Here is a 55,529-nt window from a genome sequence, read left to right as displayed (position 1 = left end):
ACACAGCAATACGCAAAACACTATTTTCTTCTAAGCCCAAAAGTGTGGAGATACTACTATTAATCAGCACAAAATAATCAAATGTCGCAATCACAAGCAGGACAATGCTAAAGTTAAAAATACAATTTGCCACAGCTAAACGCTTACCATCAATATTTGTGCTAAGTGAGACAATAACAGCAGTCATCACACCCCCTACACTTGTGCCAAGTGTCGCTGCAAGGGCATTTTCATAGCTCATACTTCCAGCGGCAAAAGCGGAGATAATGATTGTAAGTGTGGCGTGAGAGCTTTGCACGATAGCTGTCATTAATGCACCTAATCCCACAAAGAGCAAAACCCCATATAGTCCCTCCATAGAGTATTGCGAAAAATCAACAACTTCTTTATACTCCTCAAAACCATCTTTGATATACCCAACACCCAAAAAGAAAAAACCAATACCGATGAGAATCTGCCCTATGCCCTTACTTGCTTTTGAGCTTTGAAAATTAAATAGTACTCCGCCAACAATAAGTGGCAAGGCAAGAGCGGAGATTTTCATACCGCTAACCCCTGCAATAAGCCACGATCCCGCACTATTACCAAGATTTGCTCCAAACATCACACCTATACCTTGAGTAAGACTTAAGAGTGCTGCGGAGACAAAAGAGATTGAAAGCACGGAGACTAAAGAAGAGCTTTGCATAACCGCAGTAGCGATAGTCCCAAAAGTGATACTTTTTACAGCAGTGCTTGTGGAACTTGTAAGGAGATTTTCCAAAAAGCCGCCATTAAAAACGCGAAAACCACTCCCAAGACTTAACATACCAAAGAGCAAAATCGCAAGTCCAGCACTGACATTTGTTAAAGCATCGCTTGTGGATACAAGATAGATAATCGCCACGATACATAAAGGAATAAGGTATTTTTGAAACATAATCGCCCCCCCAAATTTTGCCATTATTTTATTTGCTATCAAAGTTTCTATCACATTGTAGCCTTAAACGCTAAATGTTTAATGCTCCACTGAATGTAAAATGCCAAATTATGCGAAAAATAACCACAAAGGCACACTGATAAAGCTAAGCAAGATTCCAAAAGCAATAGCACTCACCGCAAGTTTGGCATTTAGCCCAGCTTTAATAACAATCGCCCCAGCACTCACAACAGGAGGCATTGCCACTTCAATAAGTGCCATACGCCATAAATCGTTAAACCCTCCAAACCCTACAACCACAAAGATAAAAAGCAAAAGCGGAGCGATACACATTTTGCCAAAAAGTAAAAGGGCAGTGAGCTTCCATTCTTGCTTAATCATTTGCAGACTCATCTGCACCCCAATGGCAAAAAGTGCCACGGGCGTAGCGGTTTGAGCAAGACTTTTAAGAGGTAAAAATAGCTCATCAGGAATCTGCAAGGGCAGGGCTTTGAGTGCTAGTCCAAAGAGCAGGGCAAGAAAAAGTGGGCTTTGAAAAAGTCGCAATGCCACAGCTTTTAATCCAAAACTCCCCTTGCCCCCAAGGCTCAAAATAAAAGGAGCAAAAAATGCAATAGGAATGCCTGTAACGATTTGGTCATAAATGATGACTTTGTTAGCATAAGATTCACCCAATGCTCCATTGACAATAGGCAATCCCAAAAAGAGCGTATTGCCAAATGCTCCCATAAAGCTCAGTGTAATGAGAGAATTTCTCTCTAATTTTAGGGCTTTGCCAATGCCAAAAAGTGCCAATCCACCACTGATAGAGCAGACAAAGCTCACAATACACACAAGAAAAAAGTCCATATCCAAAGTAGCGTGATATGTGCCATTAAAAATCTGTGCAGGAAGTGCGAAGTTGAGTAAGAATCCAAGCAAGATTCCACTCTGTTTGTTTCCAACAAGTCGCAAAAGCTTTGCTATGTAGCCGATAAAAATAAAGACACATACACTATAAATCGCAAGAAGCATTGTGGAAAAATCCTTGAGAATCCTTAAAGGTAAGTTGGGCTAGATTCTAGCGTAGATTCAATAATCTTTTGTCTGTTTTTTAAGAAAAATTGTTTAATGAGAAGTTAAATTTTACTTGTTATAATCCACCGCCTTGTCCCATTAAGGATTCCCCAAAAGTCCTTGATGATAAGGAATACAACTTAAAAGGATTGAATATGCTAACTCAAGAACAAATCACACAGAATCTAAAAAATGTGATTTATCCAAATTTTTCAAAAGACATTGTGAGTTTTGGGTTTCTTAAAGAAGTGAAGGTAAGTGATGAGGGTGTATATATCCGCATAGATATTCCCTCAAGCACACAAGAAGTCATTGATACACTGAAAATTGAGGTGCAAAAACAGCTAGATTCTCTACTGCAAGGACAGAATCTAAACTTAGAGATTAACCCCCCAAAACCCGCTCCAAAGCCAGAGCCAAAGACAAAGAATCTTGCCCCACATATCAAGCATTTTGTAATGGTAAGCTCAGGCAAAGGCGGTGTGGGTAAATCCACAAGCAGTGTGAATCTTGCCATTGCTCTAGCACAGCAGGGCAAAAGAGTAGGGCTACTTGATGCGGATATTTATGGTCCAAATATTCCGCGAATGCTAGGGCTTAATGCCACAAAGGCAGAAGTCAATGAAGCACAAAAAAAGCTTATCCCTCTCAAAGCCTTTGGTGTGGAGATGATGAGTATGGGCGTGCTGTATGATGAGGGGCAGAGCCTTATTTGGCGTGGTCCTATGATTATGCGAGCCATTGAGCAAATGCTAACAGATGTGCTGTGGAGTGAGCTTGATGTGCTTGTGATTGATATGCCACCGGGCACGGGCGATGCACAGCTTACACTCGCACAAAGTGTGCCGGTGAGTGCAGGGGTTATCGTAACAACTCCGCAAAAAGTCAGCCTTGATGATAGTGCAAGAAGCCTTGATATGTTTGATAAGCTAAAAGTGCCAATCGCGGGACTTATTGAGAATATGAGCGGATTTATCTGCCCTGATTGTGGGAAAGAATATGATATTTTTGGCAAAGGCACAAGTGAGGATTTAGCTAGTCAGTATGGCACAAGCACACTTGCCCAAGTCCCGATAGAGCCTAAAGTGCGTGAGGGTGGAGATAGTGGAAAGCCTATTGCGTTTTTTGAGCCAGATTCTAAAAGTGCTAAGGCGTATATGCAAGCCACAGTAAAACTTCTAAGCTTTTTAGAAAAAGTCTCATCGCAGAATCTTGCGGATAATAAGGACATTCAGCCTACGCAGCACAAGCATTAAGTCAAGTTTTAATGAGAATAAATCTAGCATAGATTCTATGCTAGATTTTGTATTTTTGCGTGAATCTTAGAATAAATTTGCCAAAATTTAAAATGCGTTTTTTTGTATTGTGTAGGCTTTAGATTCTCATTAAAAAGGGCAAAAATGAAAAATACAATGCAAAAAATAGCAGTTGGGCTTGTGGCAGTCCTATCGCTTATCTTGGCACTTGTGGGTTGTAATGATTACAAAAACCTGCAACAACAGGGTTATTAATCTAGGCTTTGTATTATAAGTGATAAGTAGATTCTAATTCGCACAGCAACATTGTCTTTTCTTGACATTCTTGCTGTCGCTTTGCTTTTGTCTCTTTTTAGCTCTTTATCGTATTCTGCCTTGTGGCGTAAGAGTATGCCACCTTGACAAGCTCCCTCTGCGGCAAGGTATGTGCGTAATATAGCATAATGCACAGATTCTAAGTTTTGACACGGATAGGCAAAGAGTGAATTAAGCTCATCTTTGTTTTCACAAAGTTTAGAAAAGATAGCCATTGTTTCTTGCTTTTGTTTAAGAAAGTTTGTATTGAGCTTTTCAAGGTCATACAAAGTCTCTAGGGTTATAAAATGCCCCTTGCTTTGTGTGGATTCACGCATTCTTTGACATACCTGCTTTGCTTGTTCTTCGCTCCATTTATCACTCTCTGCAAATGGGAGGATTTCATCCGTAGAATGAGCAAAAGTAGAATCTGCTAAGTTTTTATCATACTTTGCTAGAAACGCACCATATAATGAGCCTAATGGGTGATATGTCTGCATATAGGAGATGAGATTATCATACTTGAGACAGGAAGCAAGTAGGGCATTATCAATAGATGAGGGGCGAGTATATTCTTTTTTTGCGAAAATTGTAAGATTCCACTTCATAAATACTATGTGAAAGAGCAACGCAATGCTCTTTATGATTTTGCTCTGCTTGGGATAAATGTGAGCTATGGTAATGCACAAGGCTTTGTATAGATAAGAAAAGTTGGCGACTTGACTTGAGAAGCAGTTTTAAAGGGTGCTTGGCGGGATTTTTAGAATAATTTGTGCCAAAAATATCAGTGTTATCACAAAGGCTTATATATTGTGTGTAAAGCTCTCTTTCTCGTTTTCCCCACTGCTTTTGTTGAATCTTTAGTCTCTCTGTGTTTTTGCCCCAAATGTGATAAATGGGTGCATAATGCCAATTATCCTATCGCACACTTCTTGCACACCATTGTTGCAGAGATTTTGAGCAGTTATGCCATTTTGTGCTTGAAGATAAGAATCTTGAATGAATAAAATCTCATAAGGGCTAAAATTTTTTATAGCAAACTCCAATGCTTGAGTGTAACTACACAACACCACAATATATAAAAATGAGATTTTAAGTAGATGTCGCATACAAGCCCATTAATGCTAAGTCTAAAATCCTTTAGAATCTAAATATCTCTTGCATCAAGGGCGCGATTGAGCGTTTTATTAAGATCTCGCTCTAAGTCAGGGTTAAGCTCCCTTAGACGCTCTTCTGTGTGTATGATAAGCTCTGTTGAAGTGTTTCTATGAACGGTAATAGCAAAGAGAAAATTTTTCTTACGATAATCGCTCAAATCAAGCTCATCATAATGCTCAAAAAACATATCCACTGCTTTGGTAAGCTTTAGTATATTACTTTTTGGACTATCTAAAATCTTCATAATCTCTTCTATGCTGACTTTTTGTTCTTGCTCTTTGAGTTCTACTTTTTTGGGTGCAGGACCAAAAAGCCACAACGCCACAAGTAACACAAATAAAGCCACGCAAAATATACTCACAAGTATAAATACACTATCAGGGGACAATGACATAAAAATCCTTGAATCTAAAGAAGTTGAGCGTGATTTTAACATAATATTATGCTAATATAGCTAAAATTCTCCCCTTAGGATACTAAAACACAATGATTTGATTTTGTCAAAATGATGGAGCATAGATGAAAGATATAGACTACAACGCCCTTGCACAAACCTATCAAACACCACTTTATGTATATGATTTGCAAAAAATTTCTTCAGCTTTTTTGAGTTTAAAAGATGCGTTTAGAGCGAGAAAATCGCTTATTTGCTATGCGTTAAAGGCAAATTCCAATCTCTCTATTATCCATCATTTAGGCACTTTGGGTAGTGGGGCGGATTGCGTATCTATTGGAGAGGTGAGGAGGGCATTAAGGGCTGGGATACCAAAATATAAGATTATTTTTAGTGGTGTAGGAAAGCAAGATAGCGAGATTCAAGAGGCGTTGCAAAGTGATATTTTATTTTTAAATGTGGAGAGTGAGAAGGAGCTACAACGCATAGAATCTATTGCAAAAGCCCTTAATAAAGTGGCGAGAATCTCCATTCGTGTGAATCCCAATATTGATGCTAAAACGCACCCTTATATTTCTACGGGTTTGCACGAGAATAAATTTGGTGTAGATATACAACAAGCCAAAGCGATGTATATTTTTGCTAAAAACTCTTTATATATTGAGCCTGTTGGGATTCATTTTCATATCGGCTCACAGCTTACAGATATAGAGCCAATCCGCCAAGCTGCAAAAAAAATCGCACAACTTGCTCATAGTTTGATTGCTCTAAAGATTGATTTGAAGTTTTTTGATGTGGGCGGAGGGATTGGCATACGCTATGAGAATGAGAATCTCATTAGCCCTTATGATTACTCACAAGCGATTTTAGAGGCATTGTATGGGCTTGATTTGACTATTATTTGTGAGCCGGGAAGATTCTTAGTAGGGGAGAGTGGCGTGTTGCTCACTCGTGTTTTGTATGAAAAGTATAATGGTGATAAACGCTTTGTAGTTGTAGATGCGGCGATGAATGATCTTATGCGTCCTACGCTCTATCACGCCAAACATAAGGTTGAATGTTTTGACAAGCAGGATTTAGAATCTACACCTTGTGATGTGGTGGGTCCCATTTGTGAAAGTGGAGATTACCTAGCTAAAAATATTATGCTTCCTCCGCTTGCACACGGCGATTTATTAAAGATTGAAAATGTAGGTGCGTATGGGTATAGTATGGCAAGTAACTACAATACGCGTTTGCGTCCGGCTGAAGTGGCGGTGCAAAATGGCAATGCAAGACTGATTAAAAATCGTGAGCGTTTTGAGGATATTATCAGTGATGAGGAAAAGCTGCTTGAAAATGTAGGGCATATAGATTCACACAGCAAGGGAGAGCTATAAATGGCGAAGTCTTTACTTGAGCTAAGAGAACAGATTGATGCTATTGATGATGGTATTTTTGAGTTATTACAAAAGCGTATGGCACTTGTAGCAGAAGTGGGAGCATTAAAACACAAACAAGGTGGGGCAATCTACCGCCCAGAGCGTGAGAGAGAGATTATTGAGCGGTTAGGAAAGGCAAAAAGTAAATATCTTGATATTCGTGCGATTGAGGCGATTTATCAAGAGATTTTTGCGATTTCTCGTAACCTTGAGCTGCCTGAAAAAGTAGCTTTTTTGGGTCCCATTGGGAGCTATACACATCAAGCAGCAGAAGAGCGATTTGGTGCTATGAGTGAGTATATACCGCTTAATACCATTAGTGCAGTATTTGAAGCCCTTTCACACAAACGCGTTAAATACGGCGTGATACCGCTTGAGAACAATACAAATGGTATGGTTGGAGAGAGTATTGATCTACTCGCAAGGTATGATTTTAAGATTATAGCTGAAGTGATTTTGCCTATCCACCATAGTTTTTTGAGTAGTTGTGAGCATTTGGGCGAGATTAAAAAGATATTTTCAAAAGATATTGCATTTGGGCAGTGTCAAAAATTCCTTAACGCACATAATCTACACCATATTGAGCAAATCCCTACAGATTCCACAGCAAGGGCGGTGCAGCTAGCCGCAAGTAGTCCGCATAGTGCGGCTATTGGCTCAAAAATAGCGGGCAAACTCTATAATTTACCCTTGATGTTTGAGCATATTGAGGATACACAGCATAATAAAACGCGTTTTGTGATTGTGAGTGATTTTAGCAACGCACCAAGTGGGAATGATAAGACTTCATTGTTTGTGAATCTAAAACGCAAAGATGAGGTGGGAGATTTGTTTAGATTACTTGGGGATTTTGAAAAAGAAGGCATTAATCTTACAAAGATATATTCTCGCCCTGTGCGTGATAATGGGGATTTTAAAATGGGCTTTTTTATTGATTGTCAAGGGCATTATGAAGATGAAGCGTTGCAAAGGCTATTTGCTAAAAGGAGAGAAGAGATAAAGTGGCTTGGAAGTTATATTTTTGCTGATATACGATAAGGGGCAGATTTTATGGGATATACTATGGAATATACAAAGCTTGATTTAAGCCATAAATCGCTACTAGAGCCTTTCACAAAGCAAAGTGGGCGGTGGCTTTCAGATACAAATTTTACAAATATGTTTATGTGGCGGCATTCTAGGGAGATTTCATTTTGTGTGATTCAAAATCAGCTTATTATTCAAACACAATACCCACAGCAGACGCCATTTGTGTTTTATCCATTAGGGCGGGGCGAGAAAAAGCCCATAATCAATTTGCTTATAGATTATTATGCGACTTTGGGACTAGCCTTAGAGTTTCACTCTTTACAAAAAGATGAAGCAGAATCTTTGCAGAGAGATTTTCCTGAACGCTTTGAATTTACCCAAAGACGCGATAGGTTTGAGTATATTTATAATACACAAGAGCTGATTGAATTAAGTGGTAGAAAGTTTCATAAGAAAAAAAATCATCTCAATCGTTTCTATCTTCAATATCCTAATGCGTGTTTTGAATCTTTGGGAGCAGAAAATTTAGATGAGGTTTTATCTGTAAATAATCAGTGGTTTAATGCCGCTATGGAGGCAAATATGGAGGCAAAACAGGGTGAGCGTGATGAGGGATTGTATTATGAGAATCTAGGCATTAATGATGCGTTGGCAAACTTTGAGATTCTAGGTTTGAGCGGTGGATTACTGCGAAATGAGGGGGAGATTATCGCTTTTAGTTTTGGTGAAGAGCTAGATTCAAAAATGGCACTCATTCATATTGAAAAGGCAAATATTACTTTTAGCGGGGCGTATCAGGCTATCAATCAAGCCCTTTTAAAAAATAAGTTTGCCCATTGTTTGTATGCTAATCGCGAGGAGGATTTGGGCATTGAGGGGTTGAGAAAGGCAAAGCTCTCCTATCAGCCAAGCTTTTTGCTTGAAAAATATGATGCGAGATTGAGAGTATGAATCTTAAAGGCGTGTTTGCTAAGATTTTTCATATAGGCAAATATGCTACGCGTTTATTTGTGGTAATCGCTTTAGCTCTTGTATTTTTTGTCTTACAGCATAATGGGCTTGTGTGGTTTAATATGCCAAGTGATAAGAGCTATCCTATAAAAGGGGTTGATGTATCAGCTCATCAAGGGCATATCAAATGGGAGATTCTAAAAAGTCAAAACATTACATTTGCTTTTATCAAAGCTACAGAGGGTAGCACTTGGGTGGATAAACGCTTTGCATATAATTTTGAAGAGGCAAGAAAGCAGGGGCTATATGTAGGGGCATATCACTTTTTTAGCTTTGATAGCTCTGGGCTTACACAAGCACAAAATTTTATCGCTAATGTCCCAAATGTAGTAGATTCTAAGGCTTTACCACCGGTTGTAGATGTGGAGTTTTATGGCTCTAAGGCAAAAAATTCTCCATCTCCACAAAAAGTTTATAATGAGCTTGACACGCTCCTTTTAGCCTTAGAAAAGCATTATAAGATAAAGCCTATCATTTATACAACGCCAAGTTTTTATGATATGTATTTGCGTGGGCGGTATGTGGAGAATCCGCTGTGGATTCGCTCTGTGTTTTTTGCACCAGATTCAATGTGGGCAAGATTATTTAATGTGCATTTTGAATCTTGGAGTTTTTGGCAGTATGACCCACAAGGTGTGCTAAAGGGCTATTCTGGCGGGGAGAAGCACATTGATTTGAATGCGTTTAATGGTGATGAGAAAATGCTCAGATCGTGGCTAGAGCAACAGAGAAAACATTAAAGGAGAGTGTGATGCAAGTGTATAAAAATAAGAGTTTTATCTCAAATCAAGATGGGTTAGAGATTTTTTATGATGTGTATATGCCAGAAGTGCCAAATACTCTGCTTATTCAAATCGCACACGGAATGGTGGAGCATAAAGACCGCTATGAGTGGGTTGGCTCATATTTAGCCCAGCGTGGGTTTATTGTTGTGATAAATGATCATCGCGGACACGGAAAAAGTATTGATACATTGCACCCTTGGGGCGAGATGAATGGGCTAGATTCAAAAACTGCAACTACAGAATCTAGCGGATTTCTCAAAGCTATTATGGATATGCACCAGCTTACACTTTTAGCTAAGGAGCATTTTAAACCGCAAAAATATGTGCTTTTGGGGCATTCTATGGGCTCACTCCTTGCACGAGGCTATGTGAAGCAATATCACCACGAGCTTAATGCCCTTATCCTTTCTGGCTCTCCAGCGTATAATCCATTGGCATTATTGGGAGCAAGTCTAGCTAGAATCTTGCAGGTGTGTGGCTTAGAATCTGTGGGTAAAAAGTGGATAAACGCACTCTCTTTTGGCGGATTCAACAAACCATTTTTACACAATGAGGGAGAGGATAATACGAAAGGAGGCTTTGCGTGGCTATGCCGAGATAAGGCGGTTGTAGAGGCTTATAAGGCTGATAGTGCGTGTCAGTTTGTATTTAGCTTGGAGAGTTTTATTGGGTTGTTTAAGGGTATGGCGTGGGTGAATAAAGCTGACAGAGATGAAGCTAAAGTTAAGGCTCATATAGGGCAGAATCTACCTTTGCTTATTATCAGTGGGAATAAGGATAGTTGTGGGAATTTTGGCGTTGGGGTAGAAAAAATTGCACATCAATATAGGCTTTGGGGCTTTGATGTGAGATTAAAACTCTATGAGGGTGCAAGGCACGAGATTCTAAATGAGATTAACAAGCAAGAAGTGATAGAGGATATTGTGGAGTTTGTAATGGGTTTATTTGACAATGTTGCCGAATATATGGATAAAGCGGAGAGTGGCAACCGAGCTATTTGAAACTAAGCAACTTTAAAAATATTTAAGCCAAAATTAAATAAGATTCTCTCTTAGCTTTCCGTGAGAAAGAAAACAAGTCTTCAAAATCTTGTAGAGCCTAATTTAAAAGTTTTTGTATGCAAAAGTCTTGTGTGTTTATGGGTGAGATGCCGCTTGGTGCATTCTTTTTTATGCGTCTTGAAAATGCTTTTTTGCTCTCTTCTCAAGGAGCGGATATTGAGCTTATAAGCGATTTTGACAATCTTGAAAATGACATAAGAATGTGGTGTCGCTTTAAGGGTGAAGAGTTTATTTGTAAGCAAAAAATAAGCCAAGATTCAGAATCTAAGGGCAATTTTTTGTATCTTATGCGTAAAAAATCGCTCACAAGATTCCAAAAGTTTGATACCAAATCGCCCGCCCCAGCAATGCACGGATTAGCCCCAAATGGTGTGCAAGTGGAAGTGGCAAGTCCAGAATATCACTTTACATATTTGCACGATAATGAGATTTGGAGCAACAATGTAGCCCAAATTTATGAAGATTCTAAAAATGCACAATGGAATGCTTCAAGTGATATTTTGTGGCAGGAAATGCCACGATTTAGCCCAGAGCTTGAGTTTGCCATTGCTCAAATTATGACTTATCTTACAGAAAATGAGTTTTCAGCCCTTTATATTCCTAGCCGTTTTTTGGGGCAGATTTCACCATTTTTTACCGCTGTGCCGCTGCTGCTTTCTAGTATTATAGGCGATGAAAGTCGGCATATTGAATCTTTTATCAAACGAGCAAATGTTACAGGGCTTGGGGTGCAATATTCCACGCTTACCACACAGCAGAGTTTGTTTAGCTTGTGGAATGAAAAGGATTATTTTAAATCAAGCTTTTTATTACACATTATGGGGGAGGGGACTTTTATTGATTTACTAAAATTTTTAGAAGATGGCTTTAGAGATTTAGGCGATGAGCCAAGTGCAAAAATGCTTTCATTAGCAAGAAAAGATGAGGCAAGGCACGTAAGCTATGGTATAGGGAATGTGAAGCATACTTTAGCTATCAATCCTGCCAAAGTCTTTGCACTCAAAGATGTTGTGTTTAGGCGAAAGAATTATCTAGATTCACAAAGTGCTGAATCTTCTCTTTTGCTTGAATCTATGGCAGTTTTGAAAGGTGGAGGGAAAGAGCGTATGGCTCAAGGTTTTGATGAGGTTATGGAGCTGAAAGCAAAAATGGAGAGAAACCGCACAAGAAGGCTTGTTGAATGTGGGATTGATGAGGATTTGGCTGTTGATTTAAGCAAGGCTCACACGCCTAATTTTATGTAAAGGAAGTGTAATGTTAGATTTAGAAAACATTGAAAGTTTAAGCTTGGAGTTTGGGCGAAAATATGTAGCCCCCTATGCAGATGCTATTGACAAAGAGGCGAGATTCCCAAAGGAAGCCTACGCTGAGCTAAAAAAGCAAGGATTCACAGGACTGCTTGTGCCAAAAGAGTTTGGCGGAAGTGGTGGCAACTGCCAGAATCACGCTTTGGTTTGCTATAACATTGCTCGTTTTGATGCATCAAGTGCGTTGTGCTATATGATGCATAATGTTGCCACAGCGGTGCTTTGTGCTTTTGGCACTTTGAAGCAAAAAGAGGAGTTTTTGCCACAAATTGCTAAAGGGGAGATTACTTTTGCTCTTGCATATAGTGAAAGCGGTTCAGGCACACATTTTGGCTCACCTGATATTACTGAAACAACTGATGGGGCATTTAGAATCCTTAATGGGCGAAAAAGCTTTGTAACTTCTGCTGAAAAGGCAGATTACTATCTCACTTATACAAATTCCTGCGAAGTGAGTGGTGGGAAAAATAACTGGATTACGCCAAATAGTTTGCAAGGGCTTATCCACGAAGAGGGCGTGTGGAATGGGCTTGGTATGCGTGGGAATGTCTCAAAGCCCGTGCGTTATGAGAATGTGAGACTAGAGACAAAGCGTTATTTACTAGGCAGAGATGGCGAGGGGGGAACTCACGCTGGGCTAGTGGCGATGTATTTTGTCGTGGGGCTTGGAGCTGTGTATAGTGGAGTTGGACAAAGTGCGTATGAATGTGCGTTAAATCATTGTAAGAGTAGAAAATACACTGATGGTAGCTCACTAGCGGATAAGGAATTAGTGCGGATTCACATTGCAAATCTTTACACCAAGACACAAAGTCAAATCGCCCTTGTTAAAGAAGCGGCAAGGGCATTTGATTGTGGGGATTCTAACGCGGCGTGCAAGATTTTTGCAAGTAGGATTAATGCTACGGAGCTTGTTATGCAGATTTGTGAGTTGGCTATGCGGCTTGGCGGTGGGAAAGCATATAGCAAGTTATTGCCACTAGAGCGGTATTTGCGTGATGCGATGGCAAGTCAAGTTATGGCACCTAGCCTTGATGTATTGCAAGTGTGGCTAAGTGATGCACTTTTAGCAAAGGAGTAAAATGAGACATATTATTGTAGGAGCGGTGGCGTATGCACCGCAAATTGTGCCGATATGGGATATTATTAGGGAATATGCAAATGCGTATTTTAAGGATATTCGGTTAGATTATGTGCTTTTTAGCAATTATGAGCGGCAAGTGCAATGGCTTATGGAAAAAAAGATTGACATTGCGTGGAATACAAATGTCGCTTATATCCGCACACAAGTGGCAAGTGATAATGCCTTTAGAGCTGTGCTTATGCGTGATACGGACATAGGCTTTCAAAGCGTGTTTGTTACAAGGGAAAATGGCGTGAAAGATTTGCAGGGTTTGCAGGGCAAGAAGTTTGGGCTTGGGAGCTTAGATTCAGCTCAGGCGGCGATTATGCCTTTACATTTTTTGCAAGATTGCACTTTGACATTACAGGAGATGTCAAGTTTAAGTGAATCTGCTCCAAGTAATGCGGTAGGCATTTATCGCTTTAATAGCGATGTGGGGAAGCACGGCGATACGGGCAGGAGTGAATTTGATGTGCTAGATAAAATACGCAGTGGGGAGCTTGACGCGGGGGCTATTGGCTCTGGCACTTGGGCTAGAATCTTGCAAGAGGGCAGTTATAGTGAGCTAAAAAACTTTTATGTAGGAGCGGAGTATTGTCATTGTAATTTCACGCTTTCAAAAGACTTTGACAAGGGCTTAAGGGACGCATTTGTGGAAATGATGCTCTCTCAAAATGCACGAAAATCAGATTCTAAAATCGCACATATGATGAGCTTGGAAGGCTTAAATGAGTGGGTTTTGTGTGATGAAAAGGCATTAAAGGGCTATGAGATTATTTTTGAAGCGATGAAAAAACAGAATCTGCTTTTTGTGTAAAGCTTGTGTTGTGGGTTTTGCGGTGTTGTGGTGATAGAATTTGTTGGGTAGTTAAGGGTTTGGCTTATAGATTCTGTTGCCCTAGCACACTTTCTAAGAATATGGTCGCATAGCTTCCCTTTGGCAAGTAGAATTGTAGTTCATATTGGGCTTTTTGTGCGATATATTTGCCTTTAATTTGCTCTGCCCATACCCACGCATAGCGTCTTGTGCCATTTGCCTTGATTGTAGAATCTAAAAAATGAGATTCTATTTCTTTGGCTAGATGTTGTGCTTGAGTGAGTTTTAAGCCACATAACGCCCCAGTTGGAGCGGTGTTTTTAAGAATAAAACGCTGGGATTCTAGCAGCTCATCTTCGCAAATAAAGTTTTTGCCATAGGGATAATGGCACATCACATCACCTTGCAAAAGCACAAAATGTTGTTTTTGTTTTTGCAATGTTTTTATAAGATTTAGTGTGTAGTGTGGGCTATGCAGAGCTTGAAAATCCTTGTGTAATAGGGCGTGCAGGGCTTCTTGTGGGCTAAAACTATGCAAGATTTTTGAGAGTTGCAAACGCATTTTTAGCCAAGCGTTAAAAAGGTGGCTTTGATAGCTAGAGATGAGAAAATTACTCATCTTTTTATTTTTGATTTTAAGACTATTTTGGATAATTGCCTTACCACTTTGGAAATTATCTCCCTCTTTACCAAAGCGTTGGTCGCCAAAATAGTTTGGAAAGCCACTTTGAGCGATGAGTTCAAGTGTGGATTCTAGCTTTGTAGTATTATGCGGTAGGAGCTTTTTAAGACGCATAAAAAATTCATTGCCTTTTAAATGCCCGATTTTGAGCTTGTTGTTATGGGCGTGGAGACTAAGAATCTTAATGTTATGCTCTTGCAAAATAGGCGAGATGAGATTTAGGCGAGATTCTAAATGGCGAGGAATGCTGATGTATTGATAGGTGGTAGCGGCTTTGTCTTTTAGCCCTGCATAGCCTATATCACGCACTTTTATACCTAGAATCTGCGAGAAGAGTTCTAGCATTTCAAAAGTGCTTAATCCCTTTTTTCGCACATAAATTAGCAAATGTTCCCCATTGCCACTTGGCTCATAGAGTGGAATTTCTTTGACAACAAAATCGCGTGAAGAGGGATTGAAAAGGCACTGCACAGGGCTATGAGTAAAAGGATAGAATCTTAAATCTTGCATAGGTTAAATAATGGTGCGTTTTATACTAGGAGATAAATGAGTGAGAATCTCATAGCTAATTGTCCCAAAGGCTTTGGCAAGCTCGCTCACATCTTTAAAGACACAGATTCTAGGCTCATCACAAAAGCACGAGAAGCAATCCATAGATGAACGCGGCAGGATTTGCAAACCATTTGTAGTATGGACTTTGTGATGTTCGCTCACACGAAAAAAGCCATCACCATAGCCGATGTCATAGGTGCTAATAACCTGCGGAGATTCTAGCGTGGTGCAGCCGCTATATCCTATCCGCTCACCCTTATGCAAAAAGCGTGTGGAAACTCTATCGGCATAGAGTGAGGCAACTTTTTGGAGTTTGGCACTTATGGGGTTTTTAAAACTTACATCAAGATAGCCATACGCACCAATGCCTATACGCACCAAATCATCTGTAATGCCGCTTTCACTTGCGACACGAATCGCCCCAGATGTGCTAAGAGAGTGGAATCTTGGCGGGGCAAAGCCATATTTTTGACTTAAATGCAGCACTTCTTGTTTGATTAAGGCAAAATTGCTTTGTGTGTCAAAAAATGCAGAATCTAAATCATCACCATAGCCATTATGGGAGAATACCCCAATAAGCTCCAACCCTTTTTGCAAAATATCTTTAATAAAGCTTTGTAGCTCACTAGGCTGTATGCCATTGCGATTCATACCGGCATTGACTTTTAGCTCTACTTTTGTGCCTTTTGGTAGGGCGGAGATATGCTCTTTATCGTGGATAACAAAGGCGATATTTTTTGCAAAATCCCCTTGTGGCATACCATACAAAGCCGTTACTTGAGGGAAAAGCTCACACACTTGTATTGCTTCATTGTGATTTTTGACAAACACACTTTTAATACCATATTCAGCCGCAATTGAGGCTATTTCGTTTAGTCCGTGTCCATAGGCATTGTCTTTTAAAACGGCGGCAAGTTCTACATTTGGGCTACTATGTGAGCCAATATGCGAGGATATGAGATTAAGATTGTGTTTGTAAGCTTTAGAATCTAAAATGATTTCTGCCATTGGATTAAGGAGGCTTTGCGGATTGCTCCGCAAAGATATTTATTTAGGAAGTTTAGAGATGTAATCTGCTAAAGCTTCAATATCATTATCGCTCAAATTCGCTGCTTGACCATACATAATAGCCTTAGCACCGCCATTATCAGCAGTTTTTGCTCTATAGCCTTTAAGCTCTTTGATAAGCTCATCTTTAGCCATACCAGCAATGGTAACACCGCCCTTACTTCCCGGAGCCACTTTTTTAGCATCAGGTCCGTGGCAAGCGATACATTTTTTGAACACCGCAGGAGCCTCTGCAAAAGCAAAACTAGCAAAACTCAAAAGTGTAAGAAAAAGCAACTTTTTCATTTTCAATCCTTTCGTTGTTGGAATTAAATCAACCGAGCAATTCTACAAATCAAAAATTAATAGAATCCTTAAAAACTGCTTTTTAGAGTTTGACGCGTGAGTTTAATGCAGCTAAAAGTGAAAGCTGATCAATAGAATCTAGTCCAATGCCTGTGGGGACACCTTGAGCGATTTTACTAAATTGCAATGGAGTGGCACAAGGAGCTTTAATCTTATCTTCAATATAGAGCATAATAGCCTCATTAGCAAGGCTAGGAGATAGGGCAAAGATAATCTCGTGGATAGATTCTGCTTGGATTCTGTGATTGAGCAGTGAAAAATCAATCTGTTCTAAATCCTGCTGTGAATCTAGCACAAAATATCGCCCTTGAAACTCACCCATCTCCTCAATAATAAAAATATCGCGTGAATTTGCCACGATACACAGCTCACCATTTTGTCGCGTATCATCAAGGCAGATTTCGCAAATCTCACTCTCGCTTAACCCAAGGCATTTATGACATTTTTTTATAACAAGAGCAGCATTTTCAATAGCGTGAGCAATATTTAAGCCTAAAAATTTATTTTCCACGCACAAAGAATACGCCATTTTTTGAGCGGATTTTTTGCCGATGGTAGGGAGCTTTTCAAGTGCGGTAATGAGATTTGAAAAAGCCTTAAGACTTGATTTATAAGTATTCATATAATGCCTTTTGTTAAGAGGGTGCAAGGGTGTTTTTAAGGAGTGCAATCATAACGCTAAAGAATTTAACTTTGCCTTATAAAATTCTGCTACAATCACGGTTTTATTTTATTTTGATAAAGAGGAGTAGATTTTGGAGACATTTGATTATTATGAAATCCTTGAAATCACTCGCACAAGCGACAAAGAGAGTATTAAAAAAGCATATCGCAAAATGGCGTTAAAATATCACCCTGATAGGAATCCTAATGATAAAGATGCCGAAGAGCAGTTTAAGCGTATTAATGAGGCTTATGAGGTTTTGAGCGATGATTCTAGGCGGCAAATTTATGATAAATACGGCAAGGAAGGCTTGCAAAACTCTGGATTTAGCGGTTTTAGCGGGAGAGATTTTAGCGATATTTTTGGCGATTTGGGGTCAATTTTTGAATCTGCATTTGGTAGTGGCTTTGGGTTTTCAAGTCAAAGAAGTAAAGGGGCATATAATCTTGATGAGATTATCGGGCTTGAGCTAAGCTTTAAAGAAGCGGTGTTTGGCTGCAAAAAGGAGATTCATAATAGCTTTAAGGTGGCTTGTGCTGATTGTAAAGGCACAGGCGCAAAAGATGGCAAACTTGAATCGTGTAAAGATTGTGGTGGTAAGGGGCAGGTGTATATGCGGCAGGGCTTTATGACATTTGCCCAAACTTGCCCTACTTGCAAGGGTGCGGGACAAAAAAGTGCTGAAAAATGTCCCAAATGCAAAGGCTCTGCATTTGAGATGAGTAGCGAAAGCTTTGAGGTGAGTATTCCTGAAGGTATTGATGATGGGAATAGAATCCGCATTAGCGGAAGGGGCAATGCGGATAAAAATGGAAAAAGAGGGGATTTATACATCGCTGTGAGTGTGGCTGAAGATGAGATATTTGTGCGTGATGGGGAAAATATCTATATGGAAGTGCCGGTGTTTTTTATCTCAATCGTGCTTGGCACAACGCTCAAAATCCCCTCTCTTCGCGGGGAGCTAGAGCTTAAGATTCCACCAAATACGCGTGATAAAGAGCAGTTTGTTTTTGATAATGAAGGGGTAAAAGATGTCAATAGTGCGTATAGAGGGAAGTTTGTCGCACAGATTAAAATCACTTATCCACCAAAATTGAATGCGGAGCAAAAAGCTCTTGTGGAGAAGCTTCAAGAGAGTTTTGGCGTGGAGAGTGAGCCATATAAGAATCTGTTTGAAGAGTGTTTTGCTAAGATTAAGCAGTGGATTCACAAACACGATAAACACGACACTAAAGCGGAGAAAAAGGGTAAGAAGTAGCTTGTTGCGTGTGAGAGATTTATATTGTCTTTTTTTTGTTAGAATAGCCACCTCTAATTTTTCAAATGCAATAAACAAAAGGATTCATAATGAAACATAACAAAGAAAGACAAAAAGCATTCCAAGAGGGCTTTAAAACCGATGGTATGAAATTAACAGAGATGGTTGAAAAGTTTTTTAGTGATAAAAAACAAAAGAATTTGTAGAATGATAAAAATAATATGGATAGGGCTAAGCAAAATAAGCAAGAGCCAGAACTTCCAACAATGAGGTGGTAATGTCTTTTTTGTTGGCTTATACGCTTATCTTGCTACATTTTGGCGATACATACACTTTGAAGCAAGAGACTAAGTTTTTGCATATTTGTGAAGGAAAGATGGCACGAAGTATGAGAAATCTCCACAATCAGCTTGAGAATGGAGAGAATCTCAATGCGGTCTCTGCAAGTGCGTTGGCAAATGAGCAAACGCAAAACAATTTAGCCCAATGGCTTGATACACGATTTTTTGTTGCGATTGTCAATGAAATTGATACTGATAGCCCACGGGGCAAAAAGGCTGGAGAGCTGTTTTCGGAATGTTTTAATAAAGGTGTAGATTCATACCTTGAGACAATGAAAAACACTGCTCAAAAACAAAAACTCAAGGCATTTTTAGATTCTGTGGATTAGAATTATTTTAAGATCAATGTTGTATTTTCCTAAAATACATACCTCCAGAGCAAGTAACTGAAATATTCCTGTGAAATGGGATAATTACACAATCAAAAGGGTCTTTCCACTCATCAATAAGTTCATAACCTAGTTTTGTAAAAAAATTAACAAATTCAGAGCGATTGAAAATACGAAATGGTGTATAAAATTGATTGAGAGCATTTTGAAGTGTTACAAAAGTTGGAGCACTATCCTGCAAAGGTAGGCGAGTAAGAAGAACGTGCTCTACCCCCCAGTTAAATACTTCTCTAATAGATTGTAGAGATTTTCAATATACTGAAATGCGCTAGAAGACAAAAATATTTGGGCGGCATTTGGTGTCTTCGAGAAGTGAAGATTGTCTATTCCCATTTTGTGTGCTAGATCATTGCCTAGCTTCACATTTTGATCAAGTTCACAAACATTCCATTGTATTCTGTGGGAAGAATGTGAAGTGAAAGCAAAATAGTGCCTACCATCACCTCCACCAAAATCACAGACTTGTAGATGTGGATTTTTTTGCAAGATTCTATCTAGCCAAAAGAAAATAGGGTATTCAGTATCGACAAGTTTGATAGGTTTTGCATAATCCTCACATATTTGATCAAGACTTCTTGATATTGCTTGATTATAAGTTAGTCCCCTATTGCGTGTTTTGGGCACAGCGTTGAAAGCAGAAGCAAAGTCTTTAAACACACCGCGATAGGCAATAAATGCATATGGAAATCGCACATAACGATAACAATCCTTGATAGCGTTAAAGAGTGATGTAATACAAGCTTTGGGTGAAAACATAAAATATCTCCTTTGATTGGTTTATGTAAAGATAAAGATAAATATTAACATTTATTTAGCAACAAGACACTTTGAGTGTGTTGTCTGGCATAACTTGTAGCCACATATCTTTATCTATATCAATAAGCTTTTTACATTTACAGCAAGTGAGATTGGCAAATTGCAGAGCGGTTATCTCTTTTTGCCTTAGCTCTGGGCTAGATTCCAAAAGCTCTAAAAAACTTTGAGCAAAAAGATATACGCCAAGTGTGCTGTCAATGACTTGCCCTTCCCGCATAGATTCTAAAATATCACTACACATTGGGCAAAGCTCTAGCGGATAGTCATTATACAGCCCCACATCGCTTAAGCCCTGCTTGATACTAAAGCTAAAGGCATTGCGTTTTGTGATTTTGGCAAGGTAGTGGCTGTGGGAGAGAGTGTGGGCTTTGTTTGCTAGGCTAAAGTCATTTTTTATCTCACTGCATTGGCAAAAATGGAGCTTTGGCAGCCCTTTGGCAAGGGAGTGTTTATAGCTTATCTGCCCTTCATAAAGAAAAATGGGCTGCAAGATTCCATTACCTAGCAGCGTATAGACAAAATAATGCCCAAAGATTAAATCCGCTAAGGCGACATTCAGCCCATCAGTATGGAGCATATCACTCAGTGTGTCTTTGAAGCTTTCTTTTTCTATACTATGGATAGAATCTAGCGTTTTTGGCAGCAACATTAATCTTTACTTTTCTAGGCAGTTTTTTTCAATAATATCGCACAAAATATGTATCACAAGTATGTGTAGCTCTTGGATTCTAGGTGTGTCATTATCTGGCATAATAAGATTTATATCACTGATTTGGTTTAATGCCCCACCATCGCGTCCGCTTAAGCCCACTACAACTGCACCCAAATCTTTTGCGACTTTGGCAGCATTTAAGACATTGGCAGAATTTCCACTTGTAGAGATTCCAAAAAGCACATCGCCACTTTTGGCTAAAGCCTCTACTTGACGAGAAAAAACAAACTCAAAGCCATAGTCATTGCCAATAGCTGTGAGTGCGGAGGTATCTACACTTAGAGCGATAGCACTCAAGCCTTTGCGTTCTTTTTTGTATCTACCGGTGAGTTCAGCGGCAAAATGCTGTGCGTCTGCTGCACTTCCACCATTCCCACAAATGAGAATCTTGTTGCCATTTTGAATGGCAGTTGTAAGAATTTTTGCAACTTTTTCCACTTCTTGAGTGAGGGCAAAAATCTTATTGGCACTTTGCAAATGTGCTTGAAATTCAGCTTCTATGAGTTGTTGCATACATTGCTCCTTTGAATAGATTCTATAATATTTGTTGTGGAATATCCATCTACAAAGTCTATTAACACGACTTCTTTAGCATATTCCCTGCCTACAATCTCTTTGTTATGATAATCTCCACCCTTGATAAGCACATCAGGCTGCAAGGCTTTTATCAGCTCTAGTGGTGTATCTTGAGAGAAGCTCACCACATAATCCACACATTCTAATGCACAAAGCATAAAGACACGATTTTCTAGGGTGTTAATAGGGCGAGATTCACCTTTAAGACGACGGACAGAATCGTCGCTATTTAGCCCCACGATAAGCATATCGCCTTGCATTCTAGCCTTGTTGAGATAGGTAATATGCCCTTTATGGAGAATATCAAAACAACCATTTGTAAAAACAATCTTGCTTTGTTTTAACCCCTTAAGCAAAGATATAAGGGCTTCTTGCGTGATGAATTTGGATTCTATATTATGCAAATGAGAAGGCTCAGCGTTAAGGTATTGTAAAATCTCGCTATGTGTAGCCACAGCACTACCGACTTTACCTACAACCACAGCTGCGGCGATATTAGCAAACTCACAGGCTTTGACAATATCACAACCACTGCTCAAAGCAAAGCCAAGTGCAGCAATAACGGTATCTCCAGCCCCGGTAACATCATAGACTTCTTTTGCTCTTGTTGGGATTTGATGAAGTGTGTTGTTATCAAAGATTCCAATACCATCTTCACTTAGAGTGATGAGCGAAATATCAAGTTTGCATTCGTTTTTGAGCTTCATACCCGCTTGAATAAGAGAATCTTTATTTACAATGTTAATGCCTGTGGCGAGTTGAGCCTCCTTTTTATTTGGTGTGAGAAGTGTCGCGCCACTATATTTGCTATAATCTGTGCCTTTGGGGTCGCATAGCACGAGTTTGCCTTGATTTTTAGCGTAAGTGATGATAAATTGCGTGAGTTCAGCACTTAAAAGTCCTTTGTTATAATCGCTTACAATCACGCAATCCACCACATCAAGCACCGCGTGGATTCTCTGTATGATATTTTCGCGTATGTGGGGATCTATGGGCTTTTTGCTTTCCCTATCTACACGCAAAACTTGTTGATTGCCAATGACAATGCGAGTTTTTTTAGTCGTGGGGCGGGAAGTATCCACAAAAAGATGAGAAATATCAACTCCCATAGATTCTAGTTTATCTCCAAGCCAAGTGCCAGAATCATCGCTTCCAATCACGCCACACACAAACACTTGAGCATTTAACGCAACGAGGTTATGCACGACATTGCATGCTCCACCTAAACGATTGGTTTCATTTTTGACTTCAACAACTTGCACCGGAGCTTCAGGCGATATACGCTCACAATCCCCCCACACATAATGGTCTATCATTAAATCCCCAACAACGAGAATCTTAGGGCTTTTGGTTTCAAGGTTAAACATTACTTATTACCAAAGATGCTTTTAATCTCTTGTAAGTATCTTTGCACACCAGATTCAAGATTGAAGTGTGGCGTGTAGGATAAATCTTGCTGTGTTTGCGTGATGTCCGCTTGTGTATGCGTTTGAAAAAAACTATAAGGATTATCAAAATATTCTACTTCAAAGTCCCCAAGCCCCGCTTTGAGAGCAGCAACAATGTCATTAAAGCTTCGTGCTTTTCCACTGCCGACATTGTAGATTCCACCCTGCAAGGCTTCTATGGCTTTGACATTTGCCTGAATCACATCTTCTATATACACAAAATCCCTTTTTTGCTCTCCGTGTTTGAAAAGCCGCACTTTTTTATGCTCTAGGGCTTGTAGTCCAAGCTGAAGTATCATAGAAGCTGTTTTGCCTTTGTAAAACTCCCTTTCCCCATAGACATTAAAATATCGCAACCCGATGATGTGGCGGTGCGACTCATTTTGAAGGATTTTTCTTACACTTTCGTCCATACAAAGCTTAGAATATCCATATACATTTTCTGGATTTTCACCCTGTCCTACGATGTTTGGTGCGGGGGAGTTGCCATAAGTCCCTGCTGAAGAGGCATAAATCATAATAGCTTGTGAATCTTTGGTAATCTCAAGGAGATTTAAAAATGCTTCGTGGTTTGTTCTCATCACAAGCTCTTGATTAAGCACGGTTGTATCAGACACTGCTGCTTGATGATAGATAATATCAAAGTCATATTCTCTTAGCTTTTCTAAATCCTTAGCGTTATTAATATCGCCCACGATGACATTACCCTTAAAGCCGATAAGATTCTTAAAATGTCCTAGCGAAGTTGGGTTTCCACTGGGGAAGCACTCATCATTGCGGAATTTATCAAAGACAAAAACTTGTGCTTGTGGGTGGTGCTTTTGAAAATAAAATGCAAGGTTGCTGCCGATAAACCCCGCTCCACCGGTGATAAGAATCTTTTTTTCCGCTAAATCATCATAAATGTATTTCATACCTGCTCCTTAGATATTTTTTATCTTGAAACTTCCTATTTTATAGTTTGGGTCTTGTATTATACTATGGAGTTGGTGCAAAGTGCTAATTTTTTGTAGATTTTTGATATTTTGTTGGTAAGATTCAGTGTCTTTTTCATCTTTTTGTAGCAAAAACTTGCCCCAAATATTCGCATTCTCCGCACATTGCATATCCGTGATTTTATCCCCCACAAAAAAAGATTGCTTCAAATCAATTTTAAAATCCGCACACGCAGATTTAATCATACCAATATTTGGCTTTCTACACTCGCAGTTTTGGCTTGGCAAGTGGGGGCAGTGGTAGATTCTATCAAAGCCAAATCTTAGCTTATGTGTGAGCGTATTTTGCATATATTGATGTAAAATAAAAAGCTCTTCTTGCGTATAGTAGCCTCGTGCAATGCCAGATTGATTTGTGATAACAAGTAGAAGATAGTTTTGCTTTTTAAGTGTGGCTAAAAGCTCAAAAAGTCCATCGCAAAAGACAAAATCCTCCGCCTTATACACATAGCCCAAATCTTCATTAATCACACCATCTCTATCAAAAAACGCACATTTTTGCATAAATTCCCCTAAAAAATTATTTTTAGTGATTTGTATATCTCATAACACCCAAAGATTATCATACCAAATGCACCGATGCGTAAAAAAAGAGTGCGTTTGCTTTGTAGGGTTGTGCTTAAGATTCCAAGTGTGAATAGTGGTGGAATGGTCGTAACTCCAAAAAGAATCATCACAATCGCTCCATTTAGTCCATTTCCAGCGATTGTAGCTGTGAGTAAAAAATAATACACAATCCCACAAGGCAATAAACCATTAAGCAAACCAAGTATATATATACGCCAAAGCGAAAGTTTTAGCAAAAATGGACGCGTTAGGCTAATAAGCTTATACAAAGGCTTAGGTGTGAGAGAGCTAAAAAAGGCATTAATCCTAGCAAAATTAAAACTAGAAAGTCCAAAAAGCACAAGCAAGATTCCAACAATGAGCAATATAGTAGCTTTAATCTGCTCATTTGGGCTAAGAAAATGCCCTAAGCTTCCAGCGATAAAGCCAAGCGTAGCATAAGTGGTAATTTTGCCGATGTGATAGCTTAGATGCAGGGGGATTTGTGAGAAAAAAGATGAGATTCTAGAATCTATTAAACCCTGCCCTTGTGTTTGTCTGTCTAAAGACTTATTATTTTGCAAGGAGCTATTGCATTGTTTAGAGTTAGGTTTGGTGTATTTATGTGCTCGATATAAACTTGTATATGCAATGACAATACCCCCGCACATTCCTACACAATGCCCAAGGGAAGCAAAAAAAGCAATGCTTAAAAGACTAGCAATTTCTATATGCTCCATATTTTGCCCTAGAATCTAGCCCTAGATAAAGAGTGAATTAACACTTTCATTGTGATAGATTCTGCGTATAACCTCCGCAAAAAGTGGTGCCACGCTTAAGACTTTTATTTTTGGGTGGGCTAGTCGCAAGGGGATAGAGTTTGTTACCACAACTTCATCAAGTGAGCTTTTAGCAATTCGCTCACTAGCTGGTCCGCTTAGCACGGGGTGCGTGCCTAGAGCCATCACACTATTTGCCCCACGCGATTTAAGCACATCAGCTGCTTTGCACATCGTCCCAGCTGTATCAATCATATCATCAACCAAAATCACATCTTTGCCACTCACATCACCGATGATATTCATCACTTCGCTCTCATTTGCTTTCTCACGCTTTTTATCCACAATGACTAAGTCCATTCCCATTCTATCGGCAAAATACCTAGCCCTTGCCACACCGCCAATATCAGGTGAAGCAATGATGGGATTTTTAAAAGGTTTTTGTCGCAAGTAGTCAGCAAAGACAATTGAGCCATAAAGATTATCCACAGGTATGTCAAAAAAGCCCTGAATCTGCCCGGCGTGCAAGTCCATTGTAATAACGCGGTGGATTCCACTTTGTTCAATGAGATTTGCCACGAGCTTGGCACTTATTGGCACACGAGGGGCAGCTTTCCTATCCTGCCTTGCATAGCCAAAGTATGGAATAACCGCATTAATACTATTTGTCCCGCTGCGTTTGAGTGCATCGGTCATAATGAGAAGCTCCATAAGATTATCATTTGTTGGAGCGCAAGTGGGCTGAATGATGAAAATATCCTTGCCACGCACAGATTCACCGATTTGGATATTGATTTCACCATCACTAAAACGATTGATTGTTGCTTTGGAGAGAGAAATATCAAGATACTTAGCAAGTTCATTGCTAAAAAGCGTGTGGGCTGAACCACTAAAAATTTTAAAACCACGCATAAAAATAGCCTTTGGAATGAGATTTTTGCATTATAACAAACTCCTTTTACATTTAGCTAAAAATATCTTCATTTTCTGGGATTGTGCATTCTAAAAACAGCTCTAATTTTCCTTCACTTAGCAGTCGTGGATTGATTTTCTTATCAAGGTTAATGAGTATTTCGCTTTTGTTTCTATCACGGACAAATTGACGCGTTTGCACGATATGGCAAGGCGAGTTTAGAATCTTCTCATTAAACTGCGTGATGGCATAAACTTGCTTAATCTCTTTTGGCTCTTTGTTAGGTTCACTTAGCTCTTCAAGCGTGAGTTTAAAGCGTTTTGGGGCGACTTTATTATAGAGATTTGAGCCTTTTTTGCTTGAGTAGTAAAAGAGAATGTCTTTGCCTTGATTGTAGATTTGTGTCGTGCTAGAGCTTGATTTGAGTGTGCGTGCATTGAGTTTAGAATCTTGCTGATTAAGAAAAGAAAGCAAGGCTTTGGAGCGTGGCACAAGCACATAAGTATCGCCATAGAGCAGAATCTCAGCATCTTTATCTTGCAAAGGAAATATTCCACCCTCATTGACAAAGATTTCATTTTCTAAAGAGTTTAAATCTGCTTGTTGGGCTTGGGGCTTAGAATCTTGCTGGGATTCAAAACTCACACTTTGTAAAGAATCTGTAAGCATAGAATCAAGTGTAGAATCCACAATAAGTGCCCAAGATTGTTCTTGCTCCTTAGATTCTGGATTTTCTACTAGATTTTGATTTTCTTGCAACAATATCTCTTCATCATTTGTCTCATCATTGCTTGAATAAGTGGCTTGGGATTGTGTATTATTTTGAGAATCTAGCTCTATTTGGACTTCATTAAAATCAGTAATAATAGAATCTGTGCTATTTGAATGTGTCTCATCTTGTGCAAACTCAAGAGAAAGGCAGCATATCCACACAAGCACAAGAAACTTCTGCATTTTAGAATCCTTTTTATAGAAGTTTTATCAAGAAAAAACACAACTTTAGCTAACATATCGTTAGAAAAAAAATTTATTTAAGAGTGATGTAATGAAAACAATAGCAATTTTAGGCAAACCAAATGTCGGCAAAAGCTCCCTTTTTAATCGCCTTATTAAGCAGCATTTAGCTATTACCTCAAATGTGAGTGGCACAACACGCGATGTGAAAAAGGCTCATTTTGAAATAAGCGGTGTAGGTGTGGAGCTTGTGGATACAGGTGGGATTGAAAAGGCTCAAGGGCTGTTTGCCAAAGTGAGTGAAAACTCGCTTAAAGCCGGGGCAGAGGCGGATTTGGTGCTGTATATGGTAGATGGAAGCCTTTTACCACAAGATGATGATATAGCCTATTTTCGCAAGATTCAGCGTTTGAATAAGCCCTTAATACTTGTGGTGAATAAAGTAGATAATGATAAGATTAAGCAAAGGGCGTGGGATTTTAGCTCTTTTGGTGCAACATATATGAGCTTTATTTCTGTGCAGCATAATCGTGGCTTAAGCCTTTTGCTTGAAGAGATTTTTGAGCTTTTAGAGTTGGCAAATGAGCAGAATCTTGGTGCTATACTTAAATCTCAAATTGATGATGAAGATGAGAGCTTGGAGGAGTTTTTAGATATGCTAGATTCTAAGGAGCAAGAGCAGGAAGAGTGCATTGCTGTTGGGATTATTGGGCGTGTGAATGTCGGTAAAAGCTCTTTGCTTAATGCGCTGCTTGGCAAAGAGAGAAGCGTGGTGAGTGAAGTGGCTGGGACGACTATTGATCCTGTTGATGATGAGAGTGAGATTTTGGGACAGAAGGTGCGTTTTGTAGATACAGCTGGTATCCGCCGCTCTAGCAAGATATTGGGGATTGAAAAATTTGCCCTTGATCGCACAAATAAGGCTTTGACTCAAAGTCATATCGCTATTTTAGTCCTTGATGCAAGTGAGCCTTTTGTAGAGCTTGATGAAAAGATTAGCTCTCTTATCCCCAAACACGCACTGGGTGTGATTGTGGTGCTAAATAAATGGGATAAACGGCATAAGGAGTTTAAGGAGATTATGGCGGAGTTTAAGCATAGATTCTCATTCTTATCTTTTGCTCCTGTGATGACTTTGAGCGCGTTAAATGGCAGAAATATTGACAAGCTCAAGCAGGAGATTTTAAAAGTATATGAGCGATTTTCATACAGAATCCCAACGAGTGTGTTGAATGAATGTGTAGAAAAGGCGACAAAAACTCATCATATCCCAAGCGATCACGGTAAAATCGTAAAAATCTATTATGCTACACAATACGCCACGCACCCGCCGCAAATCGCACTTGTGAGCAATCGCCCGCAGAGTTTGCATTTTAGCTACAAGCGATACATTATCAATGTGTTAAGAGAGCATTTTGACTTTCAAGGTGTGCCTTTGCTGCTTAGTGTGCGTGGGAAAAATGCTAAGGCTGAAGAAGAAAATGTAGAAACTCAAAAAGTAGAGCTAACACAACATGCCAAAAATGCAAAATTTGGTAAGAAACAAAATGTGAAAAAAGCCCAAAACGCTAAGAAAAGCCCCAAAGATTCTAAATCCAAGGAAGCAAAGACAACAAAGAGCAAGAATACGCGTTTTGTATGATGTGATGCAAATAAAGAAAATATCAAGTGGAGTTTGCAAAAACTTTGCAGAGTTTTACACTAAGATTATGGAGGGCTGTGTGAAATCTAGCAAAAATAGAGTTAGAATCTAAATAAAGATTCTAACAAAACAAAAAAAAGGAGTGTAAAAATGCTTTCAAAAGATATTGTTACCTATGCGAAGGTGCGTTATGAACTAAGGGCGTATCTTACTTTTCTTTTTACGCAAAACATTAAAAACTTTGTGCCAGAGCCGAGCTTTGAGGTTGTGCTAAGTGGGCTAAAACGCATAAAAGATGAGATTAAAGTCTTTGATGCGATGTATATTTTAGATAAAAATGGCACGCAAATGAGCGATGTGTTTCAAAGCAATGGTGTTATTGAAAATACAGGAGCAAATTTTTCAAATCGTGCGTATTATTATGAGGCATTAGATGAACAAAGATGTATTATTACAAATCCCTATCCCTCAAAAATTGATGGGAATCTTGTCGTAACGGCTGCCTATCCTGTGTATAATCAAAACCACGAGCTGCTCTTTGTAGTGTGTATTGATATTCATCTGCGTGATGCACTCAAAATCAGCTCACCCAATCGCTTGTTTCACATTTTTTCAATGCTAAGTGTGGGAATGTATTGTGTGCTTTCACTCGCGCTTAGTTTTATCGCGGTTTTGCTTGTAGTAGAAGGTGTGGTGCGGTTTTGGTCGGAGGATATTTTGCAGTTTCAAAGCTTTGATATTAAAGATATTTTTGAATCTACGATTTTGCTGACCCTTGCCCTAGCGATTTTTGATCTAGTCAAAGCTATTTTTGAAGAAGAAGTGCTAGGCAAAAATGTCGGTAGAAGCTACACCGTGCATAAAACAATGATCCGCTTCCTTGGCTCTATCATCATAGCCCTTGCCATTGAAGCCTTAATGCTTGTGTTTAAATTTACCTTTTCAGCACCTGAACAGCTTTTATATGCGGTGTATCTCATCGGTGGTGTGGCATTTTTGCTCATCGCTCTAGCTATCTATGTGAAATTTGCCTATGGAGTAGGCAAAAAAGCGTGAGATTATCCCTTGCCAAAAATCTTGGCAAGGGTGATAAGACGGGTTTAGATTCTATCTCTTCTCACAGGATTTTAGCAACATATTTGACCATATACCGCATTATTCTCTTTAACAGGGTTTTTTTCAGCAGACAATGTGGGTTAAGCATACATACTTGCTACTTTGATTCTTAACGAGTATTTTTCCGGTTTATCTTATTTTATTAGAATCTAACTCTTATTGAGAATACAGGGCTATGCAAAACTAGAAGGAGCTAGGCTTATGAAGAGGAATAGTAAGCGGTTTTTGTGGGTTTTTGTTTGTTTGAATCTTGCGGTTGTGGGGTATGCTGATACCCTAGAACTAGAAAATGAGAGCTCCTCTTCTGCTGTGCCACATTCTGCTTTGAGTGAGGGCAGACAAGATTTACATTTTCCCACAACTTCTCAAGCTAGAAAACTGCCCGCCTCTATTGCTGTAGCACTCCAAAGAGATATATTGCAAAACCCTATAAATCTCTCGTGGCAGGGCAAAGATACGCCTTTGCATAGTGGCGATGTGGCAAAGTCTATGCTGCAGATTCCAGCTTTTTCTATGACGCGTAAGGGTGGTGGCGGAAGTGAGATTGCCTTTCGTGCTCAAAGTGCTTCAAGACTGCCCATTTTTCTTAATGGTGGGAATCTCAATGGTGCGTGTGGTGGGAGAATGGACACGATTATCACTTATGTTTTTCCTGAAAATTATAATCGCATTACGATTCTAAAAGGTCCTCAAGATGTGCGGTATGGGGCATTAATTGGTGGTGGAGTGCTATTTGATCGTGATATTTTGCGGCTTAGTAAATCGCAATTTGCTTTTGATGGCAGTGCGTTGTATGGGAGCTTTGGGAGATTTGATGCAAATGCAAATGTGTTGGCTGGTGGCAAATATGGCTCGATTCAGGCAATTTATTCACATTATGAATCTAGGGACTATCGCTCCGGGGATAATAAGATGGTGCATTCTGCCTATAATAGAGAATCTGTAAGCCTTATAGGCACACTCACGCCTACGCAAAATATAGCTTTGGAGCTAGATATTGACATAGGGCGTGGGAATGCTTCATACGCCGATAGGGCAATGGACGCTAGGACATTTGATAGAATCTCATACAATCTTGCCTATAAGCAGCACATTAGCGATACTTTTGATAGCCTTGAGGTGCGAGTATGGCGGAATGAGATTGATCATATCATGGATAATTTTTCACATCGTCAAGTTATGGATAACAAATATAATGTAAATAATCCAAAACGCATAAATACCGGCGGACGAGTGGAAGGAACATTTTATTTTGGCAATGCGTGGGAACTCTATATGGGTGGGAACTATAACCACGACTTTCACGCCTCGCGTATGCTAAGTGGCAGCTTAAGCAAAGAAGAGGCAAATACTATCTTAAATCAAGCTTACAAGCCAAATTTTACTTTTCAAACGCTGGGTATTTTTGCACAAGGGCAGTATATGCCTGAATCTAGCTATAGCATAGCTTTTGGAGCGAGATATGATACCCTTTCTACCTTGCAGCACAGCACAAATAAAGAGCTGCTTAATCACCTTGGCAGTGGCTTTTTGCGGTATGAGAAGTATTTTGATATATTGACATTTTATAGTGGTATGGGTGTGGCACAAAGGGGTGCGGACTTTTGAGAGAGAAACAAGAATGGAGGTATGGCACTAAAGCCAGAGACAAATACGCAGTTTGATATGGGGCTTGTGTATAAGGTGGATAATTTTAATGCCAAGGCATCTGCGTATGTGTCCCATATTGCAGATTATATTATGTTATATTATGGAAAAGATAAGCCTAGTGCGTTTAATACAAATGCGTTTTTGGGCGGTGGGGAGCTTGAGGCGGAATATATTGTGTGGAAGAGTTTGCATTTTTATGGTTCTTTGGCTTACACCTATGCGGAGAATCTAAAGAGTGTAGCAGGATTCAAAGCAAACTCGCCATTGCCGCAAGTAGCACCATTGCAAGGGCAGCTTTCGGCTTTTTATGATAATGGTGGGTGGCTTTTGCGTTTGGATATGATAGCTCACGCGGCACAGCATCGTTATATGCTTGATTATGGTAATGTGATTGGTAAGGATTTGGGCAAGACGCAAGGATTCACAACGCTTAATCTCTATGGTGGCTACAAACGCAAATATTTTATGCTTCTTGCTGGTGTAGATAATCTCACAAATACGCTTTATGCCTATCATCTATCCAAAAATGGCGTAGGCATAGGCGACATAGCCCCAACAACTAGAATCTACGAGCTGGGCAGGAGTTATTGGGCGAAGGTTAGGATTTATTTTTAAGATAAACAAACTTGAGTTTGGGGCTTCTAGCTCATAATAAACAATCAAGTAGCTTTTTTTTGTGGGGTTGCAAACAAATATCTAAAAGAAATAAATTATCATTTAGGATTGAGTTACTTGTATAAAATACAATTCTATCTATGATAATAGATTTATTATCAATATTTTTTTTAAGGAGTTTGATATGTTAGTAACAAAAGCGGCACCGGATTTTACGGCTGAAGCAATTAAGGCGGATGGGACATTTGAAGACAACTTCAACTTGTATAGCAATATTGGCAAAAATGGTGCAGTAGTGTTTTTTTGGCCAAAGGATTTTACATTTGTGTGCCCAAGCGAGGTTATTGCATTTGATAAACGCGTGAAAGACTTTGCAGAGCGTGGTGTAAGCGTGATTGGCGTTTCTATTGATTCAAAAGAAGTGCATTTTGCGTGGAGGAATGTGTCTGTGAATGAAGGTGGCATTGGTGCGGTAAGCTTCCCTATGGTATCAGATTTGAATAAGCAAATCTCACGCGATTATGATGTGTTGTTTAATGGTGCAGTTGCACTTCGTGGAAGCTTTTTGATTGATAAGAATAAAGTTGTTCGCCACGCTGTGATTAATGATCTTCCACTTGGACGCAATGTTGATGAGATGATTCGTATGGTAGATGCAATGTTGTTTGTTGAGGAACACGGAGAAGTGTGTCCAGCAGGCTGGAATAAAGGTGATGTGGGTATGAAAGCTGATGCAAAAGGTGTAGCTGACTACCTAAGCAAACACGCTGATAAACTTTAATTTTCTTCTTACCAAGCCCTTTTCTACGGGCTTGGAGACTTCTATTTATTTTTTATTTTTCTTGTTATTTTTGAAAGATTCTGCATTTACAATGACCCATTATTTCAATTTATTTTTATAATTTTAGCTTAAAAATATATTAAATTATATCGTAGTGTTACTTTTTTACCATTTTAAAATGAGTTTATAAAAATTACTTTTAGTTGCATATCTTTATGTTGTAGCATAGGAGTATGTTACTTTTAGTATCTTATAGAGGTGGCATAAATACACTAAAATGCAAATAAGGAGGATAGTTATGAAACTACCTGAAAGACAGGAAAAAGCCATTGTTAGCTTTAAAAAATTTGTTTCTAAACGGAACAAAATTTCTTTAGTGCTTTCGTTGGTGATACTCGTTTGTTATTATATTTTTATTCTAGGTGTGGGGCTTGCCCCTGAGATTCTGGGCTATCGTTTGGGACCTAGCTCTATTACGCTTGGGATTATCATAGGAATTTTTTTGATTGTGTTGTCTATCGTGGCTACGGGACTTTATACATTTTTAGCAAATTCATATTTTGATAAAGACCAAGATGAGATTTTGCGTGAGCTGGAAGAAAGCAATGTGATAGAGTCTTTGCAAAATGGTGAGATTGATTACAAAAATTTTGCAGAATCTAGCGTGGTAAAAGGAGGTGTAAAATGAAAAGCATAAGACTTCTAGCCATAGGCTTGAGCCTGTTTGTAGGCAACTCTGTTTTTGGTGCAGCTTTTGATGCTGGTGGTGCAAAAGCAGATGTAAATCCTGTCGCCATTGGTATGTTTCTAGCTTTTGTGTTGGCGACATTATTTATTACTTATCTCTCAAATAAGAAAAGTCAGTCTGCGAGTGGATTCTATACCGCTGGTGGTAACATTACAGGTATGCAAAATGGTATTGCTATTGCCGGAGATTATATGAGTGCAGCAAGCTTTTTAGGTATTACAGCACTAGTTTTTACAAATGGTTTTGATGGATTGATTTACTCTATTGGTTTTTTGGTGGGTTGGCCTATCATATTGTTTCTCATTGCTGAAAAATTCCGCAATCTTGGAAAATTTACCTTTGCAGATATTACGGCATATCGCCTTGATGCAAAGCCCATACGCGTTATTTCAGCAGTTTCAGCCCTTAGTGTAATTGTGTTTTATCTCATCGCACAAATGGTTGGAGCAGGGCAGCTTATACAAGTGCTTTTTGGACTTCCTTATGGTATCGCGGTGATTCTTGTTGGAATCTTGATGATTTGTTATGTTGTCTTTGGTGGAATGCACGCGACAACTTGGGTGCAAATCATTAAAGCGATTTTGCTTTTAGCAGGGGCAAGTTTTATGGCAGTTATGATTTTGTATTTGACAAAATTTGATCTTTCCTATTATTTTTCTCAAGCTATTTCTCATCACCCAAAAGGTGAAGCGATAATGTCGCCCGGAAGTTTCTTGCCTAATACTATTTCTGCTGTTTCACTTGGACTTGCGTTAATGTTTGGGACAGCAGGTTTGCCACATATTTTGATGCGTTTTTTCACGGTTAAAGACGCTAAAGAAGCGAGAAAATCAGTCTTTTATGCCACAGGGCTTATTGGGTATTTTTATATCCTTACCTTTATTATAGGCTTTGGTGCGATTGCTTTGCTTTATGGGAATCCTGAATTTACAAATCCCGATGGTTCTTATAGCGGTGTGGCAAATATGGTCGCAATTAGCCTAGCTGAAGTGCTTGGTGGCAATGTCTTTTTAGGCTTTATTTCAGCTGTGGCATTTGCTACGATTTTGGCTGTTGTATCTGGGCTTGCCATTTCTGGGGCAGGGGCTATTAGCCACGATTTGTTTGTCAATGTCTGCAAAGATGGCAAATGTGATCCTAAGCTTGAGATGAGAGTAACTAAGGGTGCGACTATATTTTTAGGGGTTTTGGCTATCGCGTTAGGATTCTTGTTTGAGAAACAAAATATTGCCTTTATGGTGGGACTTGCTTTTGCTATTGCAGCAAGTGTGAATTTCCCCATTTTGCTCCTTTCAATTTATTGGAAGAATCTCACGACAAAAGGTGCGTTTTGGGGAGGATTGATAGGGCTTGTCGTGGTGCTGACACTTGTGGTGTTAAGTCCTAGTATTTGGGTAAAAAGCTTTGGCTTTGAATCTGCGATTTTCCCTTATGATCATCCGGCGATTTTTACAATGCCTTTGACCTTTATAGCAATTTTTATCATCTCTAAGCTAGATAGCTCTAAACGCGCACAAATCGATAGAAGTGGCTTTGAAGCACAAGATTTCCGCGCTCAAAGTGGTGTTGGAGCAAGTGAAGCAGTGGCTCACTAATCTTACATACAATCCACAAAAAAGTGGATTGTATAAACTCTCTATAAACTCTCAAATGGGGTTTATAGATTCTCTTTATTTTCTTTTTTATCAAGCTTTGCATTAAGATTGACAAGCTGTTGGCGAATATCAATAATAATAAAAAGTAGGTAAAAGCTCAAGATGACAAGCAGTATTCCGGCGACAATACCTATCAAGCCTACTAGAATATCACCGATAGACATTAAACCTATACCATAAATGATGATGGCAATAAGACTTAGCACATAACATAGCTTAACGATAAAATTGCCCACGGATATGGTAAATTGACACATTGTTTCTCCTTGAAGTGATTTATTCTTGTGATGCAAGACATTGCATTATAGAAAAACACAGACATACACACATAAAATCACTAAGCGTTTTTTCTTTTTTGATTTGTGTGATTTTGCTACAAAATATGTTGTTTTGTGGGGAATGAAGAGCAAAACTCTTTTTTTGAATCTTGCTTTTATTTCATCTTGCGGATTCTAGCAATTTCATCGCGGATTCTAGCGGCTTCTTCAAATTCTAATGCCTTAGCGGCTTGTTGCATTTTAAGCGTTAGATCTTTAATGATTGAATCGCGTTCTGTCTTTGGAATCTTATTACTTCCTTTTTCATAAAGTCGCGATAAGCCACTAGATTCTATTTTTAGCTCACTTTCAAGCCCTCTTTGCACGGACTTTGGCGTGATATTATGTGTTTTGTTGAATGCTTCTTGTTTAGCACGGCGATAGTCTGTGATGTCAAATGCTCTTTGCATAGAGCCTGTAATTTTTTTAGCATATAAAATCACCTTGCCATTGACATTTCTTGCTGCTCTCCCCATTGTTTGTATAAGACTTGTCTCACTGCGTAAAAATCCCTCCTTATCCGCGTCCATTATCGCTATAAGACTCACTTCCGGCAGATCCAGCCCTTCACGCAAGAGATTTATCCCAATAAGCACATCAAATTCCCCTAATCGCAGTGAGCGGATAAGATGATTTCGTTCAATAGCGTCAATATCGCTATGCATATACCGCACCTTAATGCCTAGCTCGGCATAATATTTACTTAGCTCTTCTGCCATTTTTTTTGTCAGTGTGGTGATAAGCACGCGTTGATTACTCGCTACTCGTAAGCGTATCTCATCATATAAATCAAGCACTTGATTATCACTATCTCGCACTTCATAGAGCGGATCTAAAAGCCCTGTTGGGCGGATAATCTGCTCGGCAATATGATTTTGACTAAGCTTTAGCTCTAATTGTGCAGGGGTAGCGGAGACAAAGAGAAAATGCGGTGCTTTATTAATAAACTCATCAAAACGCAAGGGGCGGTTATCTAGCGCACTAGGTAGCCTAAAGCCATATTCCACAAGCACTTCTTTGCGGCTTCTATCTCCGGCATACATTCCGCCAAATTGTGGCAAACTCACATGAGATTCATCAACGATGATGAGATAGGGCTTGCCTTTTTGCTCAAAATAATCTAGCAAGGAGTAGGGTGTCTCCCCCGGAGCCTTGCCTGTAAGATGTCTTGCGTAGTTTTCAATGCCCTTGCAAATGCCCGATTCTCTAATCATCTCCAAATCAAACTCCGTGCGTCCTTTGAGTCGTTGATATTCTATTTGTTTATCTTCTGCTTCAAATTCTTGTAGTCGCATTTCAAGTTCAGATTCTATATTTTGCAGGGCAAGTTGCAATCGTTTTTCACTTACGATAAATTGATTTGCCGCATATAGCACAAAGCTCTCTAGCCACGCTAGATTCTGTCTCTCTAGTGCATCAAATGCCCCAATGCGTTCAATCTCATCACCAAAAAACTCAATACGGATAAATTCATTCTCATTATACGCAGGGAATATATCCACCACTTCGCCATTTACACGGAAATTGCCTCGCTCAAAAATACTATCATTGCGTGTGTAGCCCATATTGACAAGCTTTAAGAGCAAGGCTTTTTGCGTATAGCTTTGTCCAACTTCTAGCTTTTCTATCATTGTGAGATATTCTTGCGGATTGCCTAGTCCATAGTTTGCCGACACTGAAGCTACTACAATAACATCATCATAGGCTAGAAGTGAGGTCGTGGCTGAAAGTCTCAAACGCTCCAAGTCTTCATTAATACTAGAATCTTTTTCTATAAACAAATCTCGGCGTGGGATATAGGCTTCTGGCTGATAATAATCAAAGTGGCTGATAAAATACTCCACTTTATTTTTAGGAAAAAAGCCCTTAAACTCGCTATAAAGCTGGGCAGCTAGGGTTTTATTGTGTGTCATAATGAGCGTGGGGAGATTGAGCTTTGCGATAATATTTGCCATTGTGTAAGTTTTTCCACTGCCTGTAACGCCTACAAGCGTGGCATATTTTGCCCCATTTGTGATAGAATCTGTGATTTTTGCAATGGCTTGTGGCTGGTCTCCTGCTGGAGTATATTGGGATTCTAGGATAAATTTTGCCATTTTTCCGCACTCCTTGAAATTTTTGTGTTAGAATTATACTTCATTTTCATAATTAAAGGATTGTCAAATGAGCAGTGTTATGGAAAAACTCTCCCAAAAAATAGAAGAAATGCTTGCTAAGATTGCATCGCAGCGACAAGAAATAGAATCTTTGCAGCTTGAGGTTTCTTCACTCAAGGCACAAAATGAGGCAAAAGACACTCAAATTTCAAGCCTTTATGAAGAGATTGCCTCAAAAGATCGTGGTTTTGAAGACTTGTTTGCTAAGATTGATAAAGGACTACACGATAGTGGTGATAGCGAAAATACAAGCTTTTTTAATGATAGCCTTTTAGATTCTAAAGAGCAAGGGCTATAATGGCACAAGAAAGCCTAGAGATTGCTCTAAGCGGCAAACGATATACCATTTCACTTGACCAATTGTGCGATGAGGTGAGGGCTGAACTCAAAACGCTTTTTATGCAGGAGGTTGAGCCACTCACCCTTTTAAAGCTCTATATTACAAAAGCCCAAGAGTATTCTCTCATTTGCAAATCCCTTGAGGGCTTATATAAAAGTCTTGAATCTATGGATAGTATTCCGCAGCATAGTGTGCAGATTGAGGCTTTGCAACATACGACATAGATGTTTGTGATATTATTTTTCATTAAGGTGTGATTGTGCATTATTATCACATCGCTCCTATTGGCTTAAAATCCCCAACTTTAACTTATTGCAGTTTGGAAGAATGTCATAAAGATGAGCTATGCTCTATTAATGTGCGAAACAAGCAATATTTAGGCGTCGTGCTAGAATCTACCCCAAAACCCACATTTGAATGTAAGGAGCTACAAAAAACGCATTTAAGATTCTTGCCTTATCAAAAAATGTTAGCTGATTTTATTATGCAGTATTATTGCGTGAATCTAGGCGAGGCTTATGGGCTTTTTACACCTTTTGATGAAACTTTATGTATGGTAGATAAGGATTGTAAAGATTCTATGCTAGAGATTTCTCCACACGCTAGGCTTAATCAAATGCAAAATGATGCCTTGTGCTTTTTAAAGCAGCATAAAAATCCTTTGCTCTTTGGCGATACGGGTAGTGGGAAAACAGAGATTTACATTCACCTTATCGCACAAACTCTTAATGCAGGACAAAATGCACTTTTTCTTATGCCTGAAATTGCACTCACACCACAAATAGAATCTCGCCTTAGAGCTGTGTTTGGCGATATGGTGGGGATTTGGCATAGTAAGATTACAAAGGCACAAAAGAAAAATTTTTTAGCTAGATTGCATAGTGGCGATATACGCGTGATTGCTGGAGCAAGGAGTGCATTTTTTTTACCTGTGAAAAATCTTGGACTTATTGTTGTTGATGAGGAACACGATGATGCGTATAAATCTCAAAGCACACCACATTATAATGCACGGGATTTGGCGTTGTATCTTGGTAATAAAAGTGAGATTTTAGTCATTCTAGGCTCGGCAACCCCAAGCGTGTCAAGCTATTTTTATGCAAGAGAGCAGCAAAGTCTTTATCGTTTGAAAGGGCAGTATTTTGCCTCAAAAAAATATATCAAGATTCTAGCAAGTGATAAAATTGCTGAATCTTGTGATACACAATCTACCCCCTTGCCCACAGCAATTATAGAAAAAATCCGCCAAAAGCTTGAGAAAAAAGAGCAGGTGATTGTATTTTTGCCCACTCGCGCACATTACAAAATGCTTATATGTCAAACTTGTGGTAATGGCGTGGAATGTGATTTTTGCTCGGTTAATATGTCTTTACATCTTGATAAAAATGCCCTTATATGCCATTATTGCCATTGGAGCAAAGCTATCCCTAGAGTTTGTCCGCAATGTGGGAGTGAGAATCTTGGCTCTTTTCGCATAGGCACAGCGCAAGTGGCACAATCCTTGCAAGCTACTTTTGCAGATTCTAAAATCGCCCTTTTTGATAGAGATAATATTACTACGCATAAAAAGCTTAAAGATACCCTCAAGGCTTTCAATGACGGAGAGATTGACATTCTTGTTGGCACACAAATGCTAAGCAAAGGACACGATTATCATAATGTGAATCTTGCCGTGGTGCTAGGCATTGATTATGTATTAAAAAGTAGCGATTATCGTTGCAATGAGCGCGCAGTGAGCTTATTACATCAAATCGCTGGACGAGCCGGACGCAAATATGATGGGGAAGTGTGGATTGAAAGTGTAAATGGTGCTTTTTTGGAGCAATTTTTGGGGGATTATGAGGATTTTTTGTGTTTTGAGCTTAAACATCGTCCTCATATTTATCCGCCATTTGTGCGACTTGCGACTTTGAGCTTTGCAGATAAAAGTGAAAAAAAAGCATTAAACAAACTTGCAAAGGTAAGGCAATTGCTGCAGGAGTATCCATTGGGGCAGGTTGAGATAGTGGGAGATTGCAAGGCGTTGCTTGAGCGATTGTATGATAAATATCGTTTTGTTTTGCTTTTGCGAAGTGTTTCTACGCGTGAGCTTGTGAGGCTTTTGCACTATGTGCGATTGCAAACGGAACATCTCTGTGAAATTGAGATTGATCCTTTAAATATTGTGTAAAAATAATGAAAGGCAAGTATGGCAAAAGCAAAGATGACAGATAATAAACAGGCAAGATTCCACATACAATCAGGGAGTTTAAAGCATCTAAAACTTTTATGGAATGCCAAATCTTCCACACGCCCAACAAAGTCCATTGTAAAAGAATCGTTTTTCAATACGATGGGGAGTGAGATTGTAGATAGTGTGTTTGTTGAGGGTTTTGGTGGCTGTGGGTCTATGGGGCTAGAGGCTCTTTCGCTTGGGGCGAGTGAAGCGGTGTTTTATGAGATTGATAAAGAAGCATATAATATTTTATGTCATAATCTTGCCAATGCTCAAAATGTGGCACAAAAAATAGGAAAGACATTAAATTTTTTTACCTTTAATGCCGATTTTTTCACACAAAGCTTTCAAAGCTGGACTAACTCGCAAAAAGTCATTTTGTATCTTGACCCGCCATTTTGCATACGAGAGGGAATGCAGGATATATATGAGCGACTTTTTACATTGGTTAGGAATCTTGGGCGTTGCGGTGTGCGTTTTATTGTCTTTGAACATTTGAGCGGGTATAATGTGCCTAAGATTCTAGGTGTTTATACGCAGTATAAAATGCGGAGTTTTGGTAAAAGCACTCTTACTTATTACATTGCAAAGGATTAATATGGCAGAAGAAGAAAAAGCGACCCCACAAAGTGGAGGAGAGAAAAAAAGCAAGGCAATTTTGTTTGTGGTAATTGGTATTATTGTAGTGCTTCTTATTTTGGTGGGTATTGTTGTATTTATGCTTATGGGCGGAGATGATGAGGAAGAAAAAAAGCAAGAAAGCACCACACAAGTGGAGGCTCAAGCTACCCAGCCTTCACAGAAAGCAGCACAGATTATTGTTGGCAATACAATTTCAGTGCGTAGCAGAGATAAGTTTCGTCCCGGTCTTATTTATCCAGCAGAGGGTCCCATTCCTTTTACTGTGAATCTTATGACTCAAACAGGTAAAAGATACCTCAAAACAAGTATGCAATTTGAGCTTGATAAAGACGAAGCTAAAGCTATGGCAACACAAGCAGAGCTTGATAAAAAAATGCCTATGATAAAAGATGTCGTGATTGACATTCTCTCATCTAAGTCTCTTGAAGATGTGGCGACTTCAAAGGGTAAAAATCGTGTGAAAGATGAGATAGTTAAACGCATTAATGAGTTTTTGATGGATGGCAAAGTGTTTGATGTATTTTTTGTTGATTTTGTGGTGAGCTAGGATTTGTGATAGGGATTGACATTATTAGCATAGGGCGTATGCAAAAGTTTGTTACGCGTTTTGGTATAAAAGGGCTTAGGCGGTTTTTATCTCAAGATGAGATAGAGCTTTGCTACAAGGATTCTAGCAAGGCTTTTAATGTTTCTCGTATAGCGGGATTTTGGGCGGCAAAGGAGGCTTGTGCCAAGGCACTAGGTGTTGGAATCTGCAAAGAGCTTGGTTTTTTAGATATGCGTGTGAGTAAAGATTCTAAAAATGCACCGCTTATCAGTCTTACTCAAAATAAAATGCGTGAATTTGGTATAGATGAGATAGCCCTAAGTATCAGCCACGATGGAGGCTTTGCTATTGCTGTGGTGCTGTGTAAAAGATGTGAAAAAGCATAGAATCTTAAAAAGATTTTAATAAATTTGTGCTGTTAGTCAAAGCAACCTATACCATTGCCCCTAAAACATATCATTATGCTTATGGCGTTTATCCTTGTTGTAGTGGATCAAAATCTAGCACATTAGAATCTAGAGCAAAAGATGTGGAAGAACCCAACCCCAAAAAGTGCCAAAGATAGTGAGTAAGCTAAACTCATTGGATATTTTTTTAAGATTCTAGGTTTAAACTCTCTTTTTTATTTGCAATCATTGTGTTTAAAAACTCTTCAAGATTAAATCTCTTGCGATGATTTGGCGTGAAAATATGAATCATAATATCCCCCAAATCCGCGATAAGCCAATCTTCACTCTCCTCTTCCGTGGCATAGAATGTCTCGCCCCTTGGCTTTAGCTCGGTTTTTAGATGATCTAGCAAGGCAAAAGAATGCCGCCCTATCATCGCACTTACAATCACAACCTTATTGACAATATAATCTTTCCCACTTAAATCAAAAATCTCAATATCTTCGCCTTTTTTATCCTCTAAAAGTGTTTGAATACGCTGCAATCTCTCATCAATTGATAGGGTTGATGTGGCGGATTGATTTGATTGTGCTACTTGCATATTTGTTCCTTGAAAATAACTTAAAAGGCGGTATTATAGCTTAAAATGTGTGTGGATAAAAGGAAAAATCTGTTGAGGTAGCATTTTTAAAGCTTTTTCAATCTCGCCATTATGTAAAAGCTCCCGCACTTTGCTTGATGAGATAGGGTTAAAATGTGAAAGTGAGATGCTCTCTCGTATTTGCGGTTTGAGATTTTGCGGATAGGTTATTGCATTAGATTCTCGTTTTATGACAATAAACTCCACAAGTTTGCATAGAGATTGTGAATCTTTCCAAAGATGCAAGGATTGAAAACTATCGCTACCTAGAACAAAACAAAGCTTGGCTTGTGCATAAGACAAAGGATAAGAATCTAGAATCTGCTTTTGTAAGGCAGAAATGCTTTCAATAGTATGCACTGGGCGATTTTGTTTTATTTCATAATCATCAATTATGGTTTTATCTCCGCTTGTTTGGGCTAGAATCTCACACATTTTAAGTCGCTCTTTTGGCGTAAAAAGAGTTGGAGACTTTAGAGGATTGCGGTAGTTGGGTAAGAGAATAATCTTAAGGCATAAAGGATTGTTGTTTAATATTTTTAGAATCTCCAAATGTGCCAAATGTGGTGGATCAAAGCTCCCGCCATAGATGGCAAAAAATGCTTTAGAATCTTGGCTTTGGCTACTTGTTAGCATACTTTGAGCTTTACTCAAAGCGACTTGCACGCGTGAGTTTAGAAAATTTCACACCCTTTAATCCGCCAATTTCAATACTAAGATTTTCAATATTTTTGCCCTTACCTTTTAGGATAATCGTTTCAAGGCAGTTGTGATGGTCTAAATGCACGTGGGTGTTGCAGAGAATTTCCACATTGCCATTATGTGTGTTTGTATGCTGAATATCAATCATACGCTGATTGAGTTCGCGTTGATGATGGTCATAGATAATTGTCAAAACAGCCACGCCTTGTGTGCTTTCATCGCCATTGCTCCATACTTCTTCGTTGAGTTTTTCTCGTATCATATCCCTAACAAGCTCAGAACGCGATGAATAGCCATTGTGCGTGAGTTTTTCATCAAGTGTATCTAAGAGATTCTGCGGCAAGGATACGCTAAAGCGGATAATATTTTGCTTCATTCTTTTTCCTTTTTTTGGGCTGTTTGGGTGAGATAAATGCCGATATTGTAGCATAGAATTTACACCGAATCTGTAAGTGTGAAATTTAAGTGAATTTAAAAGGAAGTGTAAAGTTATTTTAAGAATGATTTTTATAATATGCTAAGCCTAAAAGGAATTAAGTTTTCATAATTTTTTATGGTAATAAAGCAGTGTAAGAGGAGTAAAGTATGGAATTTTTGAAAGATTATATAGATCATATTGTTTTTGCTATTTTGGGATTTATGAGTTTTGTGGCAGTGTGGCTAAGCTGTGAGCGAGTGATATTTTATGCAAAAATTAATATGAATGATTATGCTGATGAGAGTGTGCTAGAAGAAGCATTGAGCAAGAATTTGACTGCATTGTATATTATTTACTCTAACGCACCTTATGTGGGGCTTTTGGGAACTGTTATTGGGATAATGATTACCTTTTATGATATGGGAATGAGTGGAGGAATGGACGCTCAAAGTATTATGGTGGGGCTATCTACTGCCTTAAAAGCCACGGCTCTAGGGCTTGTTGTGGCGATTCCTACATTGATTGTGTATAATGCTTTTGCGCGTAAAATGGATATTTTGCTTAATCGCTATAAGCTTTCTCAAAAACAAGGATAAAAAATGAGAATTCCAAAAAAAGATGGCTTAAACATTGTCCCATTCATTGATGTGATGCTTGTGCTTTTAGCCATTGTGCTTAGTGTTTCTACTTTTATCGCTCAAGGGCAGATTAAAGTAGAGCTGCCTTATGCTAGTCAAAACGAACAGACACAAGAGCAAAAGCCCATTGTTATTACTATTGATGATAAGAATGCGATTTATTTTGATGATAAACAAGTAGAGATAGAATCTTTAAAAGAGCAGATTGCAAAGATTGATAATAAAACACTCATTCAGCTCAAAAGCGATAAAGATTCTAAGTTTGAGACTTTTATACAAATTGTGGATATTTTAAAGGAGAAAGGGCATGAAAACTTTGGCATTTCAACAAAATCCAAATAAAAATATTGCAAAATCAAGCTTTTTGACGCCTACTCGCTTGGGTTTTGCCATAAGTTTTGTGCTTCATATTGGGCTTGTTGTGTGGCTTTTTGGTGTGTTTCACAATGTGGAGTTGCAGCAAAATGGCGATAATATTACAACCATTGCCCTAGCGACATTTCAAACGCCTTCTAACCAAGATAATGTAGAGAATCCAAAGCCAACTCGCACGCAACAGCATAAAAAGCGGATTCAAAAAGAGATTGTAAAACAGCAGGGCAAACTCGCTAAACAAGAAGAGACAAGCCCTCCGCCAACCCCAGCTCCAAAGGCAAAGCCTGATGAAAAGGCAGAAGAGGGCGAGATTATCCAAACGCTTTCGTATAGAAATGGTGATGAAGATGAGAATTTTTCTCAAATCAAACGAGCTATTGACCGCAAGAATAAGTATCCAAATATGGCAAGAAAGCGAGGACTAGAGGGGGAAGTGATAGTGGAGTTTGTCATTTATAAAGATGGTAAGGTGGCTAGTATCCGCATTATTAAACCTTGTCCGCATGATCCTTTTAATGTCGCTGCTCTCAATGCTATCAAAAAGGCACAGGGGGATTTTCCAAGGTTAAGTGTAACGACAAAAATAGAGCTTCCTATCGTGTATGAGCTAAAGACTGATGGGATTTGATGTGATTATCTTCGTAGTGTGGGCTATAAAATTTTATAAGAGCCTAGCTTTAGTTTTTTAACCGCAACACAAAGGCTAAGATTTTTATGTGAAAATTGAGTGTTTTTAGAATCTTGTCGCATTTTAGATTCTATGGCGGCTAGGTGTTTTTCAAATATTTTTTAAACCCCGCTTCTCCAAAAATCTTAGAGTTCAAAGACATTTAAAAATCGTTTTGCCCTTTGGGTTTTGGGGTTTGTGAAAAAGCTCTCTGGGCTACTTTGCTCTGCGAGTTTGCCCTCATCAAAAAAGCAGATTCTATCTGCTACCTTTCGTGCAAATCGCATTTCGTGCGTTACAATAAGCATAGTCATTCCCTCTTTGGCAAGCTCCAAAATCACTTCAAGCACTTCTTTAACCATTTCAGGATCAAGTGAAGCGGTTACTTCATCAAAAAGCATAATTTCAGGATTCATACATAATGCACGCACAATGGCTACGCGTTGCTTTTGTCCTCCACTTAGCTCCTTTGGTGAGGCATACATTTTTTGTGCTAGTCCTACGCGTTCTAAAAGCCTTTGGGCTTGCGCTTGAATCTCTTTTTTTTCACGCTTTTGCACTTTTGTAGGTCCTAGCAAAATATTATCCATAACGCTCATATGCGGAAAAAGATCATAGCTTTGAAACACCATACCTATGCGTTGGCGGATAGCACTCCACTTTGCTTTTTTATCATTAAGAAGTTTGCCATTGAGCAGAATCTCCCCACTTTGAATAGATTCTAGTCCATTGATGCAACGCAAAAAGGTGCTTTTACCACAGCCACTTGCCCCTAAAATCACTATCACTTCGCCTTTTTTCACCTGCATAGAGATGTCATTTAGCACAAAATGATTTCCATCAAAAGTTTTTTTCAAATGTCGTATGTCAAGTAATATTTCACTCATTGATATTTTTTCTCCAAGATTCTACTAAGATAAGAAAGCGGATAGCACAAAAGAAAATATGTCGCAAAGATTCCACCATACACCCAAAAGCTCGCGTGTGCTTGGGATTTATTCAGTTCAATAATCTGCTGCCCCACTTGCAGCAAATCCACCGCTCCAATGAGGGCTACAAGTGAAGTTGTCTTAATCATACGCGTTGAGAGAGAAACAATTGAGGGGAGCAGTCTTTGCAGGGCTTGGGGGAAGATGATGTAGAGTAGAATCTGCCATTGTTGTAGCCCTAGTGCCTTGCCGCTTTCAATTTGGTGTTTTGGTAATGAAGTGATAGCTCCTCTTACCAAATCACCCACTTCCGCAATGCCCCATAAACTAAAAACAATAATAGCACTGCTAAAGGCACTTAGGCTTATATCAAAATATTGCGAGATTCCAAAAAAGACAATAAAAAGCCACGCCAAAATAGGGATAATGCGGACACACTCAAGGTAGAATCTACACAAACCCACAACAATAAGATTTTTGCAAGTCATAATAAACCCAAGCACAAGTCCGCCAAGTGTTGAAAAAATAATAGAGATAAGGGCAATTTCTAGGGTAAGCGTTGCACCTTGCAATAAACGCATAAAATTTGAACCTATAAAGAAAATCTCCATTACAGCACCCTTTTTTTATAAAATCGCTCAAGGAGTGAAAAGACAAATGAGAGAGGCAAAAGCACGATAAGATAACTTAAGACAAGCATTAAAAGTGCTTCATTTGTTTTATAGTAGTTTGTAATAATATCTTTGGTTACAAACATCACATCAGTAAGGGCAATCACACCTACAACCGAAGTCTCTTTGAGAAGAAAAATGACATTTGCACCAATTGAGGGCAGGGCAACGCCTAAGGATTGAGGTAGGATAACATATCGCATCATTTGGAATGAGCCTAATCCTATGCTTTGGGCAGATTCAATTTGAGATTTGCTAATAGATTCTAAGCCTGTGCGGAAACTCTCGCACATATATCCACCGCCCAAAAATGCCAAACCTGTAATAGCACACACATATTCATTGAGCGAAATGCCCATAATGCCGTGTAGTCCATAGTAGAGAAAAAAGAGTTGTATGAGCAAGGGTGTGTTTCTAGCCACTTCAACATAAGTATTAATGATGTATCGCACAAAAGGGACTTTTAAGAATAGAATCCACGCACAAATAAAGCCAATAATAAGTGAAAGCAAAATGCCAAAGAATGAAATGTAAAGTGTTAGAGAAAGTGCTTTGGCAAATAAAGGCACACATTGCTGCATAAACTGAAAATCAAACATTTTTATTCTATCCCTTGTATTAAAAAGTGCTAATTATATAAAAGAATTGTTACATTTTGTGTGACATAGATTCTAAGCCATATTAGAGACTAAAAATATGCCCTTAGCCCAAGCATAGAAGTGGGTTGGGGCGTTTTGTGTAGCTCATTTTGTATTAAAGACACTCGCCCAAATAAGGCAAGATTCTGTATAAGATTAAAGCTTAGCGTGCTATCAAGCTGATGGCTAAAATCTTTTGGTGTATAAGCTTTAAATTTATACTCAAATGTGCCTTTTAGGCGATTGTTATCACTTATCACAAGTCCTAGCACTTGATTTAGAGCAAAGTCTGGCTGATTGTGATGAGTAAGAAAAAATGTAGGCTCAAGCAAATAATACGCATAAGCGATATTGTTAAAATCATAGCTCATTCCACCACCAAAATTTATAAAATAATGCAAATCTTCATCGTTAAATGTCCTATTAAAGCCCGTCTCTGCACGATAGGAAAAGGGTTTAAAAAACTTTCCCATAGGTGCAATAGAAGCAATAGATAAGATATTCATCTCATAAATCTTAGCTCCATTTGTCCCTTGTGCCCCTTGCATACTTGTATCATAATACCCAAGCACTCGCATAAGCTCAATTTGTGCGCCCTTGAGATAGCCTACATCATTATCGGTAATATCGTGGTAGGTGATTCTAAAATCAAGTGCGGGGTGGAATCCTTGTGCGTTGTGTAGAAGCAGTGGCGTTATCCTTAGGCTTTGATTACCTTCAAGTGGGTTTGTCTTTGGTGTGTGTATTTGCGGTGGGGTGCTAGAGCCAAGTGTGGAACGCGTAGAGGCGAGATTATGAGCGATTTGCGTGTATTGCTCGTGAGGTAGTTTGCCTTTGATAAAGTGATATTCGCTGAGTTCTAGGGCGGATTCTAAAATGTATTGCTTATTTTGCAGGGAAAGTTTAGAATCTTGTGTAATCTCATCGGGCTGCTTTTCTCCAAGGGCGAGTTTTTTGGCAAGTTTCACGGATTTGTTGCTCATTAGGCTGCCATAGGCATTAAGCTTAGTGCGTTTGCTTGGGCGGTAGGTTTGATTTGTAATAAGATGAGCCTTTTGTAAAACAAAAAGTGTTTCTGGGGGATTGACCTGATATATAAATTGATGTCGCAGTTTTAGGCTAGGACGAGCCACTTCAAGTAGCCAAAACACATTATATGAGCAGTTTCTATGGAAGAAATAATACGGGCTAAAAGCATCGCTTAATTCCCAAATGTGATTGTAGAGCTGTGTAATCTCCTGTGGTGTGAGATTTAGTTCATATTCCCATATATCGCGGGTTTCAGTGTTTGAGTATTCTTTGATTTTATCATAATAGGGTAGGATTGAATAGCTTCCGGTGTAAAGCCCAAACAAGCCCTTGAATCCAAACACTATGCCATTTTCTTCATTTTGGTTTGCATCGGCTTGATAGTTGATAGCAAAGCTTAAAAGGCGGGATTGGAACTTAGAATCTAAGAGTAAAAAAGTATGTCCAAACATAGAAGCTGGAGAATTGATATGGGCTGATGGAAAAACAATACTTGCTTTTGTGGGTGCGACATAATCACGCATAGCGATAAACTCTTTGCATTGCACTTGTGGTAAATCCTGCAAATCAAGATGTTGTTTTAGAAAGTTTAATCTCGCCGGGAAGCGACACAATGCGTGATAGTCCTGCTTTTGTATGGAGCGGACAGGGAGCTTAATGTCATTTTCTTCAAAAAAATGAATTTGTTCTTGGCGTCTTTTGACAATCACTTCTGGAATCTCCACAGATTCTACGGGTTGATAAAAAGCCTTGAGGGTTGCCTCTAACTCACTTTCAGCAAGGCTTTTATGTTTATCTTTGTGTGGCAGTGGGGTGAGAAAAAAATAGGGCGAGATAATCTCGCTGCTAGAAGAATCTATATGCAAAAGGTCTTTCCATTCTTTGTGTTGGGCAAGGTTTAGGGTTTTGGCAGATTCTAGAATCTTAGATACTTCCGCAGTGGTGGTGGTAGTTTGGTTTGTATTTTGTTGAGATTCTAGAATCTGCTGTGATGTTGCGGTGTTTGTTGTTTCATCTGGCTGATTTGAGCCATAGCTTTGAGCAAGGCAAAAAAAGCAAAATAAAAAGAATGTGTGGAGTTTTTTCATAGATTGAAGCTTTTTAGAATCTTGGATTAATGGTTTGTATGTGATTTTTGGCAATGTGTATTAACAATATTTTTTTCATTATGTTCCTTTGGGTTTGAATGTGTAAAATAATTGAGTTTTTGTGAAGCGGGGATTCTAGCAGAGTTTGACTTATCGTTGGCTTGAGATGAGAAAAAAAAGAGAGATTCTACCCACACCTTAAATAAGGCGTGGAGAGTGCAAGAGTAAATTATAGACTTGCAGCACCATCAAGCACATCTGCACTTTGTGCGTTCGCATTTGCATAGAGTTTGTGGTAGTTTTCTTGAAGAGCAATTTTGAATGTTGCTTTATCATCTACATTAAGAAGCTCTACAAGTGTATCAAGGTGTTCGCCATTACCACGAGCGATTTCTTGTGAAAGGGCATCCATATTTGCTGCTACGAATTCTTGAGTTCTGCTATCCATAGCTACTTTGCCACTTTTACAACCAGAAGTTCCTGAAGTGATACCAAAAGTTTGGATACCAAAAGTTTGGTTTGTTGTTACTTGAAGAACATTCCACAAAATGCCTTGTTTATCAATGATGAGTGAGCCAAGACCACAACCTGTATTTGTATTTGCCGCAGCAAATGCCCCACTTACTAAACTTGCACTAAGTGCTACGCTAACGAGAAGTTTTTTCATCGCTTGTCCTTTAAAAAGAAATTGTTCCTAAAAACAAGAAACGCGACATTGTATCTTAAGTAGCTAAAATAGGGCTGAAAAGATTCTAATCGCAGAATCTTTTCAATAAAGGCTTGTAAGATTCTATGCGTCTATCGCGTAAAAATGGCCACATACGGCGGACTTCTTCACTCCTATTTAGGTCAATTTCTACGCGGATAATCTCTTCTTTGTCCTCGCTGCCTTGTGCAAGTAATGCACCTTGTGCGTCAAAGGCGAAGCTAGAACCCCAAAAGCGTATGCCTTGTGCATTGCCACTGCTATCTTTTTCAAATCCTACGCGGTTTATTGCAAGGGTTGGCAGTCCATTAGCGACACTATGCCCTCTCTGCACGGCTATCCACGCTTCTTTTTGACGCATTTTTTCTTCCATAGGATCTTCATCAAACCAACCAATCGCAGTGGGATAAATGAGAATCTCCGCCCCCTTTAATGCCATTATCCTAGCCGCTTCGGGATACCACTGATCCCAGCAGATTAAAACGCCAAGTTTGCCAAGGCTTGTGTGTATCGGCTCAAAGCCTAGATCACCGGGAGTGAAGTAAAATTTCTCATAAAACTGCGGGTCATCAGGAATGTGCATTTTGCGGTATTTTCCTGCTATGCTTCCATCTATGTCAAAGACAAGCGCGGTGTTGTGATAGATTCCAGCTGTGCGTCTTTCAAAAAGCGAGGTAAGCAGCACAATTTTATGCTTTTTGGCAATATTGCTAAAATAGGCAATATCAGCTTCAAAGTCATTAGCATAGTCAAAAAACTTAGGATCTTCACTTTGGCAGAAGTATTCTCGCGTATGGAGTTCTTGGAGGGCGATGAGTTTTGCACCAGATTTTACGGCTTGTTCAATAAGTGAAGTCGTAGAATCCAGCATAGCCTCCTTGTTGCCCTTGTAGTTTTGCTGTAAAAGTGCGACTTGAAGTTTGCTCTCTTTCATTTGTTTTACTCGCTTTCATCATCGTATTCATCATCTGGATTTGCATAGTCATCATCATCATACCCACTATGGCGGAAGTTATCATCTTCATCATCATAGAAATCTGAATCAAAATCCTGCTCTAAGTCATCGTAGTCATCATATTCACACATTTTTATCTCCTTGTGTATGTTTAAGTATGTCTTGGATAATTTCACTTGCTATGGTTAGCCCAAAACTCGCCGTTACTGCACTAAAGCTGCCTAACGCCTTGCATTTTGGCACTTCAGGGCTAAAGACGACTTTGAAATTCTTTTTTAGTCCAACTTTTTTGAGCTGATCGCGGAATTTTCTAGCAAATTTATCGCCATAGCTTTTCCACACATTAGCCACGCGTATGTGCAGGGGGCTTAGCTTTTTAGCACTGCCTGTGGAGACGATGTATTTACCTAATGGTTTGTTTGAGGCAATTTTGGCAATTTTTACCTTTGCATCAATATCATCAATTGCATCAACAATATAATCAAAGCCCATAATGTCAATTTCATTTAAAAACGCTTCATCTACGCATCGTTGAAGTGGCGTAACTCCCGGATAGAGCTTGGCTAAGACAAGCACCTTTGGCTCATTAATATGTTCTGCGCCGATTTGGCGATTTTGATTAGTAATATCAAAGCTATCTTTATCTACGATTGTGATATTTTGCAATCCACTTCTATACAAACAATCCACCACAAAGCTCCCAACACCGCCCACACCAAAGACGATAACGCTTTTTTGCTGTATGCTTTGGAATCCTTCCCCAAATAAGATTCTAGAACGCGTGTATCTATCAATAATTTCACTCATTTTTGTATCCAAGATTCAAGAGTTTTTGTATCCTCATAGCTTGTCATATCAAGCTTGATGGGCGTAATGGAGATATAGTTATTATGCACAGCTTTAAAATCAGATCCATTAGCACAGGGCGTATCGGTGCGTTCTTCCCATTGTAATGGGTGTAAGCCTAGCCAATAGTATTCCTGTCCTCGTGGGTTTCTATGCACCTGTGCATCATCGGCATAGATTCTATACCCCATTTGCGTGATTTTATAGCCTTTGCACTCTTTTGGTGGAATGTGTGGGATATTAATGTTTAAAAACTTACGCTCTCCCAATGGATAGCCTTGCGTAAAAATCATTTTGACAACTTCGGTAATACACTGCTTTGCAAGAGAAAAGTCAAAATGTTTAGAGCGATTTTTATCAGGCATAAGCTGTGAAATAGCAATGGAAGGCACACCTTGAATACAAGCCTCCATAGCCCCAGCAGCCGTGCCAGAGTAGGTAATATCTTCTCCCATATTTGAGCCAAGATTAATGCCAGAAATCACTAAATCCGGTTTTTGCTCATAAAGTGAGTTAAGCGCTAGATACACACAATCGCTTGGCGTGCCATCTTCAAGCTTGTAAAAATCATCATCAATTCGCACAAAGCTCAAAGGACGCGTGAGTGTAAGCCCGTGTCCGCAGGCGGACTTTTCACTTGCGGGAGCGACGATAGTAATATGTGCAAGGTCTTTTAAGGCATCTTTGAGTGCAAGTAGCCCACTAGAATCAAAGCCATCATCATTTGTAAGTAAAATTTTTTTCATCTCTATCCTTTATGTAATATCTTTAAAATAGTTTTCTAAAAGCATACTAAGGCTTTGTGCTATACAAGATTCAAAGTTTTCTAACTCATTTTGCAACGATTGTCTTTGTTTGTGAAACTCTACTCTTGCACCTTCTAAGCCTAGCAGATTGACATAGCTATTTTTATGGCTGTCATTTTGTGTTGTTTTGCCCGCTTGGCTTGAATCTTGGCATACATCAATAATATCATCGCGGAGTTGAAAATATACGCCAAGATTTAGCCCAAAGTCATATAAAGCTTTACGAAGTTTAGAATCTGCATTTGCAATGATAGCACCAAACTCTAATGAAGTGGCGATGAGTTTGGCAGTTTTGTTGATGTGGATTGTTTTGAGTTGTTCTATGGCTAGGGTTTGGTTTTCAAACTCACAATCAAGCATTTGCCCTAGCACCATTCCACCAATTCCAGCGTTTATGGATAAAGATTCTATTAAGCTAAGTTTGACTTGTGGGTCAAGCTTAGCTTTGGCAAGGAGAGCAAAGGCATAGGTATTTAGCCCATCGCCAACGAGTAAAGCAAGGGTTTGTCCATATTTTGTATGCAATGTAGGGTGCCCTCGCCGCAGGGTTGCATTATCCATACAAGGCAAATCATCGTGGATAAGCGAATAAGTGTGAATACACTCAATGCTTAGAGCCGGGAGAAAGGCGTTTTTAATAAGCTGTGGAGCAAGGGCGTTAAGGATACTAAAAACAAGAGCAGGGCGGAATCTCTTGCCGCCATTTTGCACCATTTCCCACACGGCTTTTTCATAATGTTGATGAAAGCTTGGAATCTTCGGTGCTTGGCTTAAAAGAAAAGATTCAAAATCGTGCAAAATCTCTGTGATATGTCGCATATTGCCCCCTTATACTTTGATAAAAATCTCAAGTCCATCACGCAGGATAAGCAACTGAATCTTGCCATCAAATTCCTCATTGAAGGCTGCTTGTGAAAGGAGCATTTTTAAACGCTCAAAGCGTTTGTGAGAGCTGTTTGTATCTTGTGTGATAATGGGCTGTTTATTAATCCATAGAATCTTGTCATTCACTCTTAGTTGATTAAAGCGTCCAGCAATGGCGGGGTTTGTGCTTTGGATAATTATCTCATCATTTAGGGTGATACCAAAGCGTTCTAAAAAAGTCTCTCTTAATAAGAATCCTCCATAGCGTTGATTGACTTTAGTAAGAAGTGTCATTGGCTTACCATTGCGTTTGATGGTAATTTTGGCTTGAGTGTCTTTTTTAAGATTACTCATAATCCACTCTATTTGCCCACTATTTGAAACCTTTGTGCCATTGATACTTGAAATCTCATCTTGGGGTTGAAAGGGATTGTTTGGAAAAAATGGGTCAATGAAGCTGACAATAGGCTTTTGAGAGTAAAATCGTATGCCTAAATCGCCATAATAGGCTGATTTTTGATTTAAAAATCTATCAATATATTTTTTTTCTATAAAGCCATTGTTGCCAACGCCTAAACCATAGATTTGATAGCAAATATTGCCTAAAACGCCATTTTGCGAAGTTGTATTTGAAAACTTTGCATAATCTATAAAGCCATTTTGTCGCTTTGTGATATGCCCAATGCTTGGAGTGTGGTTTGCTGAAATGAGGGCGAGTTTCTTATCATTTAAAGTGCGTGCATCAAGTGGAAGAAGCTCATAGCTTTGTTTTGTTTTTGGTAATGCTAGGAGATAAAGCCCTATAAATGGATCGGCTTTAAGAATCTTTGCATTTTTAGGGGGTGTTTTGGCATATAAAATATGGTGTTGTTTGCCACCGACTTTAAGACTTATGGCATAGCTTGAATCTATAGGTGTGCTAGCAGCTTTAAAATATTTCATACAATGTGAGTAATCATAAGCAAATGTAGGGCTACATAAACTTAAGCTAAGGATAAGTATTTTGAGCGGAGTTGGCATCATATTTTTAAGCATTGGGTTTGCCACCAAAGATGTTTAGTCCTCCAAGTCCGCCAAGAAGATTCATAGCGCTTGATTGACGATTTTCTTCCACGCTTTTGCGGAGGTCGTTAAACGCACTCATAAGCAGAATCTGAAGCGATTCTTTATCATCAAGTAAGCTATCATCAATAGTAATATCAATCACTTCTCCATTGCCATTAGCACTGATACCGACTAAGCCACCTCCACTTTTTGCCGTGAGCGTGGTTTGTTGATTACGCTCTTCAAGTTCTTTTATAGAATCTTGCATAGAGCCTAGCATTGCTCCAAATTGACTAGGATCAAACATTTTACACCTCATTTGTTATGGATAGAATTTCATTGTTTTGTCCCACCTGAACGATTGTGGGTTGATAATTTTTCAGTTCTTCTTGTGTGTAGGCTGCATAGGCTACAATAATAATGATGTCTCCAACCTGTGCTTTTCTCGCAGCGGCACCATTGAGACAAATCTCACCTTTTTTATCGCCATAAATGACATAGGTGCTGAATCTCTCGCCATTATTGATGTTTAGAATCTCTACTTTCATACCTGCTAAGAGATTTGCACTTTGAGCGAGATTTTTTTCTATGGTAATTGAGCCTACATAGTTGAGATTAGCATCACTCACTTGTGCGCGGTGAATCTTAGAATATAGCATTTCAAATTGCATAGTGTGCCTTTGGTTTAGGTTATCTTTAGAATCTAATGACTGCGATTATAGCAATGCGGGGCGTATTCTATCATAAGATTCTTATTATATTGTTAGGGGAGGAAAAATATGTGGAGGTAAAAAAGCTAACAAAGGAAGATGAAGAAGTTTGTTATGAATCTCGTAGGTGACTTAAAGAAGTATGTAGATTTTGTAGGCTTGGATAATAAAATATTATGAAGCTATATGTATGAAAATGGCTTAAACAGGGATTTTGGCAAAAAATAGCAGATTTCTATTTATATTTAAGCCCCCATTAAGCTTTAAATCTGTATTATTTCACTCCCATTTGATTGAGCTTCTAGTCTCTTCTCTTAGGTT

Annotated in this window: 64 protein-coding genes (1 of these 64 running past the window's edge); 28 read left to right on the top strand and 36 right to left on the bottom strand. The window is 39.0% G+C overall.

Annotation, left to right across the window (positions count from 1 at the left end):
- Positions 1-919, bottom strand: the 5' portion of a protein-coding gene (locus EBF12_RS03915) for a Na/Pi cotransporter family protein (protein ID WP_121726564.1). It extends 875 nt beyond the left edge of the window; only the first 919 of its 1,794 coding nucleotides appear in the window; the start codon lies at positions 917-919; its stop codon lies off the left edge, out of view.
- A 108-nt stretch (positions 920-1,027) separates the two neighbouring features.
- Positions 1,028-1,933, bottom strand: coding sequence for an AEC family transporter (locus EBF12_RS03910; RefSeq protein ID WP_121726503.1), 906 nt, complete (start codon positions 1,931-1,933; stop codon positions 1,028-1,030).
- 197 nt (positions 1,934-2,130) lie between these two features.
- On the opposite strand from EBF12_RS03910, the gene EBF12_RS03905 reads away from it, so the two are divergent.
- Positions 2,131-3,231 (top strand): Mrp/NBP35 family ATP-binding protein, encoded by a 1,101-nt coding sequence (locus EBF12_RS03905; protein WP_121726502.1) that lies wholly within the window; start codon positions 2,131-2,133, stop codon positions 3,229-3,231.
- 251 nt (positions 3,232-3,482) lie between these two features.
- Here EBF12_RS03905 and EBF12_RS11685 read toward each other — a convergent pair whose 3' ends face one another.
- From EBF12_RS11685 to EBF12_RS03895, 3 genes are all read right to left on the bottom strand, one after another.
- The gene (locus EBF12_RS11685; protein ID WP_244196346.1) at positions 3,483-4,154 is read right to left on the bottom strand and encodes a hypothetical protein; all 672 of its coding nucleotides are present in this window, start codon (positions 4,152-4,154) and stop codon (positions 3,483-3,485) included.
- A gap of 231 nt (positions 4,155-4,385) precedes the next feature.
- Entirely contained in the window at positions 4,386-4,634 is a 249-nt protein-coding gene (locus EBF12_RS11680) for a hypothetical protein (RefSeq protein ID WP_244196345.1), read from the bottom strand.
- Positions 4,635-4,672: 38 nt separating this feature from the next.
- Positions 4,673-5,077: a hypothetical protein gene (locus EBF12_RS03895; RefSeq protein ID WP_121726501.1), complete on the bottom strand. Its 405-nt coding sequence runs from the start codon at positions 5,075-5,077 to the stop codon at positions 4,673-4,675.
- A 125-nt stretch (positions 5,078-5,202) separates the two neighbouring features.
- Here EBF12_RS03895 and lysA point away from each other — a divergent pair, with 125 nt between their 5' ends.
- The 8 genes from lysA (at position 5,203) to EBF12_RS03855 (ending at position 13,631) form a co-directional block, all read left to right on the top strand.
- Positions 5,203-6,456, top strand: coding sequence for a diaminopimelate decarboxylase (gene lysA, locus EBF12_RS03890; RefSeq protein WP_121726500.1), 1,254 nt, complete (start codon positions 5,203-5,205; stop codon positions 6,454-6,456).
- A complete protein-coding gene (gene pheA, locus EBF12_RS03885) occupies positions 6,457-7,536 on the top strand; it encodes a chorismate mutase (RefSeq protein WP_121726499.1) in 1,080 nt (359 codons plus the stop codon). It begins immediately after the preceding gene.
- A 12-nt stretch (positions 7,537-7,548) separates the two neighbouring features.
- Positions 7,549-8,478, top strand: coding sequence for a DUF2156 domain-containing protein (locus EBF12_RS03880; protein ID WP_121726498.1), 930 nt, complete (start codon positions 7,549-7,551; stop codon positions 8,476-8,478).
- The gene (locus EBF12_RS03875; protein ID WP_121726497.1) at positions 8,475-9,278 is read left to right on the top strand and encodes a glycoside hydrolase family 25 protein; all 804 of its coding nucleotides are present in this window, start codon (positions 8,475-8,477) and stop codon (positions 9,276-9,278) included. The genes EBF12_RS03880 and EBF12_RS03875 overlap by 4 nt, the downstream gene beginning before the upstream one ends.
- A gap of 11 nt (positions 9,279-9,289) precedes the next feature.
- Complete coding sequence (locus EBF12_RS03870; RefSeq protein ID WP_121726496.1) at positions 9,290-10,324, top strand: alpha/beta fold hydrolase; 1,035 nt, start codon at positions 9,290-9,292, stop codon at positions 10,322-10,324.
- A gap of 116 nt (positions 10,325-10,440) precedes the next feature.
- Positions 10,441-11,628: a DUF455 domain-containing protein gene (locus tag EBF12_RS03865; protein WP_121726495.1), complete on the top strand. Its 1,188-nt coding sequence runs from the start codon at positions 10,441-10,443 to the stop codon at positions 11,626-11,628.
- A 10-nt stretch (positions 11,629-11,638) separates the two neighbouring features.
- Complete coding sequence (locus EBF12_RS03860) at positions 11,639-12,772, top strand: acyl-CoA dehydrogenase family protein (protein ID WP_121726494.1); 1,134 nt, start codon at positions 11,639-11,641, stop codon at positions 12,770-12,772.
- A gap of 1 nt (position 12,773) precedes the next feature.
- Complete coding sequence (locus EBF12_RS03855; RefSeq protein WP_121726493.1) at positions 12,774-13,631, top strand: phosphate/phosphite/phosphonate ABC transporter substrate-binding protein; 858 nt, start codon at positions 12,774-12,776, stop codon at positions 13,629-13,631.
- A gap of 64 nt (positions 13,632-13,695) precedes the next feature.
- Here EBF12_RS03855 and truD read toward each other — a convergent pair whose 3' ends face one another.
- The 4 genes from truD to recR form a co-directional block, all read right to left on the bottom strand.
- Positions 13,696-14,823, bottom strand: coding sequence for a tRNA pseudouridine(13) synthase TruD (truD, locus tag EBF12_RS03850; protein WP_121726492.1), 1,128 nt, complete (start codon positions 14,821-14,823; stop codon positions 13,696-13,698).
- A 3-nt stretch (positions 14,824-14,826) separates the two neighbouring features.
- Positions 14,827-15,873 carry an alanine racemase gene (locus EBF12_RS03845; protein ID WP_121726491.1) on the bottom strand — a complete coding sequence of 349 codons (1,047 nt, stop codon included), beginning with the start codon at positions 15,871-15,873 and terminating at the stop codon, positions 14,827-14,829.
- A 39-nt stretch (positions 15,874-15,912) separates the two neighbouring features.
- Positions 15,913-16,218 (bottom strand): c-type cytochrome, encoded by a 306-nt coding sequence (locus tag EBF12_RS03840; RefSeq protein ID WP_121726490.1) that lies wholly within the window; start codon positions 16,216-16,218, stop codon positions 15,913-15,915.
- A gap of 82 nt (positions 16,219-16,300) precedes the next feature.
- Positions 16,301-16,900, bottom strand: a complete 600-nt coding sequence (gene recR, locus EBF12_RS03835) for a recombination mediator RecR (protein ID WP_121726489.1) — start codon at positions 16,898-16,900, stop codon at positions 16,301-16,303.
- A 133-nt stretch (positions 16,901-17,033) separates the two neighbouring features.
- Between recR and dnaJ the strand changes: the two genes are divergently transcribed.
- Positions 17,034-18,200, top strand: coding sequence for a molecular chaperone DnaJ (dnaJ, locus tag EBF12_RS03830; protein ID WP_121726488.1), 1,167 nt, complete (start codon positions 17,034-17,036; stop codon positions 18,198-18,200).
- Positions 18,201-18,477: 277 nt separating this feature from the next.
- Positions 18,478-18,870, top strand: coding sequence for a hypothetical protein (locus EBF12_RS03825; RefSeq protein ID WP_121726487.1), 393 nt, complete (start codon positions 18,478-18,480; stop codon positions 18,868-18,870).
- A 267-nt stretch (positions 18,871-19,137) separates the two neighbouring features.
- Here the strand turns inward: EBF12_RS03825 and EBF12_RS03815 are convergent, their stop codons facing one another.
- From EBF12_RS03815 to EBF12_RS03775, 9 genes are read right to left on the bottom strand one after another with little or no spacing between them, the layout of a single operon-like run.
- Complete coding sequence (locus tag EBF12_RS03815; RefSeq protein ID WP_121726485.1) at positions 19,138-19,686, bottom strand: class I SAM-dependent methyltransferase; 549 nt, start codon at positions 19,684-19,686, stop codon at positions 19,138-19,140.
- A 55-nt stretch (positions 19,687-19,741) separates the two neighbouring features.
- Positions 19,742-20,395 (bottom strand): hypothetical protein, encoded by a 654-nt coding sequence (locus EBF12_RS03810; RefSeq protein ID WP_121726484.1) that lies wholly within the window; start codon positions 20,393-20,395, stop codon positions 19,742-19,744.
- Between the two features lie 6 nt (positions 20,396-20,401).
- The gene (gmhA, locus tag EBF12_RS03805; RefSeq protein WP_121726483.1) at positions 20,402-20,971 is read right to left on the bottom strand and encodes a D-sedoheptulose 7-phosphate isomerase; all 570 of its coding nucleotides are present in this window, start codon (positions 20,969-20,971) and stop codon (positions 20,402-20,404) included.
- Positions 20,956-22,401 (bottom strand): D-glycero-beta-D-manno-heptose-7-phosphate kinase, encoded by a 1,446-nt coding sequence (gene rfaE1, locus EBF12_RS03800; RefSeq protein WP_121726482.1) that lies wholly within the window; start codon positions 22,399-22,401, stop codon positions 20,956-20,958. The genes gmhA and rfaE1 overlap by 16 nt, the downstream gene beginning before the upstream one ends.
- The gene (rfaD, locus tag EBF12_RS03795) at positions 22,401-23,396 is read right to left on the bottom strand and encodes an ADP-glyceromanno-heptose 6-epimerase (RefSeq protein WP_121726481.1); all 996 of its coding nucleotides are present in this window, start codon (positions 23,394-23,396) and stop codon (positions 22,401-22,403) included. Before rfaD ends, rfaE1 begins: the two co-directional genes overlap by 1 nt.
- 9 nt (positions 23,397-23,405) lie before the next feature.
- Positions 23,406-23,981 carry a D-glycero-alpha-D-manno-heptose-1,7-bisphosphate 7-phosphatase gene (locus tag EBF12_RS03790; RefSeq protein ID WP_121726480.1) on the bottom strand — a complete coding sequence of 192 codons (576 nt, stop codon included), beginning with the start codon at positions 23,979-23,981 and terminating at the stop codon, positions 23,406-23,408.
- Positions 23,982-23,989: 8 nt separating this feature from the next.
- On the bottom strand, positions 23,990-24,763 hold the full coding sequence (locus EBF12_RS03785) for a sulfite exporter TauE/SafE family protein (RefSeq protein WP_121726479.1): 774 nt from the start codon (positions 24,761-24,763) through the stop codon (positions 23,990-23,992).
- Between the two features lie 21 nt (positions 24,764-24,784).
- A complete protein-coding gene (locus EBF12_RS03780; protein ID WP_121726478.1) occupies positions 24,785-25,714 on the bottom strand; it encodes a ribose-phosphate pyrophosphokinase in 930 nt (309 codons plus the stop codon).
- A 52-nt stretch (positions 25,715-25,766) separates the two neighbouring features.
- A complete protein-coding gene (locus tag EBF12_RS03775) occupies positions 25,767-26,669 on the bottom strand; it encodes a hypothetical protein (RefSeq protein WP_121726477.1) in 903 nt (300 codons plus the stop codon).
- A 91-nt stretch (positions 26,670-26,760) separates the two neighbouring features.
- Here EBF12_RS03775 and der point away from each other — a divergent pair, with 91 nt between their 5' ends.
- From der to EBF12_RS03745, 7 genes are all read left to right on the top strand, one after another.
- Positions 26,761-28,311 carry a ribosome biogenesis GTPase Der gene (gene der / locus EBF12_RS03770; protein WP_121726476.1) on the top strand — a complete coding sequence of 517 codons (1,551 nt, stop codon included), beginning with the start codon at positions 26,761-26,763 and terminating at the stop codon, positions 28,309-28,311.
- 150 nt (positions 28,312-28,461) lie between these two features.
- Positions 28,462-29,367, top strand: a complete 906-nt coding sequence (locus tag EBF12_RS03765; RefSeq protein WP_121726475.1) for a PDC sensor domain-containing protein — start codon at positions 28,462-28,464, stop codon at positions 29,365-29,367.
- 261 nt (positions 29,368-29,628) lie between these two features.
- A complete protein-coding gene (locus EBF12_RS03760; RefSeq protein ID WP_244196344.1) occupies positions 29,629-31,035 on the top strand; it encodes a TonB-dependent receptor plug domain-containing protein in 1,407 nt (468 codons plus the stop codon).
- A gap of 21 nt (positions 31,036-31,056) precedes the next feature.
- Positions 31,057-31,692, top strand: a complete 636-nt coding sequence (locus tag EBF12_RS11675) for a TonB-dependent receptor domain-containing protein (RefSeq protein ID WP_244196343.1) — start codon at positions 31,057-31,059, stop codon at positions 31,690-31,692.
- A 184-nt stretch (positions 31,693-31,876) separates the two neighbouring features.
- Positions 31,877-32,473, top strand: a complete 597-nt coding sequence (locus EBF12_RS03755) for a peroxiredoxin (protein WP_121726474.1) — start codon at positions 31,877-31,879, stop codon at positions 32,471-32,473.
- Between the two features lie 298 nt (positions 32,474-32,771).
- Complete coding sequence (locus EBF12_RS03750; protein ID WP_121726473.1) at positions 32,772-33,161, top strand: DUF485 domain-containing protein; 390 nt, start codon at positions 32,772-32,774, stop codon at positions 33,159-33,161.
- Positions 33,158-34,816: a cation acetate symporter gene (locus tag EBF12_RS03745; protein WP_121726472.1), complete on the top strand. Its 1,659-nt coding sequence runs from the start codon at positions 33,158-33,160 to the stop codon at positions 34,814-34,816. Before EBF12_RS03750 ends, EBF12_RS03745 begins: the two co-directional genes overlap by 4 nt.
- A 62-nt stretch (positions 34,817-34,878) precedes the next feature.
- Here the strand turns inward: EBF12_RS03745 and EBF12_RS03740 are convergent, their stop codons facing one another.
- Both EBF12_RS03740 and uvrB read right to left on the bottom strand, forming a co-directional pair.
- Positions 34,879-35,133, bottom strand: coding sequence for a hypothetical protein (locus EBF12_RS03740; RefSeq protein WP_121726471.1), 255 nt, complete (start codon positions 35,131-35,133; stop codon positions 34,879-34,881).
- 176 nt (positions 35,134-35,309) lie between these two features.
- Complete coding sequence (gene uvrB / locus EBF12_RS03735) at positions 35,310-37,289, bottom strand: excinuclease ABC subunit UvrB (protein WP_121726470.1); 1,980 nt, start codon at positions 37,287-37,289, stop codon at positions 35,310-35,312.
- 67 nt (positions 37,290-37,356) lie between these two features.
- On the opposite strand from uvrB, the gene EBF12_RS03730 reads away from it, so the two are divergent.
- Genes EBF12_RS03730 through acpS form a run of 6 tightly spaced genes read left to right on the top strand, consistent with a single transcriptional unit; the run spans position 37,357 to position 41,479 of the window.
- On the top strand, positions 37,357-37,647 hold the full coding sequence (locus tag EBF12_RS03730; protein ID WP_121726469.1) for a hypothetical protein: 291 nt from the start codon (positions 37,357-37,359) through the stop codon (positions 37,645-37,647).
- On the top strand, positions 37,647-37,913 hold the full coding sequence (locus tag EBF12_RS03725) for a hypothetical protein (protein WP_121726468.1): 267 nt from the start codon (positions 37,647-37,649) through the stop codon (positions 37,911-37,913). Before EBF12_RS03730 ends, EBF12_RS03725 begins: the two co-directional genes overlap by 1 nt.
- Before the next feature lie 35 nt (positions 37,914-37,948).
- A complete protein-coding gene (locus EBF12_RS03720) occupies positions 37,949-39,859 on the top strand; it encodes a primosomal protein N' (RefSeq protein WP_121726467.1) in 1,911 nt (636 codons plus the stop codon).
- An 18-nt stretch (positions 39,860-39,877) separates the two neighbouring features.
- Positions 39,878-40,501 (top strand): 16S rRNA (guanine(966)-N(2))-methyltransferase RsmD, encoded by a 624-nt coding sequence (rsmD, locus tag EBF12_RS03715; RefSeq protein WP_121726466.1) that lies wholly within the window; start codon positions 39,878-39,880, stop codon positions 40,499-40,501.
- Position 40,502: 1 nt separating this feature from the next.
- Positions 40,503-41,093, top strand: coding sequence for a flagellar basal body-associated protein FliL (gene fliL, locus EBF12_RS03710; protein WP_121726465.1), 591 nt, complete (start codon positions 40,503-40,505; stop codon positions 41,091-41,093).
- 5 nt (positions 41,094-41,098) lie between these two features.
- Positions 41,099-41,479 carry a holo-ACP synthase gene (acpS, locus tag EBF12_RS03705; RefSeq protein ID WP_121726464.1) on the top strand — a complete coding sequence of 127 codons (381 nt, stop codon included), beginning with the start codon at positions 41,099-41,101 and terminating at the stop codon, positions 41,477-41,479.
- Between the two features lie 208 nt (positions 41,480-41,687).
- On the opposite strand, the gene rsfS is transcribed toward acpS, so the two are convergent.
- Genes rsfS through nikR form a run of 3 tightly spaced genes read right to left on the bottom strand, consistent with a single transcriptional unit; the run spans position 41,688 to position 43,200 of the window.
- Positions 41,688-42,083, bottom strand: a complete 396-nt coding sequence (rsfS, locus tag EBF12_RS03700; protein ID WP_121726463.1) for a ribosome silencing factor — start codon at positions 42,081-42,083, stop codon at positions 41,688-41,690.
- 33 nt (positions 42,084-42,116) lie between these two features.
- On the bottom strand, positions 42,117-42,758 hold the full coding sequence (gene nadD / locus EBF12_RS03695) for a nicotinate (nicotinamide) nucleotide adenylyltransferase (protein WP_121726563.1): 642 nt from the start codon (positions 42,756-42,758) through the stop codon (positions 42,117-42,119).
- A gap of 10 nt (positions 42,759-42,768) precedes the next feature.
- The gene (gene nikR / locus EBF12_RS03690; RefSeq protein WP_121726462.1) at positions 42,769-43,200 is read right to left on the bottom strand and encodes a nickel-responsive transcriptional regulator NikR; all 432 of its coding nucleotides are present in this window, start codon (positions 43,198-43,200) and stop codon (positions 42,769-42,771) included.
- 209 nt (positions 43,201-43,409) lie between these two features.
- Here nikR and exbB point away from each other — a divergent pair, with 209 nt between their 5' ends.
- From exbB to EBF12_RS03675, 3 genes are read left to right on the top strand one after another with little or no spacing between them, the layout of a single operon-like run.
- Positions 43,410-43,838 carry a TonB-system energizer ExbB gene (gene exbB, locus EBF12_RS03685; RefSeq protein ID WP_121726461.1) on the top strand — a complete coding sequence of 143 codons (429 nt, stop codon included), beginning with the start codon at positions 43,410-43,412 and terminating at the stop codon, positions 43,836-43,838.
- Positions 43,839-43,841: 3 nt separating this feature from the next.
- The gene (gene exbD, locus EBF12_RS03680; protein WP_121726460.1) at positions 43,842-44,222 is read left to right on the top strand and encodes a TonB system transport protein ExbD; all 381 of its coding nucleotides are present in this window, start codon (positions 43,842-43,844) and stop codon (positions 44,220-44,222) included.
- Complete coding sequence (locus EBF12_RS03675) at positions 44,188-44,883, top strand: energy transducer TonB (RefSeq protein WP_121726459.1); 696 nt, start codon at positions 44,188-44,190, stop codon at positions 44,881-44,883. Before exbD ends, EBF12_RS03675 begins: the two co-directional genes overlap by 35 nt.
- A 185-nt stretch (positions 44,884-45,068) precedes the next feature.
- Here the strand turns inward: EBF12_RS03675 and EBF12_RS03670 are convergent, their stop codons facing one another.
- The 13 genes from EBF12_RS03670 to panD all read right to left on the bottom strand — a co-directional run bounded on the left by EBF12_RS03670 (position 45,069) and on the right by panD (position 55,169).
- Positions 45,069-45,809 (bottom strand): amino acid ABC transporter ATP-binding protein, encoded by a 741-nt coding sequence (locus EBF12_RS03670; RefSeq protein WP_121726458.1) that lies wholly within the window; start codon positions 45,807-45,809, stop codon positions 45,069-45,071.
- Positions 45,806-46,462 (bottom strand): amino acid ABC transporter permease, encoded by a 657-nt coding sequence (locus EBF12_RS03665; protein ID WP_121726457.1) that lies wholly within the window; start codon positions 46,460-46,462, stop codon positions 45,806-45,808. The genes EBF12_RS03670 and EBF12_RS03665 overlap by 4 nt, the downstream gene beginning before the upstream one ends.
- A complete protein-coding gene (locus EBF12_RS03660) occupies positions 46,462-47,121 on the bottom strand; it encodes an amino acid ABC transporter permease (protein WP_121726456.1) in 660 nt (219 codons plus the stop codon). Before EBF12_RS03660 ends, EBF12_RS03665 begins: the two co-directional genes overlap by 1 nt.
- Positions 47,122-47,210: 89 nt before the next feature.
- A complete protein-coding gene (locus EBF12_RS03655) occupies positions 47,211-49,331 on the bottom strand; it encodes an Lnb N-terminal periplasmic domain-containing protein (RefSeq protein WP_244196342.1) in 2,121 nt (706 codons plus the stop codon).
- A 175-nt stretch (positions 49,332-49,506) separates the two neighbouring features.
- Positions 49,507-49,944 (bottom strand): DUF3015 family protein, encoded by a 438-nt coding sequence (locus tag EBF12_RS03650; protein ID WP_121726455.1) that lies wholly within the window; start codon positions 49,942-49,944, stop codon positions 49,507-49,509.
- A gap of 85 nt (positions 49,945-50,029) precedes the next feature.
- Positions 50,030-50,917, bottom strand: a complete 888-nt coding sequence (locus EBF12_RS03645; RefSeq protein WP_121726454.1) for a carbon-nitrogen hydrolase — start codon at positions 50,915-50,917, stop codon at positions 50,030-50,032.
- Between the two features lie 5 nt (positions 50,918-50,922).
- On the bottom strand, positions 50,923-51,069 hold the full coding sequence (locus EBF12_RS11250) for a hypothetical protein (RefSeq protein WP_167444788.1): 147 nt from the start codon (positions 51,067-51,069) through the stop codon (positions 50,923-50,925).
- Positions 51,062-51,745, bottom strand: coding sequence for a ThiF family adenylyltransferase (locus tag EBF12_RS03640; RefSeq protein ID WP_121726453.1), 684 nt, complete (start codon positions 51,743-51,745; stop codon positions 51,062-51,064). Before EBF12_RS03640 ends, EBF12_RS11250 begins: the two co-directional genes overlap by 8 nt.
- Positions 51,742-52,530, bottom strand: coding sequence for a 5'/3'-nucleotidase SurE (surE, locus tag EBF12_RS03635; protein WP_121726452.1), 789 nt, complete (start codon positions 52,528-52,530; stop codon positions 51,742-51,744). Before surE ends, EBF12_RS03640 begins: the two co-directional genes overlap by 4 nt.
- A gap of 9 nt (positions 52,531-52,539) precedes the next feature.
- Positions 52,540-53,409, bottom strand: coding sequence for a polyprenyl synthetase family protein (locus tag EBF12_RS03630; protein ID WP_121726451.1), 870 nt, complete (start codon positions 53,407-53,409; stop codon positions 52,540-52,542).
- A 9-nt stretch (positions 53,410-53,418) separates the two neighbouring features.
- Positions 53,419-54,501 (bottom strand): DUF7488 domain-containing protein, encoded by a 1,083-nt coding sequence (locus EBF12_RS03625; protein WP_244196341.1) that lies wholly within the window; start codon positions 54,499-54,501, stop codon positions 53,419-53,421.
- Entirely contained in the window at positions 54,482-54,805 is a 324-nt protein-coding gene (locus EBF12_RS03620; protein ID WP_121726449.1) for a YbaB/EbfC family nucleoid-associated protein, read from the bottom strand. Before EBF12_RS03620 ends, EBF12_RS03625 begins: the two co-directional genes overlap by 20 nt.
- 1 nt (position 54,806) lies before the next feature.
- Positions 54,807-55,169, bottom strand: a complete 363-nt coding sequence (gene panD / locus EBF12_RS03615; RefSeq protein WP_121726448.1) for an aspartate 1-decarboxylase — start codon at positions 55,167-55,169, stop codon at positions 54,807-54,809.
- Between the two features lie 35 nt (positions 55,170-55,204).
- On the opposite strand from panD, the gene EBF12_RS12145 reads away from it, so the two are divergent.
- Positions 55,205-55,339 (top strand): hypothetical protein, encoded by a 135-nt coding sequence (locus tag EBF12_RS12145; protein WP_279629415.1) that lies wholly within the window; start codon positions 55,205-55,207, stop codon positions 55,337-55,339.
- Positions 55,340-55,529: the final 190 nt, after the last annotated feature.

It is taken from the genome of Helicobacter labetoulli (assembly GCF_003670275.1).
Lineage (GTDB): Bacteria > Campylobacterota > Campylobacteria > Campylobacterales > Helicobacteraceae > Helicobacter_C > Helicobacter_C labetoulli.
This window is presented reverse-complemented; position numbering and strand designations above follow the sequence as displayed.

Excerpts from the sequence above, each read along its gene's own strand:
- EBF12_RS03765 (WP_121726475.1), top strand. The coding sequence starts at position 28,462 with ATGCTTTCAAAAGATATTGTTACCTATGCGAAGGTGCGTTATGAACTA.
- panD (WP_121726448.1), bottom strand. The coding sequence starts at position 55,169 with ATGCAATTTGAAATGCTATATTCTAAGATTCACCGCGCACAAGTGAGT.
- EBF12_RS03665 (WP_121726457.1), bottom strand. The coding sequence starts at position 46,462 with ATGGAGATTTTCTTTATAGGTTCAAATTTTATGCGTTTATTGCAAGGT.
- EBF12_RS03825 (WP_121726487.1), top strand. The coding sequence starts at position 18,478 with ATGTCTTTTTTGTTGGCTTATACGCTTATCTTGCTACATTTTGGCGAT.
- der (WP_121726476.1), top strand. The coding sequence starts at position 26,761 with ATGAAAACAATAGCAATTTTAGGCAAACCAAATGTCGGCAAAAGCTCC.
- rsfS (WP_121726463.1), bottom strand. The coding sequence starts at position 42,083 with ATGCAAGTAGCACAATCAAATCAATCCGCCACATCAACCCTATCAATT.
- EBF12_RS03645 (WP_121726454.1), bottom strand. The coding sequence starts at position 50,917 with ATGAAAGAGAGCAAACTTCAAGTCGCACTTTTACAGCAAAACTACAAG.
- EBF12_RS03810 (WP_121726484.1), bottom strand. The coding sequence starts at position 20,395 with ATGTTGCTGCCAAAAACGCTAGATTCTATCCATAGTATAGAAAAAGAA.
- EBF12_RS03775 (WP_121726477.1), bottom strand. The coding sequence starts at position 26,669 with ATGCAGAAGTTTCTTGTGCTTGTGTGGATATGCTGCCTTTCTCTTGAG.
- EBF12_RS03840 (WP_121726490.1), bottom strand. The coding sequence starts at position 16,218 with ATGAAAAAGTTGCTTTTTCTTACACTTTTGAGTTTTGCTAGTTTTGCT.
- EBF12_RS03785 (WP_121726479.1), bottom strand. The coding sequence starts at position 24,763 with ATGGAGCATATAGAAATTGCTAGTCTTTTAAGCATTGCTTTTTTTGCT.
- truD (WP_121726492.1), bottom strand. The coding sequence starts at position 14,823 with ATGCAAGATTTAAGATTCTATCCTTTTACTCATAGCCCTGTGCAGTGC.
- EBF12_RS12145 (WP_279629415.1), top strand. The coding sequence starts at position 55,205 with ATGACTGCGATTATAGCAATGCGGGGCGTATTCTATCATAAGATTCTT.
- EBF12_RS03865 (WP_121726495.1), top strand. The coding sequence starts at position 10,441 with ATGCAAAAGTCTTGTGTGTTTATGGGTGAGATGCCGCTTGGTGCATTC.
- EBF12_RS03905 (WP_121726502.1), top strand. The coding sequence starts at position 2,131 with ATGCTAACTCAAGAACAAATCACACAGAATCTAAAAAATGTGATTTAT.
- EBF12_RS03740 (WP_121726471.1), bottom strand. The coding sequence starts at position 35,133 with ATGTGTCAATTTACCATATCCGTGGGCAATTTTATCGTTAAGCTATGT.
- pheA (WP_121726499.1), top strand. The coding sequence starts at position 6,457 with ATGGCGAAGTCTTTACTTGAGCTAAGAGAACAGATTGATGCTATTGAT.
- lysA (WP_121726500.1), top strand. The coding sequence starts at position 5,203 with ATGAAAGATATAGACTACAACGCCCTTGCACAAACCTATCAAACACCA.
- EBF12_RS03725 (WP_121726468.1), top strand. The coding sequence starts at position 37,647 with ATGGCACAAGAAAGCCTAGAGATTGCTCTAAGCGGCAAACGATATACC.
- EBF12_RS03660 (WP_121726456.1), bottom strand. The coding sequence starts at position 47,121 with ATGTTTGATTTTCAGTTTATGCAGCAATGTGTGCCTTTATTTGCCAAA.
- EBF12_RS11680 (WP_244196345.1), bottom strand. The coding sequence starts at position 4,634 with ATGCGACATCTACTTAAAATCTCATTTTTATATATTGTGGTGTTGTGT.
- EBF12_RS03870 (WP_121726496.1), top strand. The coding sequence starts at position 9,290 with ATGCAAGTGTATAAAAATAAGAGTTTTATCTCAAATCAAGATGGGTTA.
- EBF12_RS03895 (WP_121726501.1), bottom strand. The coding sequence starts at position 5,077 with ATGTCATTGTCCCCTGATAGTGTATTTATACTTGTGAGTATATTTTGC.
- EBF12_RS03855 (WP_121726493.1), top strand. The coding sequence starts at position 12,774 with ATGAGACATATTATTGTAGGAGCGGTGGCGTATGCACCGCAAATTGTG.
- EBF12_RS03630 (WP_121726451.1), bottom strand. The coding sequence starts at position 53,409 with ATGCGACATATCACAGAGATTTTGCACGATTTTGAATCTTTTCTTTTA.
- uvrB (WP_121726470.1), bottom strand. The coding sequence starts at position 37,289 with ATGGCAAAATTTATCCTAGAATCCCAATATACTCCAGCAGGAGACCAG.
- EBF12_RS03845 (WP_121726491.1), bottom strand. The coding sequence starts at position 15,873 with ATGGCAGAAATCATTTTAGATTCTAAAGCTTACAAACACAATCTTAAT.
- recR (WP_121726489.1), bottom strand. The coding sequence starts at position 16,900 with ATGAATACTTATAAATCAAGTCTTAAGGCTTTTTCAAATCTCATTACC.
- EBF12_RS03790 (WP_121726480.1), bottom strand. The coding sequence starts at position 23,981 with ATGCAAAAATGTGCGTTTTTTGATAGAGATGGTGTGATTAATGAAGAT.
- EBF12_RS11675 (WP_244196343.1), top strand. The coding sequence starts at position 31,057 with ATGGCACTAAAGCCAGAGACAAATACGCAGTTTGATATGGGGCTTGTG.
- rfaD (WP_121726481.1), bottom strand. The coding sequence starts at position 23,396 with ATGAAATACATTTATGATGATTTAGCGGAAAAAAAGATTCTTATCACC.
- EBF12_RS03620 (WP_121726449.1), bottom strand. The coding sequence starts at position 54,805 with ATGTTTGATCCTAGTCAATTTGGAGCAATGCTAGGCTCTATGCAAGAT.
- exbD (WP_121726460.1), top strand. The coding sequence starts at position 43,842 with ATGAGAATTCCAAAAAAAGATGGCTTAAACATTGTCCCATTCATTGAT.
- EBF12_RS03755 (WP_121726474.1), top strand. The coding sequence starts at position 31,877 with ATGTTAGTAACAAAAGCGGCACCGGATTTTACGGCTGAAGCAATTAAG.
- rsmD (WP_121726466.1), top strand. The coding sequence starts at position 39,878 with ATGGCAAAAGCAAAGATGACAGATAATAAACAGGCAAGATTCCACATA.
- exbB (WP_121726461.1), top strand. The coding sequence starts at position 43,410 with ATGGAATTTTTGAAAGATTATATAGATCATATTGTTTTTGCTATTTTG.
- gmhA (WP_121726483.1), bottom strand. The coding sequence starts at position 20,971 with ATGCAACAACTCATAGAAGCTGAATTTCAAGCACATTTGCAAAGTGCC.
- nadD (WP_121726563.1), bottom strand. The coding sequence starts at position 42,758 with ATGCTAACAAGTAGCCAAAGCCAAGATTCTAAAGCATTTTTTGCCATC.
- EBF12_RS03750 (WP_121726473.1), top strand. The coding sequence starts at position 32,772 with ATGAAACTACCTGAAAGACAGGAAAAAGCCATTGTTAGCTTTAAAAAA.
- EBF12_RS03745 (WP_121726472.1), top strand. The coding sequence starts at position 33,158 with ATGAAAAGCATAAGACTTCTAGCCATAGGCTTGAGCCTGTTTGTAGGC.
- fliL (WP_121726465.1), top strand. The coding sequence starts at position 40,503 with ATGGCAGAAGAAGAAAAAGCGACCCCACAAAGTGGAGGAGAGAAAAAA.
- EBF12_RS03910 (WP_121726503.1), bottom strand. The coding sequence starts at position 1,933 with ATGCTTCTTGCGATTTATAGTGTATGTGTCTTTATTTTTATCGGCTAC.
- rfaE1 (WP_121726482.1), bottom strand. The coding sequence starts at position 22,401 with ATGTTTAACCTTGAAACCAAAAGCCCTAAGATTCTCGTTGTTGGGGAT.
- EBF12_RS03760 (WP_244196344.1), top strand. The coding sequence starts at position 29,629 with ATGAAGAGGAATAGTAAGCGGTTTTTGTGGGTTTTTGTTTGTTTGAAT.
- EBF12_RS03650 (WP_121726455.1), bottom strand. The coding sequence starts at position 49,944 with ATGAAAAAACTTCTCGTTAGCGTAGCACTTAGTGCAAGTTTAGTAAGT.
- EBF12_RS03730 (WP_121726469.1), top strand. The coding sequence starts at position 37,357 with ATGAGCAGTGTTATGGAAAAACTCTCCCAAAAAATAGAAGAAATGCTT.
- EBF12_RS11250 (WP_167444788.1), bottom strand. The coding sequence starts at position 51,069 with ATGTGTGAATATGATGACTACGATGACTTAGAGCAGGATTTTGATTCA.
- EBF12_RS03670 (WP_121726458.1), bottom strand. The coding sequence starts at position 45,809 with ATGAGTGAAATATTACTTGACATACGACATTTGAAAAAAACTTTTGAT.
- surE (WP_121726452.1), bottom strand. The coding sequence starts at position 52,530 with ATGAAAAAAATTTTACTTACAAATGATGATGGCTTTGATTCTAGTGGG.
- EBF12_RS03675 (WP_121726459.1), top strand. The coding sequence starts at position 44,188 with ATGAAAACTTTGGCATTTCAACAAAATCCAAATAAAAATATTGCAAAA.
- EBF12_RS03815 (WP_121726485.1), bottom strand. The coding sequence starts at position 19,686 with ATGTTTTCACCCAAAGCTTGTATTACATCACTCTTTAACGCTATCAAG.
- nikR (WP_121726462.1), bottom strand. The coding sequence starts at position 43,200 with ATGAAGCAAAATATTATCCGCTTTAGCGTATCCTTGCCGCAGAATCTC.
- EBF12_RS03640 (WP_121726453.1), bottom strand. The coding sequence starts at position 51,745 with ATGAGTGAAATTATTGATAGATACACGCGTTCTAGAATCTTATTTGGG.
- EBF12_RS03875 (WP_121726497.1), top strand. The coding sequence starts at position 8,475 with ATGAATCTTAAAGGCGTGTTTGCTAAGATTTTTCATATAGGCAAATAT.
- EBF12_RS03860 (WP_121726494.1), top strand. The coding sequence starts at position 11,639 with ATGTTAGATTTAGAAAACATTGAAAGTTTAAGCTTGGAGTTTGGGCGA.
- EBF12_RS03780 (WP_121726478.1), bottom strand. The coding sequence starts at position 25,714 with ATGCGTGGTTTTAAAATTTTTAGTGGTTCAGCCCACACGCTTTTTAGC.
- EBF12_RS03880 (WP_121726498.1), top strand. The coding sequence starts at position 7,549 with ATGGGATATACTATGGAATATACAAAGCTTGATTTAAGCCATAAATCG.